Origin of the sequence: Larkinella terrae (assembly GCF_009668025.1) — a bacterium.
GTDB classification, from domain to species: Bacteria; Bacteroidota; Bacteroidia; order Cytophagales; family Spirosomataceae; genus Larkinella; species Larkinella terrae.
Map to the genome: position 1 here is coordinate 455,865 of NZ_WJXZ01000006.1, position 56,755 is coordinate 512,619.

General features: G+C 50.2%; 56 protein-coding genes (1 of these 56 running past the window's edge). 30 read left to right on the forward strand and 26 right to left on the reverse strand.

Annotated elements, in window-relative coordinates; all coding sequences use genetic code 11:
* Positions 1–4, forward strand: partial view of an L-serine ammonia-lyase gene (locus tag GJJ30_RS12550; protein WP_154175495.1) — the final stretch only. It extends 1,373 nt beyond the left edge of the window; 4 of the gene's 1,377 nt are visible here — the last part of the coding sequence; its start codon lies off the left edge, out of view; its stop codon occupies positions 2–4.
* Between the two features lie 354 nt (positions 5–358).
* Here GJJ30_RS12550 and GJJ30_RS12555 read toward each other — a convergent pair whose 3' ends face one another.
* Positions 359–1,132 carry a hypothetical protein gene (locus GJJ30_RS12555; protein WP_154175496.1) on the reverse strand — a complete coding sequence of 258 codons (774 nt, stop codon included), beginning with the start codon at positions 1,130–1,132 and terminating at the stop codon, positions 359–361.
* 540 nt (positions 1,133–1,672) lie between these two features.
* Between GJJ30_RS12555 and GJJ30_RS12560 the strand changes: the two genes are divergently transcribed.
* Together GJJ30_RS12560 and GJJ30_RS12565 are read left to right on the forward strand one after the other, a co-directional pair.
* A complete protein-coding gene (locus tag GJJ30_RS12560) occupies positions 1,673–1,873 on the forward strand; it encodes a hypothetical protein (RefSeq protein ID WP_154175497.1) in 201 nt (66 codons plus the stop codon).
* 23 nt (positions 1,874–1,896) lie between these two features.
* The gene (locus tag GJJ30_RS12565; protein WP_154175498.1) at positions 1,897–2,979 is read left to right on the forward strand and encodes an AI-2E family transporter; all 1,083 of its coding nucleotides are present in this window, start codon (positions 1,897–1,899) and stop codon (positions 2,977–2,979) included.
* 96 nt (positions 2,980–3,075) lie between these two features.
* On the opposite strand, the gene GJJ30_RS12570 is transcribed toward GJJ30_RS12565, so the two are convergent.
* The 13 genes from GJJ30_RS12570 to GJJ30_RS12630 all read right to left on the reverse strand — a co-directional run bounded on the left by GJJ30_RS12570 (position 3,076) and on the right by GJJ30_RS12630 (position 17,708).
* Positions 3,076–3,597, reverse strand: coding sequence for a dihydrofolate reductase family protein (locus tag GJJ30_RS12570; protein WP_154175499.1), 522 nt, complete (start codon positions 3,595–3,597; stop codon positions 3,076–3,078).
* A 75-nt stretch (positions 3,598–3,672) separates the two neighbouring features.
* Complete coding sequence (locus GJJ30_RS12575; protein WP_154175500.1) at positions 3,673–4,503, reverse strand: helix-turn-helix domain-containing protein; 831 nt, start codon at positions 4,501–4,503, stop codon at positions 3,673–3,675.
* Between the two features lie 194 nt (positions 4,504–4,697).
* Complete coding sequence (locus tag GJJ30_RS12580; protein ID WP_154175501.1) at positions 4,698–6,653, reverse strand: glycoside hydrolase family 127 protein; 1,956 nt, start codon at positions 6,651–6,653, stop codon at positions 4,698–4,700.
* A gap of 115 nt (positions 6,654–6,768) precedes the next feature.
* Complete coding sequence (locus GJJ30_RS12585; protein ID WP_154175502.1) at positions 6,769–10,110, reverse strand: UvrD-helicase domain-containing protein; 3,342 nt, start codon at positions 10,108–10,110, stop codon at positions 6,769–6,771.
* 109 nt (positions 10,111–10,219) lie between these two features.
* The gene (locus tag GJJ30_RS12590; protein ID WP_154175503.1) at positions 10,220–10,753 is read right to left on the reverse strand and encodes a hypothetical protein; all 534 of its coding nucleotides are present in this window, start codon (positions 10,751–10,753) and stop codon (positions 10,220–10,222) included.
* Positions 10,754–10,768: 15 nt separating this feature from the next.
* Positions 10,769–11,866: a histidinol-phosphate transaminase gene (gene hisC / locus GJJ30_RS12595; protein WP_154175504.1), complete on the reverse strand. Its 1,098-nt coding sequence runs from the start codon at positions 11,864–11,866 to the stop codon at positions 10,769–10,771.
* A 12-nt stretch (positions 11,867–11,878) separates the two neighbouring features.
* Positions 11,879–12,253: a type II toxin-antitoxin system VapC family toxin gene (locus GJJ30_RS12600; protein ID WP_154175505.1), complete on the reverse strand. Its 375-nt coding sequence runs from the start codon at positions 12,251–12,253 to the stop codon at positions 11,879–11,881.
* A complete protein-coding gene (locus GJJ30_RS12605; protein WP_154175506.1) occupies positions 12,250–12,534 on the reverse strand; it encodes a hypothetical protein in 285 nt (94 codons plus the stop codon). Before GJJ30_RS12605 ends, GJJ30_RS12600 begins: the two co-directional genes overlap by 4 nt.
* Positions 12,531–13,799, reverse strand: a complete 1,269-nt coding sequence (gene hisD / locus GJJ30_RS12610) for a histidinol dehydrogenase (RefSeq protein ID WP_154175507.1) — start codon at positions 13,797–13,799, stop codon at positions 12,531–12,533. The genes GJJ30_RS12605 and hisD overlap by 4 nt, the downstream gene beginning before the upstream one ends.
* Before the next feature lie 71 nt (positions 13,800–13,870).
* A complete protein-coding gene (hisG, locus tag GJJ30_RS12615) occupies positions 13,871–14,731 on the reverse strand; it encodes an ATP phosphoribosyltransferase (protein WP_310588234.1) in 861 nt (286 codons plus the stop codon).
* Positions 14,732–14,872: 141 nt separating this feature from the next.
* Positions 14,873–15,901, reverse strand: a complete 1,029-nt coding sequence (locus GJJ30_RS12620) for a glycosylasparaginase (RefSeq protein ID WP_154175508.1) — start codon at positions 15,899–15,901, stop codon at positions 14,873–14,875.
* An 82-nt stretch (positions 15,902–15,983) separates the two neighbouring features.
* Positions 15,984–16,739 carry a hypothetical protein gene (locus GJJ30_RS12625; protein WP_154175509.1) on the reverse strand — a complete coding sequence of 252 codons (756 nt, stop codon included), beginning with the start codon at positions 16,737–16,739 and terminating at the stop codon, positions 15,984–15,986.
* 108 nt (positions 16,740–16,847) lie between these two features.
* Entirely contained in the window at positions 16,848–17,708 is an 861-nt protein-coding gene (locus tag GJJ30_RS12630; protein ID WP_154175510.1) for a helix-turn-helix domain-containing protein, read from the reverse strand.
* Positions 17,709–17,856: 148 nt separating this feature from the next.
* Between GJJ30_RS12630 and GJJ30_RS12635 the strand changes: the two genes are divergently transcribed.
* From GJJ30_RS12635 to GJJ30_RS12655, 5 genes are all read left to right on the forward strand, one after another.
* Positions 17,857–18,558 carry a 3-keto-disaccharide hydrolase gene (locus GJJ30_RS12635; RefSeq protein WP_229313096.1) on the forward strand — a complete coding sequence of 234 codons (702 nt, stop codon included), beginning with the start codon at positions 17,857–17,859 and terminating at the stop codon, positions 18,556–18,558.
* Positions 18,555–19,925 carry a Gfo/Idh/MocA family oxidoreductase gene (locus GJJ30_RS12640; RefSeq protein ID WP_154175512.1) on the forward strand — a complete coding sequence of 457 codons (1,371 nt, stop codon included), beginning with the start codon at positions 18,555–18,557 and terminating at the stop codon, positions 19,923–19,925. The genes GJJ30_RS12635 and GJJ30_RS12640 overlap by 4 nt, the downstream gene beginning before the upstream one ends.
* A 14-nt stretch (positions 19,926–19,939) precedes the next feature.
* Positions 19,940–20,845: a sugar phosphate isomerase/epimerase family protein gene (locus tag GJJ30_RS12645; protein WP_170299179.1), complete on the forward strand. Its 906-nt coding sequence runs from the start codon at positions 19,940–19,942 to the stop codon at positions 20,843–20,845.
* A 45-nt stretch (positions 20,846–20,890) separates the two neighbouring features.
* Positions 20,891–21,682 carry a phytanoyl-CoA dioxygenase family protein gene (locus GJJ30_RS12650; RefSeq protein ID WP_154175514.1) on the forward strand — a complete coding sequence of 264 codons (792 nt, stop codon included), beginning with the start codon at positions 20,891–20,893 and terminating at the stop codon, positions 21,680–21,682.
* A gap of 111 nt (positions 21,683–21,793) precedes the next feature.
* The gene (locus GJJ30_RS12655; RefSeq protein WP_154175515.1) at positions 21,794–22,624 is read left to right on the forward strand and encodes a sugar phosphate isomerase/epimerase family protein; all 831 of its coding nucleotides are present in this window, start codon (positions 21,794–21,796) and stop codon (positions 22,622–22,624) included.
* Here the strand turns inward: GJJ30_RS12655 and GJJ30_RS12660 are convergent.
* A complete protein-coding gene (locus GJJ30_RS12660; RefSeq protein WP_154175516.1) occupies positions 22,607–23,824 on the reverse strand; it encodes an acyltransferase family protein in 1,218 nt (405 codons plus the stop codon). The two genes, GJJ30_RS12655 and GJJ30_RS12660, sit on opposite strands and share 18 nt — an antisense overlap.
* 474 nt (positions 23,825–24,298) lie before the next feature.
* Between GJJ30_RS12660 and GJJ30_RS12665 the strand changes: the two genes are divergently transcribed.
* The 11 genes from GJJ30_RS12665 to GJJ30_RS12715 all read left to right on the forward strand — a co-directional run bounded on the left by GJJ30_RS12665 (position 24,299) and on the right by GJJ30_RS12715 (position 34,902).
* A complete protein-coding gene (locus tag GJJ30_RS12665) occupies positions 24,299–27,349 on the forward strand; it encodes an amidohydrolase family protein (protein WP_154175517.1) in 3,051 nt (1,016 codons plus the stop codon).
* Positions 27,350–27,454: 105 nt separating this feature from the next.
* A complete protein-coding gene (locus GJJ30_RS12670) occupies positions 27,455–28,759 on the forward strand; it encodes an amidohydrolase family protein (RefSeq protein ID WP_154175518.1) in 1,305 nt (434 codons plus the stop codon).
* A gap of 574 nt (positions 28,760–29,333) precedes the next feature.
* Positions 29,334–29,654 (forward strand): ArsR/SmtB family transcription factor, encoded by a 321-nt coding sequence (locus GJJ30_RS12675; protein WP_154175519.1) that lies wholly within the window; start codon positions 29,334–29,336, stop codon positions 29,652–29,654.
* Positions 29,651–30,145: an SRPBCC family protein gene (locus GJJ30_RS12680; RefSeq protein ID WP_154175520.1), complete on the forward strand. Its 495-nt coding sequence runs from the start codon at positions 29,651–29,653 to the stop codon at positions 30,143–30,145. Before GJJ30_RS12675 ends, GJJ30_RS12680 begins: the two co-directional genes overlap by 4 nt.
* Positions 30,146–30,371: 226 nt before the next feature.
* On the forward strand, positions 30,372–30,707 hold the full coding sequence (locus tag GJJ30_RS12685) for a potassium transporter KefB (RefSeq protein ID WP_154175521.1): 336 nt from the start codon (positions 30,372–30,374) through the stop codon (positions 30,705–30,707).
* Positions 30,708–30,828: 121 nt separating this feature from the next.
* Positions 30,829–31,119 carry a hypothetical protein gene (locus GJJ30_RS12690; RefSeq protein ID WP_154175522.1) on the forward strand — a complete coding sequence of 97 codons (291 nt, stop codon included), beginning with the start codon at positions 30,829–30,831 and terminating at the stop codon, positions 31,117–31,119.
* A 260-nt stretch (positions 31,120–31,379) separates the two neighbouring features.
* Positions 31,380–31,769, forward strand: coding sequence for a VOC family protein (locus GJJ30_RS12695; protein WP_154175523.1), 390 nt, complete (start codon positions 31,380–31,382; stop codon positions 31,767–31,769).
* Positions 31,770–31,774: 5 nt separating this feature from the next.
* A complete protein-coding gene (locus tag GJJ30_RS12700) occupies positions 31,775–32,857 on the forward strand; it encodes a glycoside hydrolase family 43 protein (RefSeq protein WP_154175524.1) in 1,083 nt (360 codons plus the stop codon).
* 207 nt (positions 32,858–33,064) lie between these two features.
* Entirely contained in the window at positions 33,065–33,634 is a 570-nt protein-coding gene (locus GJJ30_RS12705) for a DUF1572 domain-containing protein (protein ID WP_154175525.1), read from the forward strand.
* 118 nt (positions 33,635–33,752) lie between these two features.
* Positions 33,753–34,112 (forward strand): DUF4180 domain-containing protein, encoded by a 360-nt coding sequence (locus tag GJJ30_RS12710; protein WP_154175526.1) that lies wholly within the window; start codon positions 33,753–33,755, stop codon positions 34,110–34,112.
* A gap of 79 nt (positions 34,113–34,191) precedes the next feature.
* Positions 34,192–34,902 (forward strand): hypothetical protein, encoded by a 711-nt coding sequence (locus GJJ30_RS12715; RefSeq protein ID WP_154175527.1) that lies wholly within the window; start codon positions 34,192–34,194, stop codon positions 34,900–34,902.
* Between the two features lie 24 nt (positions 34,903–34,926).
* Here the strand turns inward: GJJ30_RS12715 and GJJ30_RS12720 are convergent, their stop codons facing one another.
* Both GJJ30_RS12720 and GJJ30_RS12725 read right to left on the reverse strand, forming a co-directional pair.
* Positions 34,927–35,691 (reverse strand): SDR family NAD(P)-dependent oxidoreductase, encoded by a 765-nt coding sequence (locus GJJ30_RS12720; RefSeq protein WP_154175528.1) that lies wholly within the window; start codon positions 35,689–35,691, stop codon positions 34,927–34,929.
* A gap of 100 nt (positions 35,692–35,791) precedes the next feature.
* Positions 35,792–36,703 carry a helix-turn-helix domain-containing protein gene (locus GJJ30_RS12725; RefSeq protein WP_154175529.1) on the reverse strand — a complete coding sequence of 304 codons (912 nt, stop codon included), beginning with the start codon at positions 36,701–36,703 and terminating at the stop codon, positions 35,792–35,794.
* A 209-nt stretch (positions 36,704–36,912) separates the two neighbouring features.
* Between GJJ30_RS12725 and GJJ30_RS12730 the strand changes: the two genes are divergently transcribed.
* From GJJ30_RS12730 to GJJ30_RS12740, 3 genes are all read left to right on the forward strand, one after another.
* On the forward strand, positions 36,913–38,643 hold the full coding sequence (locus tag GJJ30_RS12730) for a serine hydrolase (protein ID WP_154175530.1): 1,731 nt from the start codon (positions 36,913–36,915) through the stop codon (positions 38,641–38,643).
* A gap of 138 nt (positions 38,644–38,781) precedes the next feature.
* Positions 38,782–39,735 carry a magnesium/cobalt transporter CorA gene (corA, locus tag GJJ30_RS12735; RefSeq protein ID WP_154175531.1) on the forward strand — a complete coding sequence of 318 codons (954 nt, stop codon included), beginning with the start codon at positions 38,782–38,784 and terminating at the stop codon, positions 39,733–39,735.
* A gap of 86 nt (positions 39,736–39,821) precedes the next feature.
* Positions 39,822–40,667 carry a mechanosensitive ion channel family protein gene (locus tag GJJ30_RS12740; RefSeq protein WP_154175532.1) on the forward strand — a complete coding sequence of 282 codons (846 nt, stop codon included), beginning with the start codon at positions 39,822–39,824 and terminating at the stop codon, positions 40,665–40,667.
* Positions 40,668–40,768: 101 nt separating this feature from the next.
* Here GJJ30_RS12740 and GJJ30_RS12745 read toward each other — a convergent pair whose 3' ends face one another.
* A complete protein-coding gene (locus tag GJJ30_RS12745) occupies positions 40,769–41,632 on the reverse strand; it encodes an endonuclease/exonuclease/phosphatase family protein (protein WP_154175533.1) in 864 nt (287 codons plus the stop codon).
* A 158-nt stretch (positions 41,633–41,790) separates the two neighbouring features.
* Complete coding sequence (locus GJJ30_RS12750; RefSeq protein WP_154175534.1) at positions 41,791–42,132, reverse strand: DUF6249 domain-containing protein; 342 nt, start codon at positions 42,130–42,132, stop codon at positions 41,791–41,793.
* Positions 42,133–42,349: 217 nt separating this feature from the next.
* On the opposite strand from GJJ30_RS12750, the gene GJJ30_RS12755 reads away from it, so the two are divergent.
* From GJJ30_RS12755 to GJJ30_RS12785, 7 genes are all read left to right on the forward strand, one after another.
* On the forward strand, positions 42,350–42,913 hold the full coding sequence (locus tag GJJ30_RS12755) for an RNA polymerase sigma factor (RefSeq protein ID WP_154175535.1): 564 nt from the start codon (positions 42,350–42,352) through the stop codon (positions 42,911–42,913).
* The gene (locus GJJ30_RS12760; protein WP_154175536.1) at positions 42,904–43,341 is read left to right on the forward strand and encodes a hypothetical protein; all 438 of its coding nucleotides are present in this window, start codon (positions 42,904–42,906) and stop codon (positions 43,339–43,341) included. Before GJJ30_RS12755 ends, GJJ30_RS12760 begins: the two co-directional genes overlap by 10 nt.
* A 13-nt stretch (positions 43,342–43,354) precedes the next feature.
* Positions 43,355–43,939: a hypothetical protein gene (locus GJJ30_RS12765; protein WP_154175537.1), complete on the forward strand. Its 585-nt coding sequence runs from the start codon at positions 43,355–43,357 to the stop codon at positions 43,937–43,939.
* A 71-nt stretch (positions 43,940–44,010) separates the two neighbouring features.
* On the forward strand, positions 44,011–44,538 hold the full coding sequence (locus tag GJJ30_RS12770; protein ID WP_154175538.1) for a (2Fe-2S)-binding protein: 528 nt from the start codon (positions 44,011–44,013) through the stop codon (positions 44,536–44,538).
* A gap of 4 nt (positions 44,539–44,542) precedes the next feature.
* A complete protein-coding gene (locus GJJ30_RS12775; protein WP_154175539.1) occupies positions 44,543–45,553 on the forward strand; it encodes an FAD binding domain-containing protein in 1,011 nt (336 codons plus the stop codon).
* Complete coding sequence (locus tag GJJ30_RS12780) at positions 45,550–47,781, forward strand: xanthine dehydrogenase family protein molybdopterin-binding subunit (protein WP_154175540.1); 2,232 nt, start codon at positions 45,550–45,552, stop codon at positions 47,779–47,781. Before GJJ30_RS12775 ends, GJJ30_RS12780 begins: the two co-directional genes overlap by 4 nt.
* A 107-nt stretch (positions 47,782–47,888) precedes the next feature.
* Complete coding sequence (locus GJJ30_RS12785; RefSeq protein ID WP_154175541.1) at positions 47,889–48,680, forward strand: hypothetical protein; 792 nt, start codon at positions 47,889–47,891, stop codon at positions 48,678–48,680.
* A gap of 20 nt (positions 48,681–48,700) precedes the next feature.
* Here GJJ30_RS12785 and ggt read toward each other — a convergent pair whose 3' ends face one another.
* A complete protein-coding gene (ggt, locus tag GJJ30_RS12790) occupies positions 48,701–50,380 on the reverse strand; it encodes a gamma-glutamyltransferase (RefSeq protein ID WP_229313105.1) in 1,680 nt (559 codons plus the stop codon).
* A gap of 306 nt (positions 50,381–50,686) precedes the next feature.
* Here ggt and GJJ30_RS32345 point away from each other — a divergent pair, with 306 nt between their 5' ends.
* Positions 50,687–52,096 (forward strand): DUF6600 domain-containing protein, encoded by a 1,410-nt coding sequence (locus tag GJJ30_RS32345; protein WP_229313097.1) that lies wholly within the window; start codon positions 50,687–50,689, stop codon positions 52,094–52,096.
* A 59-nt stretch (positions 52,097–52,155) separates the two neighbouring features.
* Here GJJ30_RS32345 and GJJ30_RS12800 read toward each other — a convergent pair whose 3' ends face one another.
* The 6 genes from GJJ30_RS12800 to GJJ30_RS12825 form a co-directional block, all read right to left on the reverse strand.
* The gene (locus GJJ30_RS12800; protein ID WP_310588235.1) at positions 52,156–52,458 is read right to left on the reverse strand and encodes a DUF3817 domain-containing protein; all 303 of its coding nucleotides are present in this window, start codon (positions 52,456–52,458) and stop codon (positions 52,156–52,158) included.
* Positions 52,458–53,009, reverse strand: a complete 552-nt coding sequence (locus GJJ30_RS12805; RefSeq protein ID WP_229313098.1) for a hypothetical protein — start codon at positions 53,007–53,009, stop codon at positions 52,458–52,460. Before GJJ30_RS12805 ends, GJJ30_RS12800 begins: the two co-directional genes overlap by 1 nt.
* The gene (locus GJJ30_RS12810; RefSeq protein ID WP_154175544.1) at positions 52,996–53,898 is read right to left on the reverse strand and encodes a helix-turn-helix domain-containing protein; all 903 of its coding nucleotides are present in this window, start codon (positions 53,896–53,898) and stop codon (positions 52,996–52,998) included. The genes GJJ30_RS12805 and GJJ30_RS12810 overlap by 14 nt, the downstream gene beginning before the upstream one ends.
* Before the next feature lie 95 nt (positions 53,899–53,993).
* Positions 53,994–54,464 (reverse strand): YdeI/OmpD-associated family protein, encoded by a 471-nt coding sequence (locus GJJ30_RS12815; protein ID WP_154175545.1) that lies wholly within the window; start codon positions 54,462–54,464, stop codon positions 53,994–53,996.
* A gap of 1 nt (position 54,465) precedes the next feature.
* Positions 54,466–55,986, reverse strand: a complete 1,521-nt coding sequence (locus GJJ30_RS12820; protein ID WP_154175546.1) for a malate:quinone oxidoreductase — start codon at positions 55,984–55,986, stop codon at positions 54,466–54,468.
* A 139-nt stretch (positions 55,987–56,125) separates the two neighbouring features.
* Complete coding sequence (locus GJJ30_RS12825) at positions 56,126–56,680, reverse strand: GNAT family N-acetyltransferase (RefSeq protein ID WP_154175547.1); 555 nt, start codon at positions 56,678–56,680, stop codon at positions 56,126–56,128.
* Positions 56,681–56,755: the final 75 nt, after the last annotated feature.

Here is a 56,755-nt window from a genome sequence, read left to right on the forward strand (position 1 = left end):
CTAAAAGCAAGATGCTTAACAGTCCGAAGGACTTGCCTACTGATAAGACCGGATGCAATCCGGAGCCTGACCCAAACCCACATACAATCCCAACGGGGTTGATTTGATACCTAACCTCTTCTGCCAGCCCCGGATTTCATCCGGGGTTATCCGTGGTTAAGCCTTTCAGGCTTGCGGCAGATTGACGGGACCATGGGCTGTCACGGTTTTGAACCCTGCGGGAAATTTTGCCCGGCAAGTGGGCATGTGCGTATTCCACGACTGGAAGAGACTAAAGTGCGGATTTGCAGGGAAATTAGGAACAGGGGTAAACCGGGAACGATTTACCCCTGTTGAAAATCACGAGACTCCCTTGGAATCACTGGCAGGTAAAAGTATACAAGTAATCATCCAGCTGGTAAGGAGAACGGGAGGAATCGGTTACAAAGATTGAAATACGGCGTTTGACCTGTCCTTTTTCGTCGAAAAGATAGCTAAACGCCAGCGTCCGGCTTGAGATGGAAGGGAACTCCGTAATTGTCATTTTGGTGGGCAAATTGCGACTCTTTTTACCGGTAAACGTCGATTCGTCAGGTAGATTTGGCTTGCTTAAATCGTATTCGTAAACCGTAACGGATTTGGGAGTAGCACTTGAATTATTGAATAATTCTTCCTTCACCAAATTCCCGCCCACGTACGTGTATTTTCGTAACTCCCCGCTGGTTTCGGTTTGGATTAAATAACCCTCTGAATTATAAACATAACCCGGACGAACCTGATATCCCTGCTCATTGCGGGGAAAAGTGGTTTCTGTTTTATCCCAATTAATTACCTTGAACACTTCGGGTAGGTATTGATAAGTTTCTGCAATTGCGGATCTGGAAGCAAATCCAGTTACTTTTATAACCCGGCCCTCTTCATCAAATGAGTAGTCTCTATTACTGACATACTCAAATTTGGTTTGATTTCCATCCATTTCGAGGATTTCGTCATAAGAACCGTACGGTAAATCGGTGCTTTTGGTTGTAACCGAAAATGTGCTGATCCGGCATTTTTCAGTCTCTGGTCGAAGGTGATCCTGCACCGAACAGGCGCTAAGAGCGAGCGAGAAAGCGGTTACTAATAAGGCTGATGGTGTGAAAGGTAATTTCATGGATTATTAAGTTTACTAATCTGAAATGAACAGAAAGGACTATTGGTATAATCGGGAGTCCAAGTTTGGATAAAGGGTTGTCAGGATAAGAAAAAAAAGTCGAAGCGGGCTGTTTAAAGAAGTCAGGAAGTAACTGTAAGATCGGACCGGCGGGAGATCTCCCGAAAGATGCGGCAAGGGTTGAAAGACTTAAAAAACAAAACCCGGCTAAAAACCGGGCCTGTCCTACTACCATCTCTATTAATTGAGGTTTCTTAAGCCTCCATTCTGTTTAGTCTCCTTTTTTCCGCCAGACGTTGCATGTATTTCAAAAAAAGCGTTGAAATAAGCAAAAGCGTAGAAAATATGAGCCAAAAGCCCGAAGTTCTGGTTAGCGATTTTAACGTCGAATTAATCTCAGTTTTCCATTGCCGGCTTCCGGCATTCTGCACCGAAAAAGCCGGGTTCGACAACCGAAAACCCCGACTTGGCAACCTTGTTATTCTTTCCTTTGGTGACCGGGCAACCTTTGTAGACTGCTAATGCAACGCAGGCTATGCCATGAAAACCAAGCACTTTACCCCCAATCAAGTTGAACAACAACGGCGTGAAAAGCGAAGCGAACTACGCAAGCCCGACCGGTTTTTAGACGAAACGGCTCTGCGGATTTCCACGGAGCCGTTTGCGTTCACAAGCGTTCTCGAAAAAGGCACCGGTTTCCAATTTGCCAAAACAAAAGTTGTAACATCGGGTGTTAAATAGATAGATTCATTTTTAAACGTGCTATGGCCACTATCTACACTCCCAAACAGCAACGCGTTCTATTAATTGTCAGTCTGATTGTCATTGCCGGTTTTATTCTGGTTGGGTTGCGTCAATATACCATAGCCCTGCTGGGGTCCGGAATTATTTACGTCATTTTTCGTCCGTGGTTCACCAATCTGGTGCACAAGCGGAAATGGAACCGGCTGTTCGTCAGCATTTTACTAATCTTGTTTTCGGTTTTGGTGATCATCATGCCTTTTCTGGCTCTCAGTTTATTGTTGATCAACCGGATTCAGTATTATAGTCAGCACACGGAACAGATTCTTCAATTAATCGAAAAGCTTGAAAAAGCGACCGGTATTCAGCTGACCAACCAGGCCAACATCAAAAATCTGGTGCAGCAAAGTGCCGGTTTTGCCAGCCGCCAGTTTCCGTCCATCCTGAGTGGAACGCTGGATGTGGTAATTTCGCTGGGGTTGCTGTACGTCGGTCTGTATTTCATTTTTATGGACGAGGAAAAGTTTTTGAAAGGATTACGGAAATACCTGCCGTTCGAAAACGATACGCTGAATGAACTGGGCGAAGACCTGAAAAACATGGTGAATGCCAACGTGTTAGGCCAGGCCCTGGTGTCGCTGGTTCAGTCGGTGCTGACCGGTTTGACCCTCTGGATTTTTGGCGTTCCGGATGCGGCATTCTGGGGTACGGTGGCTTTCTTTTTTGCGTTTATCCCCATTCTGGGAACCCCGCTGGTGTGGGGACCTGCTGGTATTCTGTTGATTTCGCAGGGAAATACCGGCAACGGAATCGGCATCCTGGTGGTTGGCGTGGTGGTAATTATCAACATCGACAACCTGCTTCGGGTCATGCTGGCCCGGCGGATGGGCGATGTGCACCCGTTTGTTACCCTGACGGGAATCGTGCTGGGCGTACCGGTTTTTGGTATTTTGGGATTGGTCATCGGCCCGCTGCTGCTGGCCTATTTTATGGTGCTGTTTAAGGTTTTTGAGCGCCAGAATCGCAGGTTGCAACTGGAAGGCGTCAAACAGGAAGATGTCGTTGAAGAAAAAGCCGAACGGTCGGTGAAAGGCAGGTTAAAATAATCAATGTAAACTGATGAATGTCCAATGTAAAAGTAAAAAGCCATATTCAGGACATTCACTTTTACATTGAACATTCATCAGTTAATATTTATCATTCTATAATTTCCCTTTTTTTACATAATGCAGTTCCACCAAACCGCATTCGTATCCTTTGGTTTCGACAAACTGCCAGACATCCGGTTTTTGCGTTGGCTGAAACATCGGGATTCCTTGGCCCAAAATAATCGGATGAACAAAAATCTGGAGTTCGTCAATCAGGTCGGCTTCAAGTAGAATGGCGTTGATCTGGCCCCCGCCAACCAGAAAGATATCTTTCCCTTCCTGCTGTTTTAATTGTCTGACAAATTCCGCAACATCTTCCGAAATAAACTGCACGTACGGTGCTTCCGCAGCATCAGAATTTCGGGTGAAGACGTAATTGGTTTGATTTTTATACGGAAAATCGTCAAAACCGGCAATCAATTTATACGTTTCGTTACCCATCAGCGTCGCATCGATGGTTTCCATAAACGCATTGTACCCAAATTCTCCTTCCGTAAATAACCAGTCAATTTCACCGTTCGGCCCGGCAATATATGCATCTATACTGGTGGCGATGTACAATTTTACCTTTCTCATTAGCAGTTTGTTTTCGACAAAAGTAGCGGCTGATGTGAACGGAAAATTGTATAAAAATTACCCGGTTTACATTTTTCATTCATTTGAATTCAAATAACACGGCGTTGCCGGATCAACCTTGCCGGCCAGCACCTGTTTCCGGTATTCGCCTGGGGTCAGGTGCGCCAATGATTTGAAAAGGTGATTCAGATGAGCCTGATCGAAAAACCGGTGATTGTGCGCCAGTTCAGTGAGGGATTGCTGCGGATTTCGGGCCAGATCGGATACCACATCGTTGAGCAACCGCAGATGCAAAAACCGCCCCGGCGATACGCCAATGTGTTTCTTAAAAGCCACCGTGAGCGACTTGACGCTGATTCGCAGTTCTTGGGCTAAATTCCGGATCATGCCGTCGTGCCAGACGCTGTGTTGTAAACAGTTGGCTGCGTAAATCAGGTAAGCCGGAATATCCTTGTCTGACAAATGGGTTGTCAGAAACGCTTCGATCAACTTGATCTTCGCATGACCGTCCTTGGATTCGCGCAAACGATCGTTGAGCGTTTTCATCGATTGGCGAAAAACCGTCGTTCCCGAAACGAGCTGGTTGGTCAATTCCGAGGCCGGAATGCCCGTCAGCGATTGCAGGGCCCAGGGTTTCAAAAACACCCCAAAGGTTTCGTGCCGACCCGAAGTGGCGGCCCGCTGCGGGCGGGTAAACAACCCGCTGATCCAGTTTTCTTCGTCCTGAATAATGGGAACGTTGGTCGGGTCGCTGACCGAAAAATGATCCGAAAAATTGAACATCAGCTCGTATTGCAAAACCGGCAGGCAAACGTCCTGCTGCTCAAGCTGATCCGCTGAAAAGTGCCAGAGCTTATCCACAAACAGACGGAGCGACTCGGGTGGGTTTCGGACAATGACATTCATGGATCTTTCTGCGATTCCTAGCGATTAACGCGCGGGATTCGGCTTAAGTTTCGATCAGTACCCTTCGAAAAAAGAGCAATAAAAAAATAATTTAAAAAAGTGATCCGGAAACCGTTACTTTTTGTGACCTTTTGCGTCTAAACAGACCGAAAAATGGCTCAGTGGAAAATAATTCAATAATTTTTCAAATCCGGTTATTTTTCTATTCTTCCAAACCAAACTGCCATTTCGGTCGCTCCCCGGTTGTTCCAGGCGTAATACGGGATGAGCGTCATCGGTTTCGCTCCGGACTGTTTCAAAACCACGACGCCACCCAGCAAATCTTTCCGGAATTCCGGGGTATATCGTTGGTTTAGCGACGGACTCAGGCTTAGCGCCCGACCGCCATTATCGACTCCTTCGGCGCAATATACTACCGGCCCGCGCTCAATTGCAACCTTCCCCTGATCGGCTTTTACCTTATTGTTGGCAATCACCTCTCGCACCGGCATATCGAAGGTGAGCAACACCACATCGCCCGGTTTCCAGGTACGGTGCAGTTTCAGGTAACCGTTTTCAACCAAAACCGCCGTAGCCTGCCCATTGATGGTCAGCTTGATCGATTGCGGTTGTTGCGTAACGTACCGGTACAAATCTCCGGGCATTGGCTGGTTCGAGACCCAGCCCGGAATGCGGATCAGGATCGGAAAGGCGATCGGTTTTTTCGGTGAAACAGTCATTTTAATGGCACCGTCCCACGGGTAATTGGATTGTTGCTGAATGTTAACCGGCGTTTCGTTCAGGATTACATCTGCTTGGCTATCGGCAAACAAATTGACAAACAGTTCGTTATGGCGAATGGCGTAAAAGTAACCAGGCAGGGAAGGCAAAAACCGGGCGACGTTGCTGGGGCAGCAGTTGATGCCAAACCACGGAGAACGCTGGGCGGGTTCGCGGTTACCGAAATCCGTTTTGCCGTTCGACGACATCGGGTTGACGTAAAAAAACTTGTTGCCTTCAATCGACACGCCCCCCAGAAAACCGTTGTATAACACCCGTTCAAACACATCCATGTATTTGGATTCGCCCGTCAGTAAAAACATCCGGTGATTCCAGAGCAGGTTCGCCGTGGCTGCGCAGGTTTCGGCATAGGCCGCATCGTTGGGTAACACGTACGGGTCGTCAAATGCTTCTCCATTCTCCCGCGCTCCGACTCCGCCGGTAATGTATTGTTTCCGGGTCGTGGCGTCGTTCCAGATTTTCATGACGGCATCCAGAATGGGTTTATCGTGCTGAATAGCAGCCAGATCCGTCATTCCTGCGTATAAATATTGTGCCCGAACGGCGTGCCCAACGGCTTCGGATTGCTGCACCACCGGTTTTTGATCCTGAAAATAAGCGGGCCCCAGATTGTGGGCATCCAGAAACAAAGGCCGTTTATCGGAACGCCCGCGCATGTCCACAAAAAACCGGGCCAGATCCAGATAGCGCTTGTCGCCCGTAACGCGGTATAATTTGACAAGCGCGATTTCCGTCTCTTCGTGGCCCGGAACAACGATCATTTGCCCCGGTTTTGGCCCGATCGTTTTGACAAGGTGATTCGCATTTTTAATCGCAACGTCCAGGAATTTCCGTTTACCGGTGGCCTGATAATGAGCAATGGCGGCTTCGTACATATGCCCAACGTTGTACAGTTCGTGGCTGCCATTTTCGAACGAATACCGCGACGGCCCGGCAACCCAGTCTTTCAAACCCGTGCTGTCCTTGAAAATCGTTCGAATGGTGTACAGATACCCATCGGGCTCCTGGGCGGCCGCAACGAGCGTGATCAGGCTGTCGAGGTAGCGATCTAATTTGGCATCGTAGCGATTCTGGAGCGTATAAGCGGCTCCTTCCATAACTTTATAAACATCGGATTCGTCGAATCGAATGCCATTGAAGGTTCCTTTTTTCAGGCCACCGGCTACCGCAAAATTGTCGAGCTTACCAGTTTCTTCAATCTTATGAAAGGCGTGGGGAATGGTAACCGCCCGGGCCGTTTCCAGCCGGTTATACCAAAAACCGGGTTGTAATTTTACATTTGAAAGCGGTACCGCCGTAATCGGATAATCCTGCGCAACGGCAATTTGAAGGGAAAGCAGAAAAGAAAAGAACCAACTGAAATACTTCATAACTCGATTATGGATTTGTAGTTACGGTTTTCGGTTTACACCTTACAGTAGCTGACGCATCCGTGATTTCTGCTTGCGTCAGCCACCGTAAACTGTATACCGAAAACCGTATCTGTTAAACTTTAACTATATGGCAATCGCTTACACACACCAGCCAGCCTTCAACCGTGACGTGACCCATTTGCTGGAATAATTTGATAAACGATCGCATTTTGGCCAGTTGCGGATCGTCCGGTTTTTCGGTCAGGTAGTTGGCCAAAACGACTTTGTCGGGAAACTGAACCACCCGATTCGGGCCATTCCGCTGCGGTTTTCCGGTTTTGCTGGCATTAGCTAGAATTCGGCGGTTGTTGTCGCCCCGTTTGGCCGGTTCGAAAAGCAGGCCAATTTCGGGGTTAGTTAAGATCTTTTGCAATGCTAACTGCATGGTTTCCTGCTCCGTCGCCCGTAAAATGCCTTCAGCTATCATCCGTCGGATTGCCTTATCCGAATCTTCCGGCCTCTGAATCAGCGAAAGGGCAGTGCAGACTTTCTGCCACCAGGCCCGGCTTTTTTCGAAGGCACTGGTATCGATCGTTCGCTCGATGCGCCGGAGCCGGAGCGGTTGTGTTCCTTCCCGGTTTCCGACGAATACCCGGAAGTGTTCACTTGTAGTTAACTGATGTTTGGACGATTGAGTTACAAAATCGTGGAGAGCGTAACTCATTTTGCCTTCTTCCCAGCACGGATTCCCCCGAAGATCAGTGAGATAGGTGTATAGCCAAAAATCAATTCCATTGGCATTCTTAAACCCGCCATCTTTGGCCGTAGGCGAAAAATCCTGCTTGGCTGCAATGATATACAACCGGTCGGTGGGTCGGGTGAAGGCCACGTACACCAGATTCATGCACTCGACGAAGGTCCGATACAGCTCGTCCTGGTATTGGTCGGCGAAGGGAGTTTCGTCCAGGTCTTTTTTAATCGTAATGGATGCGGTTTGTAACCGTCTGATTTCCTGACGTTCCATACCCGGAATGGCTAATTCGTCTATTTCGCCCAACGGTCCGAGTTCGGCCCACATGGTGTCGTTATTACGTGGTTTGTAGGACCAGTCCGCAAAAGGAATAATCACGACGGGATATTCCAGGCCCTTCGATTTGTGAATCGTCTGGATGGTAACGGCATTCTGGTCGGTTAACGTGCTGACCGACACTTTTTCCTGGGCGGTTTCCCAGTAATTCAGAAAATCCGAAAGGTGACTGCTGTACCGACTACTATAAGTTAACACTTCGTCCATAAACCGGAACAAATAAGCGCTATCCCGGTCGTTGTCAAACAGGTCAAAATAGTCCGCCAATTTTTCCGATAACTCGTAAATACTGAGCTGCTGCAAAACCGTCGGATCGAGGGGCATCTTGTCGATTTTTGAAATCAGGCTGAAAATATCGCTCTCGTCTTCGGCTTTTGCCATTTTGTCCATGAATTCCATCCAGGCCGCGCTGGGCAGATTCGGGTTGATGAGCCGGTGGTACAGAAACAGCATGTCGTAGCGCACCATCCGGTTTTCGGGCTGATGGAGCAATTGGAGCAATGAAACCAGAAACCGCACCCGTTCTGACGACTGTAGTGTGAGCGAGTCCTCCGAAGTGAGCGGTATGTCATTGGTTTCCAGATAATCCGCAATCCGGCGGGCATTTTTCTTGAATCGGCACAAAACCGCAATGTCGCCATATTGATACCCGTCGGCCACCGCTTTTTGAATCAGGGCCAGTGTTTTTTCAACCATCTGGGTATTGAAATCCGGCCCGTCGTCATCCGAATTTTTGGTGGCAAACCGATCCGGTTTCTCGATGAAATCGATCTGGACGTGGCCCGACACCCCGGCTTTGGCCGATGCCTGCCGAAATTGTTCGTCGAACACTTCCGTCACTTTCTCAAATTCCGTATCGGCGTAGAAATCGGCCATGAACCGAAAAAAGCTGTTGTTGAACTCCACGATGGATTCGGCACTGCGCCAGTTGGTCGCCAGCCGGTCAGGGTTCAGGTGAGGTTGCAGGCCCGACAGCCGTTCGAGGGTCATTTCGCTGGTTTCGTGCGCCGACAAAAGCGGGTCGAGTTTGCCGCTGTGCAAGGCCACGATTTGGTCCATATCGCCCCCGCGAAACCGGTAAATCGCCTGCTTGGCATCGCCAACCGCCAGATTGAACCGCTGATAGGCCAGGTTATTATCGATTAGCGGCAAGAGGTTGACAAACTGGAGCTTGGAGGTGTCCTGGAACTCGTCGATCAGAATATGGTGGAATTTCTCACCCAGTCGCTCGTAAATAAACGGCACCGGTTCGTCGGTAACAACCTTGACAATCAGTCGGTTGAACTCGGAAATATGAATCCGGTTTTGTTCCCGTAACAGATCATCGCATTCCTGTTTGATCTGCTTTAGGAGGGCCACTTTCTGCAAATGCTGCTCGATGGCTCCGAAAGTCCGGTACCGCAAAAGAGTATCGGCCCGGATTTGCTCAATCTGAAGAATATATTCCCGCAATTGCTCTTTAAGAGCCTCAATCTGAAGTTGTTCGGGCGTCAGGTTTTTCTTGCCGGAATGCCAGATGTCGTCGTCGATGGCTTTCCGGACGTACGTATTTGGTTCCTCCGGAAAACCGCTGAGGAGCATCCTTTTTTTGAAATACGTTCCGACGCCTTTGTCGCCGTAATAAAACGCTTTGTCCGACAAACCGGCCTCCTGAATAAGCTGGTAAGCTTCCCGGGCCACTTGCTCAATTTGCTTTTCAACTTCCCGGTTTTTGTCGCGCAGATTTCGCCGGATGGTGCGGAAATTCTCAGGATTCAGTTCTTTCAGTTTCTGAACATATTCGTAATTCCGGTCGCCCAGCTGGCCTTTGGAAAACTCAGCAAGGGTTCCGGCCAGCCCGTACCAGCTTTTTCCGTCGGACGCGTTGTCCAGGTAAAATTCTTCGAGTGCTTCCGACAAATAAGGGTGATCTTCCTGCCCGACTTTCTCCAGCAACCGGTCAATGGCGGTTTGCAACACGGCGTCGGTATCCATTTCCACCTCAAAACTATACGGCAATTCCAGGTCATCCGTAAAAGCCGTCACGACGCGCTGGACGAAGCTGTCGATGGTCAGCACGGAGAACGCCGAATAATCGTGGAGAATGGTGTGAAAAGTCTGGCGCGCGCGGCTTTGCAGTTCGTAAGGCTCGATTTTCAGTTCCCTGGCCAGTTCCGTAAGCTGGGAATTGAGGTCGCCGGAAGTGATTTTCTGGAGTTGTTCCAGAATCCGATCCTTCATATCACGCGCGGCAGCGTTAGTGAAAGTAACCGCCAGAATATTCTTAAACTGGTGAGATTCAAACGCTTTTCCTCCGGCAGACCGATCCCCTAGCGCCAATTTGAGGTACTCTTTGGTCAGGGTGTACGTCTTTCCCGATCCGGCGGATGAACTGAAGATTTTGAACATATCTTAAAGATACGAACATTGGAGTTGTATCGCTGAGTGAAGCGGAGGTGAAAAGAGTTAAGCGGAGTTAATTTAATTTTCTTCGCTTCACTCAGCGATACAAAAAAACTTAGAAATTCAACCTGACGCCCAAACCGGATTGCAAGCCGAGGAAGAACGGAGCGGGGATGACTTCGACGTAAGCGCCGGTTTCCAGAAAAAGGGAGAACGGCTTATTGGGCAAAAAATATTCAACGCCCGCTACGCCCGAACCGCCCACGGAGATGGTTTTGTCGTACGCATTCACGTAACTAAATTGATCGGAATAGTAACGCCGACTGTTCAACTGTCCGCCAAATCCGAAATAATAGTGCAGGGTTTCCGATTTACCGAACGATCCGTGCCAGAGGTAGTGTCCCTGAACGCTGAACCCAACATTTTTGTAGACGCCTTTACGGTAACTACGCCGGGTTCCGTAAATACCGCCGTAAGTGCCGAAATTAAGATCGAAGGCGTGGTTTTCACCAAAATACTTCCGGATATTGACCCCGGCCGGTTCGCCGATGCGAAACCCAACGGCCCAATTGTTCGTTTGCGCAGCGGCATCTCGGGAAATTGCCAAGCCAACCAACAGTACAAAAAACAGGAGAAATTTTCTTTTCATAGGATGGATACGTACTTATACGGTTGTGGTTAGTCGGTTTGCGAATGCTTTCAGCATGGTCAGCAATTGTTCATTTTCAGACTCGGTGCCGACGGTGATCCGGAGGCAGCCTTCGCAAAGTTTGACCCGATGCCGGTCGCGAACAATGATTTGCTGATCAATCAGAAAGTCGAAAACCGCTTTTGGATCATCAAATTTTACCAGAATGAAATTGGCATCTGACGGATAAACGTGCCGAACCAGCGGTAAATTGAGCAGATTCGCAATTAATTCTTCACGCTGCGCCAAAATCCGGGCAACCATGGTGTCTTTCGACGGAACGTTGCCGAGGGCTTTCAGCAGCAACTGCTGCGTCGGTCCGCTGACGTTGTAAGGCGGTTTTATCTTATTCAACACCTCGATGAGCTGTTCCGAAGCGAAGCACATACCTGACCTCAGAGCTGCCAGCCCCCAGGCTTTCGAAAAGGTTTGCAGAACAACCAGGTTGGGATACTGATCTAAAAGGCTGGTAAACGACTGAGTATCTGCAAAATCGATGTACGCTTCATCGACCACTACTAAACCGTTAAAACGATTCAACAAGGTTTTAATATCGTCCGGGTCGATCAGATTGCCAGTTGGATTATTGGGCGAGCAAACGAACAGAAGTTTGGTGTGTGGTTCAATCGCCGACAAAACCGCCGGAACATCTACCTGAAAATCAGGCGTTAACGGTATTTTGATGAGCTGAATGTCATTAATGGCCGCGCTGACTTCGTACATACCGTAGGTCGGTGGCAGAATCAAAATCGAATCCCGGCCGGGCGTGCACGTTGCCCGAACGAGCAGGTCGATGGGTTCATCGGAACCGTTTCCAATAAAAATCTGTGTCGGCCGAACGCCTTTAATGGGAGCCAGTTTGGCTTTAATCGCCAGTTGGTGCGGATCGGGATAGCGGTTATACTGTTCCTCCGAAGTCACATTTTCAACGATCGAACCGTCGAGCGTCGATCCGAATGCATTTTCGTTGGCGTCCAGAAAAATGCCTTCTTTCCCGGTGTATTCGTCGCGGGCAGAGGAGTAGGGGGTCAGCGAAAGAATGTGCGGTCGGAGGATGGTATTGAGTTCAAACATAAAAGCAAAAACTTAGGTAATCGACTGTAATGAAATGACTTGCAAACCGGAAATGTCGGCGAAGTCAGCACTGTTATTTGTTAATACCGGTATATCGTACAACAAGGCCGTTGCGGCAATAATCGAATCGTCTAGTGAACGTTTGCGCTGCTGGCGTAACCGGATGGCTTCGTTGATAATAGCTTCCGTAATTGGTAAAATAGATGCAACACGCAGTAAGCATTCCAATTCCGCTTTGTCCGTTGGCTTAAGACTATGATACCCCAAAACTTCCAGCTTGGAAATTAATGAGACATAAATTGAATTCTGCCTTTCCTCGAGATAACTTCGCAACTTCTCAAAGCCGGGGTTGGCAAAGTAGATGACAATATTACTATCCAGAATCATTCCTCCCGTCCGTCCAAAAACCGATCCCAGCTTCGTATTTCACGTTGCCATTCAGACGGATCACTAATGGAAGTGATACCACCTTTCGCTGCTATTTCTTCTGCTATCTGGATAAAGGGAGATTTTGGTTTAGGGGATTGTGTTTGAATGACTACCCGTGCGTTGAACCTGGGCAGAAGTGCGAGCAACAGGTCTTTGTCTTCCTGCGTGGCTATTTCAATTGTTAACAACTCCATAACAGCATCTTTTAAGCAAGGTAACAAATCTGTTGCGATCTTCATTCCAAACTCGCCAGCCGCAGACTGACCGCGTGCTTGTGAGCGGTCAACGATTCAGCTTCGGCCATGGCTTCAATCGTGGGGCCAAGCAGTTGAATACCCTCCCGGCTGATGTGTTGAACGGTAATTTTTTTAACAAAACTGTCCAGCGAAACACCGCTATAAGCCCGGGCAAAACCGTTGGTTGGCAAGGTGTGGTTCGTACCGGACGCGTAATCACCCGCGGACTCCGGGGTGTAATTGCCCAGAAAAATCGACCCGGCGTTGGTGATTCGTTCGGCCACGGTTTCGGCGTTTTCAATGCTCAGAATCAAGTGCTCGGCCGCGTAATCATTCAATAAGTCGATGGCATCTTCCTCATTATCAACCAGAATGGCTTTGCTGTTTTCGATGGCTTTGGCCGCCAGATCGCGCCGGGGCAGGCGCTCCAGTTGCGTCGTTAACGCCAGGTTAACGGTAGTCACCACTTTCTTGCTGGTCGATACCAGCAACACCTGGCTGTCGGCACCGTGCTCGGCCTGCGACAGCAAATCTGCCGCTACAAAAGCCGGTATGGCCGTTTCGTCGGCGTAGATGGCCACTTCCGACGGTCCGGCGGGCATGTCGATGGCAATTCCTTCTTTCGCCACCAGCATTTTGGCCGCCGTTACGTACTGGTTTCCCGGCCCAAAAATCTTGTAAACTCTGGGAATCGACTTCGTTCCGTACGCCATGGCCGCAATGGCCTGTGCCCCGCCAACCCGGAACAGTTTGGTAACACCCACGAGTTGGGCTGCGTATAAAATGGCCGGATGATCACTGGGGGTGCAAAGAATAATTTCCTGACAACCGGCCAGTTGTGCCGGAATACCCAGCATCAAAACCGTGCTGAACAAGGGTGCTGTTCCTCCCGGAATGTATAGCCCGACCTTTTCGATGCCGACGCTTCGACGCCAGCACACCACGCCCGGCATGGTTTCGATTTTTTCGATCGGCTGCCGCTGCGCTTCGTGAAATTTCCGGATGTTTTGATACGCCTGCTGAATGGCGGTTTTTAATTCGTTGGAAAGCTGAGCTTCCGCAGCTGTCAGATCGGAATCCGAAACCGGCAAACCCGAATACGGTAGTTTGTCAAATTTCTCCGATAGCTCCGTCAGCGCCTTATCGCCTTCATTCCGAACATGTTGCAAAATAGGAGCGACGGCTTTTTCAATCGATTCAGTAGATTGCACGGGCCGGGCCAGCAACCCAGGCCACTCGCTGCGGGGCGGAAAAGCAAGGATTTTCATGGGGGAGGATTGACGATTGACCGCTGACGATCGACCATGGTCAATGGTCAGCGGTCAATCGTCAAATTTCATCAATAAATCATTTTTTCAATCGGAATCACCAGAATGCCTTCTGCTCCGGCGGAACGGATGGCTTCGATGTTTTCCCAAAAATCGTTTTCGTTGATCACCGAATGAACGGAACTCCAGCCTTCGGTGGCCAGGGGCGTAACGGTGGGGCTTTTCATGCCCGGCAGCAGCGATGTAATCTGATCCAGCGCGTTGTTCGGTGCGTTCAGAACAATGTATTTATTGTTTTTAGCGGCCTGAACGGCTTTGATCCGGAACAGCAGCTTGTCGAGCAGGCTCTGTTTTTCGGAGTCCAGCGTTGCGCGGGAAATCAATATGGCTTCAGAGCGGAAAATAACTTCCACTTCTTTTAACCCGTTACTTAACAGCGTACTTCCGGAGCTCACAATGTCGCAGATGGCTTCGGCCAGTCCGATTCCCGGCGCAATTTCAACGGAACCGCTGATTTCGTGGATTTCAGAGGATACATTGTGATATGCGAGGTAGTCGCCCAGAATGCGCGGGTAAGAAGTTGCAATGCTTTTTCCGTCCAGATCCTGAATGCCGTTCCAGTCGGTGCCGCGCGGAATAGCCAGCGACAACCGGCATTTTGAAAAACCGAGCCGATGGACGGTTTCAACCTGATGCGTGGATTCAACGGCCACGTTTTCGCCGACAATTCCCAGATCGGCAACGCCGTCTTCGACGTAGCCCGGAATATCATCGTCGCGCAGGAACAGAAACTCGGCGGGGAAATTCGACGAAACGGATTTTAACTTCCCGGTTCCGTAATCGAAGCGGATACCGCACTCTTTGAACAACTGGTACGAATCCTCGCTCAGTCGCCCGGATTTTTGCAAAGCAATACGCAGGATAGAAGACACTTTGAATCAGGTCTGAATTTGAAGCGCAAAGGTATGAAAAAAAGTACCCAAGTCGCTGCCGTTGCTCACAGACAAGTGCAGATGCTACCAAAAAAACCGCTTCTGTTCGGGAAACGGTTTTCGGGCCGATAGCGGTTTTTGTTACAAATAATGGTCAGCGTTGAAGATTTTTTGCTGAATGGTCGCTGATGAGACCGTGTAATTAAAGCCTTTCTGAACCGAAAAGGCACCGATTTCGCCCTTGCGATTCAGGGCGATAAAACCGACCTGAAAATCTTTGGCCCGCGCCGGATCGCGTTTGACAATCCGTTCGATGGCCCGGCGGCAGGCTTCGGTGGGTGACAGGCCCTGCCGCATGAATTCGACAACCAGGTGGGAGCCGCACATCCGAATAACTTCTTCACCCTGACCCGAGCAGGTGACGGCGCCGACTTCGTTATCGACGTACAAACCCGCGCCAATAATGGGCGAATCGCCGACGCGCCCGCGCATTTTGAAGCCCATTCCGCTGGTGGTACACATGCCGGAAAGATTCCCGGCCGCGTCGAGGGCAATCGTTCCCATCGTGTCGTGATTCGGCGAGCCATCCTCCAGTTTATTTGGAGCAAAAGCTCTTTTTTCGCGCGGAGACGACGGTTTTTGATTTTCAATGTTGATGACGGGCTTGTATTCCGCCTTTTCCAGCCATTTCTGGTAGGACTTTTTCGCGTCGGCGGAAAGCTTTCCCGACTCGAGCGTAAAACCGTTCGCCAGCGCAAACTGCTGCGCTCCTTCGCCGACCAGCATCACGTGGGGTGTTTTTTCCATCACTTTCCGGGCGACCGAAACCGGATGCTTGATCCGTTCCAGAAAGGCAACCGAGCCACAGTTAAAATGGTCGTCCATGATACAGGAGTCGAGCGTGACCCGCCCATCCCGGTCCGGATTGCCACCCAGGCCTACGCAGCAGTTGATGTCGTTTTCGATGGCGATACCGGCTTTTTCAACCGCATCGATGGCCTTGCCGCCCCGCTGCAGAACGGGCCAGGCCGCGCCGTTTGCGATTTTTCCGCTATCCCAGGTGGACACAACGATGGGTTTTCCGGCTATCCGGCTCTCAGAAAGACCAGCTAAACTAAAAAACGGTAATGAAAATGTACTTAACCGGAGAAACGAACGCCGACTTTTCATGCAATAAAATAAGAATCAGTGAAATGGAAGATTGAAGTGTAATTTACCAGCATTCGTTGAGAAAAAAATATAAAATTCTCCTTTACAATGAATTATAATACGTAAAGACATCCGTTAGGGCCGCCCGGTTTTTCAGATCCGGTTTTTTCTCCTTCAGATAGGCGCTGATTTGGTCTTCTTTGTCCTGCATCACCGCCAGCAAACCTTTCCGGCCGGGCGAAAATTTGACGAGATTCTTGCCGTCACTGGTGTACCAGATGGCTTCCTTGATCAGCTCCGTGTCCTTCGAGCCAACGCTTAAGGCCGGATTGTAAGTGGGTTTTTTGACGTAAATCTGGTGCCGGATCAGGAGTTTCAGCTTGCCATCGTTCAACTGTTCAAAGAACCCGCGCACATCCGCCGGAGCCCCCACTTCCGTCGCATTCACAAAGTTAGTTTTCTGACCGTTGCGTTCCATGCTAAACTGTTTCGCCCGTTCCCCGCTGATGGCTTTCACCGTTTTGGCGTCGACCAGAAATTCGAGATTGTTGGCCGTGATGTTATACCGAACCGGCGTATCCGGAATTTCCAAAACCGGTTTGTTGCCCGGCTTCGCAATATTCTGGTAAAAAATCACCGTTGTTTTGGCAAAAGCCGTATCCAGATACGGATAGCCGAGGATGCTTCCTCCGGGGCCCGCCATCGTGTAAATGGGCGTTACGTCGAAATTCGACATCGTAAAATAAAGCCCCTGACTGATCAGATCGCGGCTGATATTCGGCATTGTCTGCGCATTAGCAGCCAGGCTTGCTGCCAGAATGGACGCCAGTACGCCGAATTGGGCGGATAGTTTCTTCATGAACATTTGCTAACATAGGTTTTCCATGCAATGATAAAGGAATAGCGCAAAACTTGCAATCCGGAGCCCAGGGTAGCATTTGCAAAATCATTTTGGCAGGAACGCGATTTAAAACCGCTGCCGAAACCGGGCGGGTGTGACGCCTTGCTTTTTTCGAAAAGCCTGAACAAAGTAGGAAACGTTCTCAAAACCAGCCTGTTCGCTGATGAGCGTGATGCTTCTGTCGGTGCGGGTAAGCAGATCGCAGGCGTAACGGATGCGGAGGTCGGTGACGAACTGCGTCAGCGTCTGGCCCGTCTGTGATTTGAAATACCGGCAGAATGCCGCCGGATTCATGTTGGCCAGCTCGGCAATTTCGGGCAGCGAAACCGGTGCCTCAACCCGCTGCATCAGGTGACCTACCACCCGGCTCAGCCGTTCGCTCTGGCGGGTCAGCTGCGGGTTCGGAACGTAACCGGGCGAAATGGGCGCAACGGCTTCAGAGCGGGCAATCTGGTCGAGGATGTGCAGAAGCGAGGTTAATTGCACCAGACCGTCTTTTTCTATCAGTGCGTGAAGCTGCCCGGCGATATCGGCCCGGAGCGGATCAAGGAGCTGCAGACCGACACCGGCACGGTTGAGGAGTCGCTGAATGGGCTTCGTTTCGGGCAATTCCCAGAATGGCTCCCCGGCAAAATTGGGCGTAAACCGGGCCACAATGGCCTCGGCCTGACGGCTGTTTTCCGCTTCGGCAAAAACCGCATCGTTCTTCCAGTAATGGGGCAGATTCGATCCCAGCAAAACAATTTCACCGCCCGAAAACCGCTCGATGCTGTGTCCGATAAACCGCATTCCGGCGCTGGAAACCACGTAATTCAGTTCAATTTCGGGGTGAAAATGCCAGGGATTCGTGAAATATGGCAGCCATTCGTGCCGCAGATCGAACGAGCGGTGGGGGAGTTGAGGAACCAGAAGTCGGTCGGGGCGCATAGATTATAAATTATTTGCATTATTTTCTGTAACAAGGTGAAAAGTGCAAATTTTATTATAAAACTGGCAAAAGATTTGTCAGAATAATGAAAGAAAATAGCGGAATATTTGCAGTATGAACAGCGCATCTCTTATCGTAACGGTTTGTATGGGGTTAGTTAGCCCGGTTATTTCGGCACAAACGGCCAATGTGCTAAGTCCCGCCGAACGACAGGCAGGCTGGGAATTGCTTTTCGATGGAAAAACCACCACCGGCTGGCGAGGTGCCTACGCCGACCAATTCCCCACCAAGGGCTGGGTAGTTAAAAACGGTGAACTTCGTGGCGAACTCCACGAAGGTGCCGAATCGGGCGACGCCGGGGACATTGTAACCTTAAAAAAATACCGCAACTTCGAGTTTGCGTTCGATTGGAAATTAGGCAAAGGCGGCAACAGCGGAGTGAAGTATTTCATCGAAGAACGGCAGCCCAAACCCGCCAAAGGCTCGCAGGCGGGGTATGAATACCAGTTGATTGACGATGCCGATTATATTTATAACGATAAACACCTCCCAGCCGATCTGAAGACCGCTTCAATCTACGACGTGGTAGCCGCCAACAAACCCGATGTTACATTGGGAAAGTGGCACCAATCGCGCATTGTCGTGAACAACAACCGAATCGAACATTGGCTCGACGGCGTAAAAGTTTTGGCCGTTGACCGAACCACACCTGCTTTCAGCCAGGGAGTGTTAGATAGCAAATTCAAGGATTATCCCGGTTTTGCCCAGATTCCGGAAGGCCATATTCTGCTTCAGGATCATGGCCACAGTGTTGCCTTCCGAAACCTTAAAATTAAAACTCTCCCATGAATCGCCGTCATTTCCTGAAAAACAGCGCCGTAGCGGCCACGGCCTTGCCCGCGATTGGGGTGCCGACCATTGTTCCGGCTTCGGTATTCGGCAAAAACGCCCCTTCAAACCGCATTACCATCGGCCTGATTGGCACCGGCCGGCAGGGATACGGCCAGAATTTGCAAGGTTCTGATTTGCAAGGCATTGGTGGTAGAATTCCGGGTTTGCTCGACGTGTCCGATGCCCAGGTTGTTGCGGTTTGTGACGTGGATAGCTGGCGAATGAACAAAGCCAAAACGACCGTTGAAAGCCACTACGCCAAAAAGGCAGCAAACGGGGCTTATAAAGGCTGCTCGACGCACCGCGATTTTCGGGAAATCATCGCCCGCAAAGACATCGATGCCGTGATGATCTCGACACCCGACTACTGGCATGTTCCGATGGGCATTCTGGCAGCTAAAGCGAATAAACATATCAGTTGCGAAAAACCGCTCAGCATGAGCGTGCATCAGGGCCGGGCGCTGGTGGATGCACTGAAAAAATACGGCGTAGTAAACCGCACCGACAGCGAGTTTCGTTCCGTACGCCCTCAGAATCAGGCGGTTGAATTGGTTCGGAACGGACGAATCGGGAAGTTGCAGAAAATCGAAATCACGTTTCCATCGGACCCAACGCCCGTTCCGCCCCAACCCGACATGCTTGTTCCGAAAGAACTCGATTATGATTTGTGGCTGGGTCCGGCGCCGATGGTTCCGTACACCGACATGCGGGTTCATACGCCATTTGATTTGAAGAAGCGGCCGAACTGGATGCGAATCGACACCTACGCGCAGGGCATGATTGCCAATTGGGGCGCCCATTATTTCGACGTAGCGCAGTGGGCCAACAACAGCGAATATTCGGGTCCGGTGGAAGTGGAAGGGAAGGGCGAGTTTCCGAAAAGCCTGTGGAATTCAATGATCAATTTCTCAGTAACTTATCGCTACGCCAACGGCGTTGAAATCACCTGCCAGCAAACGCCGACCAGCAAACCGGGCATTAAATACACCGGCTCGGAAGGCTGGATTCTGGTCGATAACTACCCCGGCGTGATTACCAGCAGCAACCCCGGCATGCTGACCTCAAAACCGTCGGGAAGCGAACTGGATTTGTCGAAAACCCTCTGGGATAAAGTCGATTTTGTGGATGCGATCAAAACCGGTCGCAAGACGCTGGAACCCATTGAAGTGGGCCACCGGACAATCTCACTCTCGCAGATTGGACTGATTGCCTGTCAGTTAAGTGAAAAGCTAAACTGGAATCCGGAAAAGGAATTATTCGTGGGAAACAATGCGGCCAATGCCTTGCTGGCGGCTCCGCTGGCGCGTAAAGAATGGGCGATGTGATCAAGGTAACGACGATGAAAAAACGGATCTTTTTCCTGTGGGCGGTTTTGTTGACGGGCCAGTTGATGGCGCAAAAACCGGTGAAAGTTCAAAATGATTTTTTCGTGTTGCACAACGCCATCCGGGGCGACTCAACCTATAAAACCTTCGATCAGCAGGTGGGTTTTATCAAAAGTCTGGGCTTCGATGGGGTCGAAATCAATCAACTGGATTCGTTCGACGGCATGAAGGCTGCACTCGATAAGCACCAGTTTACCGGCTCCTATTTTTACATTAAAATCGACGTCGATTCCCCGACGCTCGACCCGCGCATCGAACCCGACATCCGGGCGCTGAAAGGCACCAAAGCTGTGCTGGCACCTTATATTATTAGTGATAAAAAGCGGTTTGCCTCGTCGTCCGGGATGGCCGACACCACGGTCGTGCGCCAGATTCGGCAGATGGCCGACTGGGCCAAAGAAGCCGGTTTGCAGGTGGCGTTGTATCCGCACGTGGGTTTTTACGTTGAACGGGTCGACCACGCGCTTCGGTTGGTGAAGCAAATCGACCAACCGAATGTTGGGCTAACGTTTAATCTCTGCCACTGGCTGGCCACCACGCCGAAAGCGGATCGCACGAATTGGAAAGGACTGCTGACGACACTGAAACCGCATCTGAAAATGATCACCATCAGCGGGGCCAACGATGTCGATGCGGCCGGGATGGACAACGGACCGACTGGCATCTGGAACCAATACATTCTACCCCTCGGAACCGGCAGTTTCGATACCTACGAGCTGGTGCGGTTTGCGGTTCAGGATTTGGGATTCAAGGGGCCGATTGGCGTTCAGTGCTATGCCATGAAAGGGGATAAACCGACCAATCTTCGCAATACGATGGCCGTCTGGAAGCAATTTAAAACACGTCTGGCGAAACGCTGAAATACTTTTCCGCACTCATTTTTCTTCTCTAGTTAACCTGAAATCATGGCCTTTACTCCCGAACATCTCGAAATTTACCAGCGTGACGGCTACGTTGTCGTTCGCAATCTTTTCTCCAAAGCTGAAGTAGAACGGCTCTACGGGCTGGCCGTTGGCGATGCGGTTCTAACCACAAAAACCTACGACCGGGTCGATGCGTCGGGAATGAAAACCCGGCTGGCGCTCTGGTATGCGCTGGACGACAGCCTGTACAGCAAATTTGCCCGGTCGTCGCGCATTGTGGATGGGGTAGAGCAGATTCTGGGTAGTCGGGCCGCCCACTACCACTCCAAGCTGATGCAGAAAGAACCGCGAACGGGCGGAGCCTGGGAGTGGCATCAGGATTACGGATACTGGTACAAAAACAACGGTTTTCTGTTTCCCGATATGCTTTCGGTGCTGACGGCGCTGACGCCCGCGACCAAGGAAAACGGCTGCTTGCAGATGATAAAAGGATCGCACAAGATGGGCCGGGTCGAGCACGGTTTTTCGGGCGAGCAGGTCGGGGCCGATCTGGAAAAGGTAAACGAAGCCCTGAAGATCATGCCACTGGAGTACCTGGAAATGGAACCCGGCGACACGGCTTTTTTCCACTGCAATACCCTCCACGCTTCAGCCGCCAATTTGTCGGATCAACCCCGCTGGTCGATCATTACCGCGTATAATCTGGCCAGCAATAAACCGTACAAGGACATTCACGAAAGCAGTTACACGCCCATCGACTATTACGACGGCGATCTGCTGGCTGAAGAAGAAGCCGGTATTTCAGAAACCGCAGATTTTTTGGTGAAGAGATGACTAATGACGATTGACCATAGACCGCCGACCATGGTCAATGGTCAATCGTCAGCCGTCAATGGTCAAAAAATCTTTACTCTCTAGTCTCACCTCCTTTGTCTATAAAAAATAATGATCAAATTTTTTGCCCCTGCCTGGGGAAATACGTTGCCGTTTGACCGGTTTTGCCAGAACGTGAAAGCGGCCGGTTACGATGGCGTTGAAATTGCCGTACCGTTGGATGTGGCCGAAAAAATCGCTATTCTGGAAAGTCTGGCGAAACACGGGCTGGAACTGATCGGGCAATATTTTCAATCGTTTGAAACGGATCTGGATGAGCACGCCCGGAATTACGAGAAATACCTCCGGCATTTGAGTTCAGCCAAACCGCTGTTTATTAATTGCCAGACAGGGAAAGACTTTTTTACGTTCGAACAAAACCGCCGGTTGTTCGAGCTGGCCGACCGGATTTCCAGCGAAACCGGGGTTAAAATCATTCACGAAACCCACCGGGGAAAGGCCCTGTTTGCAGCCCACATTACCCGCGATTATTTGCAAAAACTTCCCAATCTGCGACTGGCGCTCGATATTTCCCACTGGTGTGCGGTCCACGAGTCCATGCTCGAAAACCAGGACGAAGCCGTTAAACTGGCGATCCGGCACACCGACCACATCCACAGCCGGGTCGGGCATCCCGAAGGCCCGCAGGTCAGTGATCCGCGCGCACCGGAATGGGCGGCTTTTCTGGAGGCACACCTTGCCTGGTGGGATCAGGTGATGGCAACGCACTTGGAGAACCAAACCGTGTTGACCGTCACGACCGAATTTGGTCCAGCACCGTACTTGCCGACGCTGCCGTATACCCAGATGCCGGTCGTCAGTCAGTGGGACGTCAACGTGTTCATGCTGAATCTGTTGAAAAACCGGTATTCCGGTAAAGACGTTTCAGGCAGTAGTTGCTGAAGGATCGACAGAATACACCGTTTTCCGGCCGCCAAACTGCCGGTTGATGTAATTTCGGGCCGGAACTTCCACCCAACGATACGTTAACGCAGAAACCGCCAGCGTTACGGCAATGAACGCCAGACAGACCAGCCAGCCAACAAACTGATCCGGTTTCGACGGTTGCCCATACGTACCGTTCCGGGAGAACTGATAATAGGCGAATGCGTTTCCAAACAAAAACATCAGCGGCTGATGAACGAGATAAATAGAGAATGACCAGTCGCCCAGCCGTTGCAGCAGTTTTGTTCCCAGAAACCGGTCCGTAGATGGGCTGCCATACGCGGCTGATAGCAAAATTAACGGCAGAAAGCTGATCGAAAACACGTCAGCCAGGGCAAAATGCATGCAGGTAAACAACCCGGCACTTAATAAAACCAGGGTGAAACCATTCGCTAACCACGACTTGCCCCAATTTTCCCGGTAGCCCAGATACATCATCATGCCGAGTACAAAACCGCACAAACAGCGCAGAAAACCGTATTGAACGGCCGCGTTGACGGTATTATTCAAGGGATCGGGCTTGAAAAAGGGCAGGGCGACCGGTGCCGGTAGATTGGGAATGATTAGAAAAGTCAGGACCAGATAACCGCCGAAACAAGCCAGCACCACGGCGATCCGGCCCACCGGTTTCAGATTCATGAACGGTTTGACCAGAAAAGGGAACAGCATGTACATCCACCATTCGACCGAAATCGACCAGGCGGCATGGGTCCACGAGAACCAGTCATGCAGGTTCATGGCCTGAAGCAAAAACAGATTGGTAATGAATGAGTAGAGGTTATTATTAGCCTCCATAATCAGGTTTTCAGGAATGCCGATCCAGCCTGAAACACCAAAAATGGTAACTGTTGCCAGCAGTGATACGAAATGCAGCGGATAAACGCGCGCAAACCGGGCAATGGTAAATCGCTTAAATTCAGAACGTTCTACGGAGTCTTGAAACCATTTGCCGTAGACGTGGCTCATGACAAAACCGCTCAGGATGAAGAAGAAGTCCACCATCAGATACATTCGGTTGATGAGCCAGGAATCTTCAAATTTCAATAAAAGATTTCCGCCCAACCCCAGCATCAGGTCGACGTGAAAAATAACCGTGAGCAGGGCGGCAATACCGCGCAGTGGAGTAAGGTTGGCTAAGTAAGGTGTAACGGTTTTCATGCCGGATTTTAATTGTGATTGGTGGTGTAAATTCGAGTCGGAAAGCACTAACAAATGAATCGTATTCTGTCAAATCGATGGAGAAATTCAGGCCAAAATGAAATATGAACAAATTAACCTATTGGATAACAGGTTGTTATAGCTTAATATTGAAACGAATATACTTTTTCGCTTCCGACGTCCCGCTAATTTTTGAGTGAATGGTAGAACGTTGGGAGTAAGACGTAGAAACGTACCAATTACTGGTTTGAGCAATCTGCTCTTAGGTAGCAATGGGGATAGGCTGGAAGGACAGTTCTCGATGAATTGGACTGCCTTTTGATTCCAGTCAAAGGTATTTTGGGAAAGAACTGTAACTATTTTCCGAAAAAATGTAATTCTGCAAAATACAATTTGGTGATCAGACCGATGAAGTTACTCCTTTCGTAGATTTGTAAAATTGTCTACGTTTCTCATCACCTAACTAATTCCTACATGCGGAAACTTCTCCTGACCGCCGTGCTGGCCTGGGGTATTGCACAGGTTGGCTGGTCGCAAGTTACCTTTCCCCGAAATGGCGTTTACGATGAACGATCGGGTTTATACGCTTTCACGAATGCCACGATTATTGTTGATCCGAAAACTACCCTCGACGGCGCTACGTTGCTCATTCGCAACGGGCGGATTGAAGCTGTTGGCAAAACCGTCAGCATTCCGGCCGGAACCGTCATCGCCGATCTGAAAGGCAAACGGATTTATCCGGGGCTGGTCGACATCGAGTCCGATTATGGAATGCCCGCCCTCCAGCGGAATGCGTCTGGCGGTGGGCGCGGGGCACCGCAATACGATTCTAACAAAAAAGGGGCGTTTAACTGGAACCAGGCCATCCAGCCCGAAACCGAAGCCAGTGCGGTTTTTAAAGCCAGCGTTCCACAGGCTCTCGAACTTCGGAAACTCGGTTTTGGCGCGGTAGTGACGCACCCGCACGACGGCATTGCCCGGGGTAGCTCCGCACTAGTCACGCTGGCCGACGACCGCGAAAACCTCGTCGTGATCCGGGAGCGGGTGGCTGGTCATTATTCGTTCAGCAAAGGTACTTCGACCCAAACCTACCCAAACTCGCCAATGGGCGCAGTGGCGCTGCTGCGACAAACGTATTACGACGCCGACTGGTACAAAAAAGCCGGAAAAACCGCCGAAGCCAACATTTCGCTCGAAGCCTTCAACCGGTTGCAGAGCCTGCCATCGGTTTTTGAAGTACCCGATAAACTGGGTGTTCTGCGGGCTGACAAAATCGGTGAAGAGTTTGGCGTTCAGTATATTATCAAAAGTGCGGGCGATGAGTACCAGCGGCTGGACGAGGTGAAAGCCACGGGCGCTTCGCTGATCGTTCCGCTCAACTTCCCGCAGGCTTTCGATGTGGAGGATGCCTGGGATGCCGACAATGTGACCCTGGCGGAAATGAAGCACTGGGAAATGGCACCGGCCAATCCGGCGATGCTGGCGAAAGCCGGGGTTCCGTTTGCGCTGACCACGGCCAATCTTCGGAACAAAACCGATTTCTGGGCCAACCTTCGCAAAGCCATCGAATATGGGTTGACCGAACAACAGGCCCTGACTGCCTTGACGACTACGCCCGCTCAACTCCTGAAAATCGACAACGAAGTCGGAAGTCTGAAACCGGGTTTGCTGGCGAACTTCATCATTACCTCCGACAACCTGTTCAGCGCGGATAACGTCATTCTGGAAAACTGGATTCGGGGGAAACAATACATTTACGGCGACAAAAATGCTACCGATCTGCGCGGGAATTACAACCTGACCATCGGCGACCGCAGCAATTTGAAACTGAACATTATCGGAAAACCGGGTAAACCGGAATATCAGGTTCTGGCCGATACCGTAAAAATTACCCCGAAAATTTCCGTATCCAACGACCTTTTGTCGATTCAGCTTCAACTGGATAAAAAACAACCCGGCACGACTCGGCTAACCGGTTACCGTATCGACGGACCGCGGGAAGGAACGATCCTGAAAGGCGAAGGGGAATTGCCGGACGGAAAAATGGTGAAATGGACTGCGGTTTTGTCGCAACCGTTTGCGGCCAATGCAAAACCGGACACGGCGAAGAAAACCGCCCCGGAGTACGGCAAACTGTTGTATCCATTCGTTGGAATGGGGAATCTCGAAAAACCAAAAGCGCAAACGTTGCTGATTCGAAACGCGACGGTTTGGACCAACGAGAAAGATGGTGTCATTCAGAATGCCGATGTATTGGTGCAAAACGGCAAAATTACGCAGGTCGGTAAAAGCCTGACGGCCCCGACGGGTGCCCAAACCATCGACGGAACCGGCAAACACCTGACCAACGGCATCATCGACGAACACTCGCACATTGCGCTCTACTCGATCAACGAGGGCGGACAATCCAGCTCGGCAGAGGTGCGGATGAGCGACGTCGTGAACTCGGAAGACATCAATATTTACCGGCAACTGGCCGGGGGCGTTACGACCTCGCAGCTGCTCCACGGTTCGGCTAACTCCATCGGCGGGCAATCGGCGATTGTGAAACTGAAATGGGGGGAAGCTCCGCAGGAAATGATGCTGAAAGGGGCCGACGGTTTTATCAAGTTTGCGCTCGGCGAAAACGTCAAACAGTCGAACTGGGGTGACGCGGTACGCATCCGGTTTCCGCAAACCCGAATGGGAGTGGAGCAGGTCTACTTCGACCACTTCACCCGCGCCCGCGAGTACGACAACGCCTGGAAAGCGTATAATGCATTGAGCGCCAAGGAGAAAGCCAAGACAGTGCCGCCCCGCCGGGATGTGGAACTGGACGCACTGGCCGAAATTCTGAACAAGAAGCGGTTTATCACCTGTCACAGCTACGTGCAGTCGGAGATCAACATGCTGATGAAAGTGGCCGATTCGCTGGGCTTCAAGGTCAATACCTTCACGCACATTCTGGAAGGCTACAAAGTGGCCGATAAAATGGCGAAGCACGGCGTCGGCGGCTCGACCTTCGCTGACTGGTGGGCCTACAAAATGGAGGTAAAAGACGCCATTCCGTACAATGCCGCGCTGATGGCGCGGGCCGGGGTGACGGTTTCGATCAATTCCGACGATGCCGAAATGGCCCGTCGTCTGAATCAGGAAGCCGCCAAAGCCGTGGAATACGGCGGTATTTCGGAGGAAGACGCCTGGAAAATGGTGACGCTGAATCCCGCCAAACTGCTGCACCTCGACAGCAAACTCGGAAGCATTCGTGCGGGAAAGGACGCCGACCTGGTGCTCTGGAACAACAACCCGCTGGCGATTTACGCCCGGCCTGAAAAAACGATCATTGACGGCACGATTTACTTCGACGCCCAGGACGAAGACCGCAAGCACGACGAGTTGCAGAAGGAACGCGCCCGGCTGATCCAGAAGATGTTAACCGCGAAAGCCGGTGGCGCTCAAACCCAACGCCCGACCTTCCGTCGGCAACGGATGTTCCATTGCGAAGACGTGGAAGGCGTGATGGCGGAAGGGGAGGAGAGGAAATGACTATTGACGATTGACGATTGACCATCGACAGACGACAATGGTCGATCGTCATCGGTCAAATAATGGTCAATCGTCGGCGGTCAATGGTCAAAAAAACAAACAAGCATGAAAAATCTAACACTATCTATATTCCTCCTCGCTTCGCTCAGCGGTTTTGCGCAGAATCCGGCTCCGGCGGGTCCGCAGGCTAGGGCGGTGGCGCTGACGGGCGCGACGATTCACGTCGGGAACGGGCAGGTGATTCCAAACGGAACCATCGTGTTCGATAAGGGCATCATTACCGCCGTGGGCAATGGCGACACGCCAATTAACGGTGCGGAACGCATCGATGTTGCGGGCAAGCACGTTTATCCGGGTCTGATTTCCCCGGCGGCCACGGTCGGTTTGCAGGAATTTGAATCGGTTCGGGCGACGCTCGATTACCAGGAAACCGGTTCGTTCAACCCCAACGTCCGGGCGCTGATTGCGTACAATACGGATTCGGAAATTATTCCGACGATCCGCAACAACGGTTTGCTGATGACGCAGGCCATGCCCGATGGCGGGTTTATTTCGGGCAGTTCCTCAATCATGAACACCGACGGCTGGAACTGGGAAGATGCGGTTTTGAAAGCCGATGACGGTCTGTGGCTGAGCTGGCCAACGTATTTCGCCCGAAGTTTCGATTATGAAACCTTTACGGTGAGCCTGAAAAAGAACGAGCAGCGGCAGGATGCCATCAACGCCATGATTGCCACTTTCTCAGATGCGCGGGCTTATGCCGACCTGAAAAATCCGGCGCCGAAAAACCTCAAATTTGAAGCGATGAAGGGCTTGTTCGACGGCTCGAAATGCCTGTACATCCGCGCCAACTACGGCAAGGACATCATCGAAGCCATCAAGTTTGCCAAACAGGTGGGCGTGCGAAAACCGGTGATTGTCGGGGCTGAAGACGCGGGCCGGGTGATTGATTTCCTGAAAGAAAACAGCGTGCCGGTAATTCTGGGGCCGATGCACCGGCTGCCGAATTTGCAGGACGAGGACGTGTACCTGCCCTACAAACTGCCGGGCATGCTTCAGAAAGCCGGGGTGCTGGTGAGCCTGAGCTACAATGGCGAATGGTGGCGCACCCGCAATCTGCCCTTTCAGGCCGGAACCGCGGCCGGTTTCAGCGGGATAGACAAGGAGGAAGCCCTGAAAATGATTACGTCAAATACGGCCAAAATCATGGGCATCGACAACGTGGTGGGCACACTCGAAAAAGGCAAATACGCGACGCTGGTGGTCTCGAAAGGCGATTTGCTGGACATGCGAACCAACGTGATCGAACGCGCGTATATCCAGGGCCGTCACATCAACCTCGACGACAAACACAAACGGCTGTTTCACATGTATCGCGAGAAATACGGCCAGCCGGATCTTGGAAAGTGATACTGATTTTGCTAGTGATTGGGAGCCTGAGCGATCGGGCTCCTTTTTTTGCAGGCTTCGTAGGTTGGATTGCCGTTTAGGCAACAATGTGATTTGCGAGGTGCGTGTTTTGTATGGGTTATCGATAGTTGTTAGGCGTAAAGTGTTGATAGTGAGTTTTCTGTTAAGATCTCTTCCCAATCCCGTGTAGGGCACGGCTGATACGTGCTTGAATTATGATTATAAAAGTTGAAAAATTTCGACATCTTTTCGCCCCCAACCCCTAAAAGGGGACTAAAAAAACCGGATTTGAGAGCCCGGCACCGGCCGCCCGGCCTTTAGGGGGTTGGGGGGCGAAAAGAGGCCGGTACCCACAGAGTTTTACTAGCACTTAACAGCCTTACTATTTAGGGGGTTGGGGGCGAAAAAAGCCCGAAAATTGTCACTGTTGTATGATAATCACTCGAGCATTTAAAATCCCTGCCCTTCATGGCGTTGGCCGAAAAATTTAGCCAGCCTCCGAAAGAAAATAAATTGCGAAACCGAATAGTTGCGCATATATTTGCAACCGAACAGTTTCCTATTTATCACGTATATGCGTAGAGATATTTTTCAAGCCGTGGCCGACCCGACCAGACGAGCCATTATCGCCTTACTTGCCTTCCAGGCCATGACACCCAATGCGATTGCCGACAACTTCAACACGACCCGACAGGCGGTGTCCAAACATTTGCGCATTCTGACTGAATGCGAATTGGTGAAGCAAGAGCAAAAAGGGAGAGAAATTTATTATTCCCTTGAAATTGACCGCATGAAAGAAATAGACAAGTGGTTAGATCAATTCAGAAAGATTTTGGAAACCCGGTTTAATCAACTAGACGACTTATTGGCAACCATTAAAAAAAATAAACAATGAACACCTTACCCTTTGACTTCACGGTTGATAAATCCATCAACACCGTATTCATAACCAAAGAATTTGCCGCGGAACCTGAACTGGTTTGGGACGCATTTACAAAGCCGGAAATGCTGGACCAGTGGTGGGCTCCCAAACCCTGGGCTTCCAAAACAAAATCAATGGATTTTACAGTTGGAGGCCGACGATTGTATGCTATGGTGAGCCCGGAGGGACAGGAAAGTTGGGCATTACATGACTATACTTCAATTAGCCCAAAAACCAATTTCAAGTTTTTGAATGCGTTTGCCGATAAAGACGGAAATCCTCAGTTGCCGGGTTCAGATTGGGATTTGACTTTTAACGAAGGAAATGGAACAACGAAAGTCAGTATTTCCATTTACAATGAATCGCTGGAACGGATGGAAAAAATGATCGAAATGGGCTTCCAGGAAGGCTTTACGATGACCTTAAATGAATTGGAAACGTTGTTGTCTAAAAAGTTTGTATGACAAAGTGATACAATAGCATTAAAATCCACCGCCGAAGCCGGTCGCCCGCCTTTAGCGTGCAAAATTCAATTTAAAATCACTATTTTTTTTAGAATCGGCTTGACAGTCTCAAAATTTGCCCTTTACTTTGAAATACAAAGTTCTTTTTATTTATGCTCGCAATAACTTAATCGGAACGGGCGGGCAGCCATCGGCAATTGATTTTAAAACCTTAAATTTTACGAGCATGCAAAATGCAAACGAACTACAGTCCCCGCTGCGGCCATCATCGCTGACTCGCCGGGCCATAATCGGTGCCGGAATTGGCTTGTTATTAATCGGAATTTTTCTGCTGGGCGTTAAAAATCCGAATCCCAACTGGCCGAAACTCTGGATGCTTCGGCCGTTGGTTATTGTGCCACTGGCCGGCGCAACCGGGGGCGCGGTTTATTACTTCCTGGATTATCTGCGTTATCAGAACGGCTGGAATGCGAACCTGGTCAAAACCGCCAGCCTGCTAATTTTCCTTATTGGGCTTTGGATGGGCATTGTGCTGGGATTGGACGGCACCTTGTGGAATTGAGCGGAATAAACCCGATCAGGTCTCGAAGACCTGATCGGGTTAAGCCATGCAGATGACAAAACATGGCTGAGAAAAATGTTCTTGGCTATATCACACCATTTTCATTTAGCCGATATCCTTCATGGATCGATCTTTCCAACATCTCCTTGGAATCCTGATCATTTTGGTGATTCCAGTCCTGCTGGCCATATTTGACTTTATGGACATCCAGTTGCCCGGTGGGATTGTCAGATTTACTCTTCAACTTGTCGGAATTTTACTTTCCGGACCACTGCTGTTGTTATACAGCTTGTTGGTACATGAGTTTACGACGGTAAAAAACAGGAAAAGCCTCTCCGGAATTGCTTTTCTGATCGGTTTTTCCTGGCTGGGGTATCTGTTTTACCACCATATGACCACGCCGGTCGATTAACATCAACTATCAAACCTGTCAGGCCTGGGCGACCCCATCGCAAAGACCTGACAGGTTTATTAAATCAGGCCATTCCGCTGCGTTTTCGGGTTGAGTTTTCTCAACAATAATCTGGTAAGAAAGACGATTGCAATCGACAACCGGCTCGCAACGCATACGGGTTGATCTGCGGGAAATGAAGGAAATTGTGCCTTTCTTTGTCCCTTATCAAACCGAGTAAATCGTCCTTTTAAAATGGCTTTTAAGTGAAAAAATAGTTTATGGCAAACGAACACACCACAACCCTAACTCCCTTTCTGACCGTGAGCGATGCAAAAAAGGCGGTCGATTTTTATGTATCGGCCTTTGGTGCAACGGAAATGACGCGGTTTGATTTGCCCCAGGATAAAATCTCCTCCAAAATCAGTATCGACGGGGCCTTATTTTATGTCGCGGATGAAGAACCGGAATTTGGAAATGTAAGCCCGGCGGCATCGACTGCGACCGCCATCCGGATCATTCTCGAAACAGAAAAGGCGGACGATTTATTTGCAAAGGCCATCGCATGGGGAGCCACCGAGATTTGCCCCATGACGACGGAAGACGACTGGCGAATTGGGAAATTGAAGGACCCGTTTGGTCATGTTTGGGAACTAGGATACACGGTGTAAAATCGATGAAATCAACACTAATTTTTGCACTGGCGATCTCGCTGCTGGGAGCGGTGCCACAACTTCAGAAAGAATCGGCGTTCGTCGTTTCGGGCGCAGAAAAACCGCTCGGGATTGAAAAGGATAAAAAGGTCTGGATGCTGACGTACTTCCGGCAACGGTATCCGACCCGGATTGAGATCGATGCGCAGGGAAAAACCGTGGAGGTTCCGCTGGAAAACCCCATGCTGATCAATAAGTTACACATTGCCTTGTCCACCGATGGTCGGCACTGGACGCCGTTGAACGACAACAACCCGGTCTGGGAGCACCACATGCGTGATCCGTACGTTCGTCGGGGGCCGGACGGTCTTTGGCGAATTCTGTCAACCGGCGGAGGTGGCCGGAGCGATCGGGAAAAGGTGGGCCCGAGTTGTCTTTACGTCACCTCGAAAGACCTGATCCATTGGCAGGAGGAAGGGCAACTGGCTTTGATGAAAGACGTTCGGGACGAGTCGGGTGCGCTATCGCGAAATATCTGGGCGCCCGAATGGTTTTACGATGCCAAAACCGGTGACTATGTTTTGTTCTGGTCGTCGTCCTTCAAAGACGCGGGCTGGAAAGAGAGCCGACTTTGGTACAGCCGAACGCGCGACTGGAAGACGTTTACCCCGGCGAAAGTCCTGTTTAATCCGCCCTATTCGGTGATCGACGGCACCCTGCTGGAGCATAGCGGCACGTATTATCTCTTTCACAAGGAAGAAGAATTTGGGGTGAAAACCGGCGAACGGCGCGCCATCCGCGTGGCTACCTCCAAGAATCTGGAAGGGCCTTACACGGTTGTTGAGGGCGATAGGAACCAGGGACAACTCGTTCCGGTCATCACCGAAGGCCCCACTGTCATGGAAGATCCCCGTCAATCCGGCTGGTTGTTGCTCTACGATTATTGCATGACGAACCGGTTTGGGGTTTCGTCCTCGCCTGATTTGATTCACTGGAAAGTCGAAGAGGACGTCAGTTTTCCGTCGGAAGCCCGGCACGGTTGCGTGTCGCTGCTAACGGCGGCCGAAGCAAAAACGTTGCAGGATACGTATCCGAGCAAAAAATAAAGGTTATTTCGCGGAGTTAAGAGACGGTCTAAAATTTATAATTTTCCTGCCCCCAACCCCCTAAAGGGGGCTTTAATCGGCATTTCAAAGCCCCCTTTAGGGGGTTGGGGGCAGACCGATGAAAGGGAAAATCTGAATTTTAGTCAGTCTCTTAACTCAACGAAACAACTTAAATTTCCAAAAATTAAATTGTAGACAACGCGCATCATGAACGACTATTTATCCAGTGCCATCAAGCAATTTGAGTACTATAAAACGCTTGGCGAAAAGACGTTCGACCAACTTTCCGACGAGCAATTGTTCTGGCAATTCAACCCGGAAAGCAACAGCGTGGCGACGATCGTCAAACACCTTTGGGGCAATATGCTGTCCCGCTGGACCGACTTTCTGACGTCCGACGGCGAGAAAGAATGGCGGCAGCGGGATGCTGAATTTGACAACGACCTCAAAAACCGGGCGGACGTTTTAGCCAAATGGAACGAAGGCTGGCAATGCCTGTTCAGCGCCCTGAACTCGCTCACCGAAGCGGATCTGGCAAAGGAAATCTACATCCGGAACATGGGACATACGGTTTTGGAAGCCATCAACCGGCAGCTGGCGCACTATCCCTACCACATCGGACAAATCGTTTACATCGGCAAAATGGCCTGTGACGCCCGCTGGAAGTCCCTATCGATTCCAAAGGGCAATTCGAGCGCCTACAATGCTGATAAGTTTTCGCAGCCAAAACGGAAGGAGCACTTTGCAGATGAGTTTATAAAGAAGGCAAAAGATTGAAAAAAGAGTTATTTCGCAGAGTTAAGCAGAGTTTAAAAGAGTCTAGCGGAGAAAACAAAAACTCTGCTTAACTCCTTTTTCCTCCGCTAAACTCTGCGAAACAAAAACCGGGTAAACAATGGAAATTGAAGAACACGAAGTGAAGGGCCACAAAATTGCGGAGGTGGTTTCCGATCAGGTTGTGGTGGCCAAGGTGGAAGATGGTCTGGATTTACTCGGAAATTTATATTACCAGGGCTTCGATATGATTTTGATTCATGAAAAAAACATCACCCCGGCATTTTTCGATTTGAAAACCGGCATTGCGGGCGAGATTCTGCAAAAGTTTTCCAATTACCGGGTTCGGCTGGCCATCATCGGCAATTTTGAACCCTATCAAAGCAAAAGCATTCGGGATTTCATGTTCGAAAGCAATCAGGGTGGCCACATCAGTTTTGTTTCGTCGAAAGCCGAAGCGCTGGACAAATTGTCCCGCTAGGTTGATTTTCGGGCCGATAGTTTCCATGATCTTCCTGCTGCACGACTAACGAGTGCGACCAACTGACAAACGTTCAGCCATGAACAACTACCTCGGCGGTTTTTTCCTGATCAAGCTAAAACCATTCGATTGGTCCCCCATTCCCCTGGTGTATACCGGCAGCACCTGCATCAACGACAGTATGTTAGCTACCTGGTCGTATCGCTGGGTGAACGAACGGGTGGAGGAGACCAGGGCGGCCGAAGAATTATTGGGCTTGAATCCCGCCAAGGTGACCGCCATCCGGCACTGGACCGATCAAAAATTAACCGAGGGAAAGGTAGGCTACCACCAGGTCTTTCTGGATCTGAAAACCGCTCAGGAATACAGGCAGCGGTTTTTTGCCCATCTCGATGCAGTTAAACTGCTGGCGATTTATTTCGACGAACCGGCGGCCGATGCGATCATTGAGGAGTTGAGGCCGAAAAGGGCCAATATGGGCGAATGTGGTCTGTATCAGATGCTTTCCCGAAAAGTGCCGGAAGCAGAAGACAATGATGAGACGACCATTGGTTACGATCTGGTCGGAATCGAACAGGGAGGAAGTTTTCATTCGTTTCACTGCCACGGCATTGGCCCGGAGCTGGTCCGGAAATTCGGGCTGACCTTGAATGAGTTTGGCTTATTTGACTACTGCGACGATTGGAAACCGGTATTGGATGCGTTTCAAAACGGCGAAATCGGGGCCGAACCCGTACCCTGGTTTGTCGCGAAAGTGAAACAGATTTCCGTTGAAAAAAAGGCAGGATGACGCTTCGTCATCCTGCCTGAATGCTTACAAATTCATGCCGCCCGACACCTCCATTCGCTGACCGTTGATCCAGCGGGCGTCTTCCGTACACAAAAAGGCCACTACTCCGCCGATATCGTCGGGTAATCCGGCGCGGCCCAAAGCCGTTACACCGGCCACGAACGCATTGACCTGTGCATTGTCGCGCACCGAACCTCCGCTGAAATCGGTTTCAATGGCCCCGGGAGCCACGGTATTCACCGCAATGCCGCGCGCGCCGAGTTCTTTGGCCAGATAGCGGGTCAGGGTTTCAATAGCGCCTTTCATGGACGCGTAGGCCGAGGTGCCCGGAATCGTGAAGCGTGCCAAACCGGTCGAAATATTGATGATCCGCCCGCCGTCGTTGAGCCACGGCAATGATTTTTGGGTGAGGAAAAAGACACCTTTAAAATGGATGTTCATCAGTTGGTCGAACTCGTCTTCGCTCGTTTCGGCAAAGGGTTTGTGAAGGCCAATTCCGGCGTTATTCACCAGAAAATCAAAATGATCCTTGCGAAATGTTTCGTGTAAAACCGCTGTTAGTTCGGTAATAAAACCGCCGAAACTTTTTACATCGCCGGTATTTAATTGCAGCGCTGCAGCTTTCTGACCGGTTTTTTCAATTTCGGCTACGACTGCCAGAGCGTCTTCTTTTTGGCTGTTATACGTCAGAATAACATCGATTCCTTTTTCGGCCAGACGCAGGGCCATGTTTTTTCCGAGTCCGCGACTGCCGCCCGTCACCAGGGCAATTTTACTTGAAGATTCCATCGTTGTTGGTTGTTTAATTCGATGGAACAAAGGTAAAGGACCGAACTCGTGTCCGGTTTGCAAACATCAATCCATTGTTTGCAAAAATCAAATTAGTAGCTTAAGCCCGAAAACTGATCGGCGCAAACGAAGTCTGTTTTTTGAAGAAATTGGAAAAATGGGCGACCTGCTCAAAACCGAGACAATAAGCAATTTCGGAAATGTTCCAGTCGGTTTGTTTCAACAGAATTTTGGCTTCCTGAATGATCCGGCTGCTGATGATATCCGTCGTGGTTTTGCCCGTATTTTCCTTTAGCACTTTGTTGAGGTGGTTGACGTGAACGGATAGCCGATCGGCATAATCTTTAGCCGTCCGGAGATTCAATTTCTGATTCGGCGATTCGATCGGGAACTGGCGTTCCAGCAATTCCACAAACAGGGATGAAACCCGGGCCGAAGCCGTATGCGTTGGATATAGAGACGTTGCGGGCTGCAATTTCTGCCCGTAGTGAATCAGTTCGAGCACGTAATTCCGCAGCAGATCATACTTGAAAGCGTAATCGGACGACAGCTCTTTATACATTTTCCGGAAGATAAAGTCGATATCTTCGGCGGCTTCGTCGGTCAGCTGAAAAATGGGAAAACCGCCCGGTTGAAAGATCGGCAGGTCATCCAGTACAACCCCGCTTTTCGACTGGACCAGAAATTCGTCGGTGAAAATGCAGAAGTAACCCGACTGATTATCATCCTGGGGTAGCCAGTGGTAGGGAATTTTGGGCGTGGCAAACAGCAGCGCGTTTTTCTCAATATCGACCACCTTATCGGCGTATTCGGCCTTGTTGCGACCACCAATCAGGCTGATTTTGTAGTAGGCCCGCCGGTTGTACGGCATTTCAGTGGCCGGTTTTTTCCGGTATTTCGCCACTACATCGGAGGTCTTAAAAACGTTAAAATGACCGATTTCCCGGCTGATGCCCTGCGGAAAAAGTGCCGAAGTTTCGGCGTAAAATTTTTCCAGCGTAGTGATTTCCATTTCCGGTTTGATTTGCAAAATTCAAATGTACGCAATTTAAATTGAAACCGGTTTATGCTTGGCGACGGTTGACCGAAAGGCGGTTTTTATTTATAAAAAGCCTTACCTGATGCTCACTTCTGCTGTACTATTCGATTAGAAAGGCGTAGTTTTGGCAATTGCTTGCGTTGACTTCCTTCCTCTTTTTCGACAAAAACCAGAACCATCTCATGAACACTCGTTTTACCCACCGAGTCCTTGCCTTCTGCGTCGCCGTGCTGCTGTCGCCCTACGCGTTTGGACAAAGCAAGGCCGACAAAATTGATGCGCTAATGCGCCAGTATTTCGAAAACCGGCAATTCAACGGAACGGTTCTGGTGGCTGAGAACGGGAAAGTGATTTTCAAAAAAGGCTACGGACTGGCGAATATGGAATGGAATATCGCCAATGCGCCCGATACGAAATTCCGGCTGGGGTCGATTACGAAGCAGTTTACGGCCTTCCTGATCATGCAGCTGGTGGATCAGGGCAAGCTGAAGGTCAACGAGAAAGTGACGACTTATTTGCCCGATTACCCCAAAGCAACCGGCGACAAAATCACCATTCACCACCTGTTAACTCATACTTCCGGTATCCCGAACTATACGAATTTTCCTAAATTCATGGAACAGGAAAGCCGAAATCCGTATGTTCCCGCCGAATTTGTCAAAAAGTTTGCAGATTATTCCCTCGAATTTGAACCCGGTTCCCGGTTTTCGTACAGCAACTCGGGCTACTTTTTGCTCGGTGTGATTATTGAAAAAATAACCGGAAAATCGTACGCGACGGTTTTGAAGGAAGCCATTCTGACTCCGGCCCAACTCAAAGACACCGGTTATGACATGCCTGGCCCGATCATTCCGAAGCGGGCTGCAGGCTACGAGCGAAACGGGGGCGGTTTTGTCAACGCGCCTTATCTGGACATGACGATTCCGTACGCGGCCGGTTCGCTGTATTCAACAGTGGAGGATTTATACCGCTGGGATCAGGTTTTGTATTCGGATAAGCTGTTGTCGGCGGCTTCAAAAACCGCCCTGTTTACGCCGTTTCGGGATCATTATGCGTATGGCTGGGGCGTTGGCAACGCTAAAATTGGCCAGCGGAAAGACAGCGTGCTGATCATCTCACACGGGGGCGGCATCAACGGATTCAATACCCAGTTCACCCGGCTTCCCAAAGACAAACATACGGTCATTTTGCTAAACAATACCGGCGGAACGACGCTGGGAGCCATGCAGAATAACATTCTGAAAATTCTGTACGATCAACCGTATGAGAATCCCAGGAAACCGATTGCAGCCGCGCTCCGGCAAACGCTGACCAGTTCATCGCTGGAAAAAGCCATCCAGCAGTTTGCGGTTTTGAAAAACGATAAAGCCTATGAACTGAACGAAGACGAAATGAACTCGCTGGGCTACGAACTGATGCGCGATGGTAAACTGAAAGAAGCCTTGGCGGTTTTCAATCTGAACGTCGAATCGTATCCGAAATCGTCGAATGTCTACGACAGTCGGGGAGAGGCTTACATGGCGCAGGGGGATAAAGAATCGTCGATCAAAGATTATAAACAATCGCTCGAGCTTGACCCCCGAAATATGAATGCCGTGGAGATGCTGAAGAAATTGGGCGAAAACGCGGAAATACCTAAAGATGCGACGGTTTCGACAGAGGTGCTGGAAAAATACGTTGGAAAATACGAGTTGGCACCATCATTCATCATCGAAATTACGCGTGCGGATTCTCAGCTGTATGGTCAGGCTACCGGACAGGGGAAATTTGAGCTATTTCCACAGTCAGAAACTGAATTTTACCTGAAAGTGGTGCCCGCCAAAGTGTCTTTTGTAAAGGACGAAAAAGGTCAGATATCGCAATTGATTTTGCATCAGAACGGGCGGGATATGCCGGGCAAACGTATTCCTTAATTAAATAGTTTGGGGTTTATAATTTATGGTTTTTGGTGAAGAGGTTATAGATTATCGATTAAACCATAAACGCTAATCAAATAGCCATAAGCTACTTGTAATAAGCGCGTTGTGAAGTAGAATTTGAAGAATTAAAGTATGATTCGCATTTTTCAACAGGACGAAGCCGCCGTTCGGAAAGTCCGCGATATTGATTCGTTTTCCGACACGGAACGAACCCTTTGGGTTGATTTACAGAATCCGACGCGCGAAGAAACCAAGAGCGTGGAAGACAAGTTTGATGTCAATTTTCAGACGCAGCAGGAGCAGGCCGAGATCGAAAGTAGTTCGCGGTATATCGAAGAAGACGATTTTCTGATTGCGAACTCCAACTTCATGGTTCCCGATAAGGAGCAGATGTACGTGACCGTTCCGGTCAGTTTCATGCTCAAGGACGAAACCTTGTTTACGTACCGGAATGAGGCCGATTTGAAATCATTTGCCGACACGGTAAAGCGGATCAAATCACGCCGGTCGATGTTCAACGATGGCGCGCAGATTCTGATCACGATATTCGAATCCCGGATCGATTACGACGCCGACTTGATCGAGTCGGTTTCGCTGGAAATTAAAACCATCAACCGACAACTGGACATCGACGCCAAGCTGGATCGGGAAATGCTCTTAAAAATAAATGATTATCAGGAGCTGACGATGTCGATTCGGGAAAATGTGGTCGATAAACAGCGCGTAATCACTTCCATGATCCGCAGCGACGGCTGGTTTACCGACGAGGAACAACAGCGACTTCGGACGCTCATCAAAGACATTAACTCGCTGATCGACCATACGAATTTCATCTTCGAACGGCTGGAGTTTTTGCAAAATACTTACCTCGGTTTGATTGATCTGGAGCAAAACCGCATCGTAAAAATCTTCACGGTGGTTTCGCTGGTTTTTTTGCCACCAACCCTGCTGGCGAGCATCTGGGGGATGAACTTTACCAATATGCCGGAGTTGAGCTGGCAGATGGGCTATCCGATTGCGCTGGCGGCCATTGTTTTTTCTTCGCTGGTTACTTTGTTGATTTTCAGGCGCAAAAATTGGCTTTGAGACGGTTGCCAACTAATTATTTTCGGTTTGTACGTTACTTTTTGAGGGTTCCTGCTTCATAACTGTAGAAACTAAAAAACAGCCCAATGGAGCCCTCCCAATTCTCTTTTCAAAACGTGCTTGATCAGGTGGTGGCATTTGCCACTTTGTACGGTTTTAAAATCTTACTGGCGATTGTTATTCTGATTGTCGGCCTGTGGCTGGTCAATCAGGTGGTCCGAATGCTGTCGACGGTGATGAACAAACGCCAGGTCGACCGGGATGTTCAGCCTTTTTTGTTATCACTCGTCAGTGCCATTCTGAAAGTGCTGGTACTGTTGAGTGTGGCCAGTACGCTTGGGGTGGAAACGACCTCGTTCGTGGCCATTATCGGAGCCGCCGGTCTGGCCGTCGGGCTGGCTTTACAGGGAAGCTTAGCCAATTTTGCCGGTGGAGTGCTGATTCTGACGTTTAAACCGTTCCGTGTGGGCGACCTGATTTCGGCTCAGGGCTTTACCGGAAATGTCGAAGCGATTCATATTTTCAACACCATTCTGGTCACCCTCGATAACCGCACGATTATTTTGCCCAACGGGGCCTTGTCTACCTCGCCCATTATCAATATTTCCGGCAAAGGTGTCATCCGGGTCGATATGGTTTTTGCTGCGGGGAATACCAACGAAGTCGATGAGGTGAAAGCGTCGATCAAACGCGTGGTCGACGCCTGTCCGTATGGCTTAAAAGACCGGGAGCATGATATTCTCGTGACCAAACTGACCGAACTGGCCTTCCATTTTGACGTTCGGGTCTGGACCAGGAGCGCTACCTACTGGGAGACGTATTATTTTATTCACGAAGGCATCGCCCGCCAGTTCGGTAAAGACGGTATCAAAGGCCCCGAGCCGACGGTTACGGTGATGGGCGACTTCAGCTCGGTTGGACGAGTGAGTTAAAATAGGTTTGTTTCGCAGAGTCAAGCGGAGTTTCACCGAGTTAAGCAGAGTTTCAATACTTCCTCAACTCGGTGAAACTCCGCTTAGCTTCGCGAAATAACTTATCGAGAAAGCACGGAAATCCGACTCAAAACCGGCCAGTGATCGGAAATGAACACATTGTCTTTCAGAATTGGCAGATAATCATGGCGTTTCACTTCTACATTCGGGCCGACAAAAATGAAGTCGATTACCAGACCACTCTGACGGGTTTGAAAATTATTGAATGTGCTGTTGCCGCCGGTATGGGGACTTTCTGAAAGCTTTTCGGTGTTGCTTAGCTGGAAAGTCGGGTCGCTCGTTAGGGTCTTGATGGCAGGAGATACGTCGGGCGTGTTGAAATCGCCGGTCAGAATAACCGGTAACTCACCGGCCAGATCTTTCACCTTGCTAATCAGTAATTTCGCACTGTTCTGGCGGGCGGTTTCGCCCATATGATCGAAGTGGGTATTGATGACCAGAACCTGACTTTCATTTCGTTTGTCCCGAAAAATGCCGTACGTGGCCACACGCGGGAGAGCCGCATCCCAGGACTTGCTGCCCGGTACCTCCGGCGTTTCCGAAAGCCAGAATGTTCCCTGTTTGACGACCTCGAATTTCTGTTTGTTGTAGAAAACCGGTGAGAATTCACCCTGGTTTTTGCCATCGTCACGACCCACGCCGATCCAGCCGTAGTTTGGCAATTGATCCTGTAAATCAGCAATCTGGCCCGCTAAAGCTTCCTGCAAACCGGCAATATCAACCTGATAGTTTGTAAACACACTGGCGGCTAGTTCCTTCCGGTTCGGCCAGGCATTCAGCCCGTCCTGCGGATTATTGTAGCGGATATTAAACGAAAGGATATTCAACGGGAATTGTGGAACCGGCTGGGCCGAAATTTCGGAGATAAGCGTAAAGAGCAGGGCAAAAAGCAGACAACATTTCATGTGGGCGGATTTGGTTTCGTCGCGTCGAAGTACGCTTCCGCCCGCCGGAAAACCTATCCAATCGGATTATTTTTCAAAAACCGCTTGTTAACGGGCAGAACGTCCGCACATTTCGGCCAGCGAGCGTTACAGATCTGTTCGTACGGTAACAATTCGATTCAGGATTTCTGTCTGGAAATCATTCCGTAATAAATCAAAAAACCGATGGACGTGGAAACCGCCACAATGCCGTAGGGCAGGGTCGAATCGAAGGAGCGCGGAACAAAGGCAGCGATAATCAATCCCAGCCCGAAAAAGAGCAGAATCAATCCCCATTTCAGGTTGTCGGTGGGCAAGCTTGCCTCGTCGTCCAACTGGCGCAGACTTTCTTCGTTCCACTGCCCCAGTTCCATCAGCCGCCGACGCAGCAGGTATTTGGTAAACGGCTTTATGATCAGATAGATACCAAACGCAATTGCGAGTGTGACGTAAGCCCCCTGCACCCCATATTGTTCTTGCATATTTTTTACATTTTTGCCCATTAGACAATTGTGCAACCTAAAAGGTTGCAATTTGACGATTGACGATTGACGATTGACGATTGACGATTGACGATTGACGATTGACGATTGACGATTGACGATTGACGATGGTCGATGGTCGATTGACTGCGGTCAATGGTCGATGGTCAATCGTCAAGCTGCAACATTTACTAAATCCCCATTGTCTAATGCGGAAATGAACGACGAAGAGGTTTTGGTCCGCCGGATCGTGCAAGGCGATGTTCGCGCCTATCAGACGTTGGTGGAACGCTACCAGCGGCTGGTGCTGCACATGGTCGGTCGAATCGTTCGTCAGCCGGAAGACGTAGAAGATGTCTGTCAGGAAGTGTTCATCAAGGTCTATAAACATTTGCCGGATTTCCAGTTTGGCTCAAAACTATCGACCTGGATTGCGTCGATTGCGTACCGAACGGCGATCAATCACGGTAAAAAAATGAACCGGGAGTTGGCGAGCGGTTTTCCGGAACATTGGGAAGGGCAGTATGATTCGGGTCTGGCAAATCCCGAAGAAATGCTGATTCACCAGGATTGGAAAGCCTTTCTGCACGCGCAGATTGACAAGTTGCCGGTTCATTACCGCACAATTCTGACGCTTTACCATTTGGAAGAATTGTCGTATGAAGAAATTGGTGAAGTTACTTCACTGCCTGAAGGAACCGTCAAAAATTACCTGTTCCGGGCGCGAAAATTGTTGAAAGAAGCCTTACAACGGCACAAAAACAGCGAACAATGGCGATGAACGAAAGCAATGATGATGAACTACAGGAGTGGCTGGATGCTCTAAACCGGTCGGGTCGAAAACCGGCCGAAGCGGAACCACAGGACGAAGCGGTTCGGCTGTATCAACAGCTTTTTGAAGAACTTTCGGTTGAACCATCGCTGGGGCTGAGCTACGGTTTTTCGGCCTCGGTTGTCCGACAAATTCAGCTCAAAGAGGCTCGACGTCAGGAACGGCAGGCGTTGGTCTGGATGGGATTATGTCTCTTACTGTTGCCGCTGGCGGTGTTGGGTATGCAGGCGGTTTACCGGGTCGATGACCTGATCGCTACCTTCCGGGCACTGGATGTTATCAAATTCCCGGCCTTGTTTGTCATCGTTCTGCTGAGCCTGATTCAGTGGGCCGACCGTCGGTTTGTCAGGCGAAAAATGATTTCCAAACCTTCTTAAATTGCTCAATTCGATGCGACTTTTATCATGCGATCTTGTTCTCTGGGCGTTCCGATTTTGGTTCAAACACCTGGGAATCATCTCCTTCTGGATGCTTTTTGCCGCACTGGGCCGCGCCGGTCAGATGCAGTTTTGGGGGCCAATCCCAGCGTCTTGGTCAATCGTTCTGGAATTCGTCGTCGAATTGGCGCGGATTCTGACAATACTGGTCATCCTTGGGCACGGAAATGCGATTGCCGGAGGCCGGAAATTGGCTGGTATTTTTCGGTTTAGACGGAAGCAGTGGGCGAAACTCGGGCGAAACATTCGGCTGACATTCCGCCAGCAATGGCCGGTTTTATTTTGGAATCTGCTGGTATTCAGTTTGATTGCGTACGGTTTTAACCGCTTCAACGGTTTGGTGGCCGATCAGTCGACGTTGCTTCCGTTCCTGAAAATGAACGGTATTATGCACGAATCCGCTACGACCATGCCCATTGTGTTTTTCCTGAAAAACCTGACGGTCATTCCGTTTACGCTGATTTTTGAATACGGTTTATTCCGCTGGCTAACGGGTAATCGATCAGTTGTAAACCGGCTCGTCCAGACCAGAGCCTAATTATTCGCAACAATTCCCAACATTTAACCGTCAGTTCGCTTTGCATGGTATCCATACTCGGAATACTCACTATGCAAACGACTTTATCACCCGAATCCGGCGTGCGTCCAAAAAACACCCTGCCGGAAAAAAATACCGTTACGCTGACGATAAATGGTTCCGTTCACCAACTGGAACTGGCACCCTGGACCACGCTGCTCGATGCATTGCGGGAATACCTGCACCTGACCGGCACCAAAAAAGGTTGCGATCACGGTCAGTGTGGTGCCTGTACCGTTCTGGTCGATGGCAAACGCATAAATTCCTGCCTGACGCTGGCCGTCATGAAACAGGACACGGAAATTCTGACCATCGAAGGATTGGCGGGTGAAAACGGTCTGCATCCGCTGCAAACCGCCTTTATTGAACACGATGCCTACCAGTGTGGCTATTGCACCCCCGGTCAAATCTGCTCGGCTGTTGGCATGATCAACGAAGGACATGCCAAAACAACGGACGACATTAGAGAACTGATGAGCGGCAATATTTGCCGTTGCGGGGCTTATCCGCACATTGTCGATGCGATTGAGGAAGTGATGCAACTGGACTCTAACGCCTGACGGAATGACTAATTTTTCCTATTTCCGGCCGGGTGATCTGAATTCGGCGATTGGTGATTTGATCACGCACGAGGGAGCTAAATTTATTGCAGGAGGCACCAATCTGCTCGATTTAATGAAAGAAAATGTCGAGCGGCCCGCCCGGCTTGTCGATATCAACCAACTGTCGTTCAATTCAATTGAAGAAACAGAAGGGGGCGGTTTACGATTGGGAGCCCTGATGACCAACGCCGACACGGCTTACCACGAAAACGTACAAAACCGGTATCCCTTGTTGTCACACGCCATTCTGGCGGGGGCGTCGGCGCAATTGCGCAACATGGCGACGAACGGCGGCAATCTGTTTCAGCGGACCCGATGTTACTATTTTTACGATCTGGCAACGCCCTGTAACAAGCGCGAACCGGGCTCGGGGTGCGGGGCCATTCGGGGATTTAACCGCATTCATGCCATTTTAGGCACCAGCGACCAGAAACCCGAAACGGCCTGTATTGCCACGCATCCGTCGGATATGTGCGTCGCGCTGGCTGCGCTCGATGCGGTGGTTCGGGTAACGGGGCTGGCTGGAGAGCGAACGATTCCGTTTGCGGATTTCCACCGGCTTCCCGGCGATGAACCCTGGCGCGACAATACCATCAACCCCGGTGAACTGGTTACGGCAATTGACTTGCCAGCCAAAGGGTTTCCTCAGTACTATGCCTACATCAAACTGCGGGATCGGGCTTCCTACGCATTTGCGCTGGTTTCGGTGGCAGTGGCGCTGGAGATTGAAAACAACCGAATTACCGACGCCCGGATTGCCCTCGGCGGAGTCGCGCACAAACCGTGGCGTAAACCCGATGCCGAAGCGATGCTAATTGGACAAGCGGTTTCGGTGGCTGATTTTCAGTCGGTTGCTGAAGCCCTGACCGAGGGTGCCAAAGGCTACGGTCACAACACATTCAAAATCGAACTGGCTAAACGCGCGATTGTCCGGGCGTTGCAGCAGGCCGCTAAACTCGAACCGACCCCATGATAACCTACGTTGGAAAACCCGTTAACCGCGTCGATGGCGTGGCCAAAGTAACGGGCAAAGCGAAGTACGCGGCCGAATACAAAGTGCCCGATTTGGTCCACGGCTGGGTGATTTCCAGTGAAATTGCAAAAGGAACTATCACGCGCATTCAAACGGACGAAGCACTGCAACTGCCGGGTGTGATTCAGGTATTTACACACGAAAACCGCCCCGATCTGGCCTGGTTCGATCTCAGTTACAAAGATCAGGATGCTCCGCCGGGTTCGCCTTTCCGGCCGCTACGTGATGCCGAAATAAAATTCAGCGGTCAGCCCATTGCGCTGGTCGTTGCCGAAACGCTTGAATTGGCACGCTATGCCGCTTCGCTGATCCGGGTTGAGTATGAAGTGGAAAATCACGAAACCGAATTCGAAGCTCATTTAAGCCGGGCCCGGGACCCGAAACTTGGGTTAGCCAGTTTGTTAAAACCGCCACCACCCAAACCGCGTGGTAATTTTGACGAAGCGTTTGCGGCCGCGCCGGTGCAGGTATCGGGCGAGTACGTTCATTCCGCCGAACACCACAATCCAATGGAAATGTTCGCGTCCACGGTGGTGTACGAAAAGAATGATAAACTGACCATTTACGACAAAACGCAGGGTGCGCAAAACAGCCAGTTGTACGTTTCGCAGGTATTTGGCCTGTCGTTTAAAGACGTACGGGTAATTTCCTCTTACATAGGTGGCGCTTTTGGCTCAGGGTTACGTCCTCAGTATCAATTGTTTCTGGCGGTTTTAGCCGCTCGTGAACTCAGGCGGTCGGTGCGGGTTTCGCTCACGCGCCAGCAGATGTTCACATTCGGCCATCGTCCGGTCACGATTCAGGATATCAAACTCGGAGCTTCGGAAGATGGAACCATTACGGCGATTCGACACGATGCTTTTGCCGAAACCTCGCGATTTGAAGATTACACTGAAATAGTGGTGAACTGGTCGGGGATGTTGTATCCCATCCCCAATTCCAAACTGACCTACAAACTGGTTCCGCTGGATGTTTTCACGCCACTGGATATGCGGGCTCCCGGCGGTGTCACCGGTGTTCCGGCCCTCGAATGCGCGATTGATGAACTGGCTTTTAAGTTGGGCATCGATCCGGTCGAGTTGCGGCTGAAAAATTACACGGATCGGGATATGGACGCCGATTTGCCGTATTCGAGCAAGGAACTGCGGGAGTGTTTCCGGCAGGGTGCCGAGCGGTTTGGGTGGGCAAACCGGAATCCGCAACCCCGCTCAACGCGCCGGGGACACACACTGATTGGCTGGGGAATGGCGACCGGAATCTGGGACGCTACGCAGGGACCTGCGCGTGCCGAAGCGGTTCTGACCGTCAACGGAAAACTGCGGGTGAGCAGCGCCACGGCCGATATTGGCACCGGAACGTATACGATCATGACCCAGATTGCGGCCGACACCCTCGGCATGCCCATTGCAGATGTGCTGTTTAAACTGGGGGATAGCGACATGCCGCTGGCCCCCATCGAGGGCGGTTCGTGGACGGCGGCAACGGTGGGATCGGCGGTAAAAGTGGCTTGTGAAGAACTCGGCAAAAAGCTGTTCAAGATGGCCCGTAAAATGAAAAATTCACCGTTTGCCCGGGCAAATCTGGACGATGTTTTATTCGCTGACGCGCATATAAGGCTGAAGAGTGATCCGTCGGTAGCGGTTTCATTGCGGGAAATTGTGGACCAGAATGGTGGACACGCCGTGAGCGAGACGTCGACTTCCACCCCGAATTTTTTGAAACTGCGCAAGTATGCCCGGAGTGCCCATTCGGCGGCTTTTGTCGAAGTGGAGGTTGACGAAGACTTCGGAACCGTTCGGGTCACGCGGGCGGTCACTGCCGTTGCGGGCGGGCGAATTCTGAATCCGAAAACCGCCCGGAGCCAGATTCTGGGCGGAATGGTCTGGGGAATCAGCAAGGCGCTGGAAGAGGAAAGCGTACTGGATCATCAATTTGGCCGTTTTATGAATCATTCGCTGGCGGAATACCACGTCCCGGTCAATGCTGATATTCAGAATCTGGACGTCATTTTTGTCGATGAAACCGACACAATTGTTAATCCCCTAGGAGTAAAAGGGCTGGGGGAAATTGGGATTGTTGCCATGCCAGCCGCTATTGCCAATGCGGTTTTCCACGCTACCGGAAAACGGATTCGGAATCTGCCGATTACGCTGGATAAACTCCTCTGACTGAAAAAGGTACCGACTATTTGCCGAAATCAACCCACTGTTGATTTCGGCTGGACTCTCCGGTATTGACTGGCGTACATTTACAGGGTAATCATACTTGTCCTGTTATGAACGCGATTTTTCGGCTATTCTGGTTGGTAACCATCAGCTCAATCATTTGGGGATGCGAACCCGAAGATCAAATGCTGGTCGTTAGCCAGTATAAAGGTCATACGCTCCAACTGATCGACCACACGACCGCCCGGAGCATCGGCGAACGAAACCATCAGGCTGTGCTGGTTTTCGACGGTAAAACCGTTTCTGATCAAAATGTTGGATTTCCGCTGCAGCCCGAGCAGTTTCCGAACTGGATAATCCGCCATTACGCCCCTGAACTTTCAAGTCCCAACCAGACTCCCTGGACGGTTTATATGTCCCCTAAATCGTTCAATCGGACGGAATTTGAACAGATGGTGGCCTGTTACGAGGCTAAATGGATGGACTTTGATACTACGCTGGCTAATTTTAAAACTCCAGGTTACGGCAAAACCGGTCGCATCGAGCGGCTCGTTTTCGGCGAAGCTCCCAGGCAACTCGTATTTCGACCGGCCCGGCTACGCTACCAATCTACATATGGTCGTGAAGCAAAGCCCGAAGAGACGTTCATTATCAATCCCGACGGTACCTGGTTTTTTCGAATTTCCAGTCACAATAACGGCACCCAGATCGTTGCCAATGCGGCCTACGGTTCGCTTCTGGTCAGCAACGGGAAATTGAGCATTGAAAAACCGCTGGTTATCTCGAACGAGATGCACAGCATCAGGCCGGAAATGAGCGGTTTATCCGATCTGGATTATATTCAGTCGTTCGCCGATTCGACCGGAAAACCGCTGCTGAGTGTCGTAAATTATCCTTTTTAATCCGAAAGCAGATCGATAATTCAGTAACCTGCCGCCTGCCCATCTTTCCGCATTTCGGAAGCTCCGTGATACACCCGATTCGTGGAATCGAACAAAATGGCCTGATAACCCCCGAAGAAATCACTCGGAATCAGGTGATGTCCCCGGCGTTCAAGTTCGTCCCGAACCTCTTTTGAAATGCCGCTTTCCAGGGCCAGATGCCCGCCGTCCAGCATGATTGTGCCGATGGGTTCGCTGCTTCCGGAATGGCTAAACCGGGCGGCATCACCGGCTTCCTGGACATTCATGCCGAAGTCAATCAGGTTACACAGGATCTGAACCTGTCCCTGCGGCTGAAACGCACCGCCCATCACCCCGAAACTCAGGAACGGTTCGCCATTTTTCATTACAAAAGCCGGAATGATGGTATTGAAAGGCCGTTTCCCCGGCTTGTATTCGTTAGCGTGGCCAGCCTGTAAATTAAAACTCGTGCCACGGTTGTGAAAGACAAAGCCCAGACCATCGGGCACCAGGCCGCTGCCAAATTCGAGCATGTTGCTTTGAATCAGGGAGATAATATTTCCTTCGTCATCGGCTACGGTCAGGTACGTGGTGTCGCCTTCCCGCAAGGGCGGGACATTCGAGTCGATCCGTTTGGCGGCCTGTTTCGGATCGATCAATTTCCGACGTTGCGTGGCATACTTTTCCGAAAGTAACCAGGTGAGCGGTATTTTGGAAAATTCGGGATCGGCAAAATACCGCGCCCGGTCTTCAAAAGCGAGTTTTTTTACTTCCGTCAACAAATGCAGATAATTCGCACTGTTGTGGCCTAACTGTTTCAAATCATAGGTTTTCAGCAGGTTTAGCATTTGAAGGACAGTGATTCCCTGGCCATTGGGCGGCAACTCATACACCTCGTACCCCCGGTAGTTGACAGAAATCGGGTTTACCCAGGTGCTGGTATGGCGCGCCAGATCTTCTTTGCGTAGGTACAACCCGGTTTTTCGGGCGTATTGATCGATGGCATTGGCAATTGTTCCCTTGTAAAAAGCGTCCCGACCGCCAAGGGCAATTTTCTCGTAGGTTTTCGCCAAATCCGGATTTTTAAACAACTGCCCTGCTTTGGGAACTTGGTGATTAATGAGAAACGTCCGTCGAAAATTTTCAAATTCCTGAATGGTCGACCGATTCGCTTCCAGCCGTCGGACGGCTTCCTGCCACGAATAAGCAATCACCTGCGGAACCGGAGCGCCTTCCCGGGCGTAGCGAATTCCGGGAGCCAGCAGGCTTTTCATGGGTAATTTGCCAAAACGTTTGTGCAGTTCAAACCAGCCATCCACCGCCCCCGGCACCGAAACCGAAAGCGGACCGTACAGTGGAATCGCCTTGCCGTCGTTTAAAATGGTCTTCAATTTTTCGGTTTTCAATCCACCGGGAGACCGCCCGCTGGCGTTTAAACCGTACAGTTTCTGGTCTTTTGCCGACCATACAATCGCGAATAAATCCCCGCCAATCCCGCAATTATTGGGTTCCAGCACGCCAAGAGCCGCATTGGCTGCAATAGCCGCATCAATCGCCGAACCGCCCTGTTTTAGAATGTCAAGTCCTACCTGGGATGCCAGCGGGTGCGCCGTTGCCACCATTCCGTGTTGGGCCACCACCGGGCTTCGGGTGGCGAAATTAGAACCATAAATCCGATCTCCTTTGCCGGTTTGGGCCATTGCGGGCAGGGAAAGCAAAAGGAGAAGCTGCCAAAATCCGGTAAAAAGTCGGGACGGAGAATTAATTGAGTACAATTTCATCATCTGGCAAATAACCGCTGAAAAAACGTTGTGAATAGCGAAAAGAAACCGGTGATAACGGGATTGTGTGGACAAATTTCGGGAGGATGGACATCCGATACCGCAAGTTAACAGAATGCGTGAAATCTTATTTTTCGAAAATGAATTAATAAAAAAGTTACATTAAACCTTTTGTTGCTTCCAGAGTCAAAGCACTGAAATTCTACTTTTAACGCTCGATGGGCCATGAAAACACGACAAATCATACCGGCTTTTGGGTTGATCATATTCTTTATACTCGCACTGATTGTCCCTCAAAAAACGATGGCCCAACCCGGTGTCGATGTTCCAATTGAATCTTTTTACGACGATCTGGCGCCTTACGGGCAGTGGGTTCCCAATTCTACCTATGGCCAGGTCTGGATGCCGGATGTGCCGGGCGACTTTCAACCTTATGCAACCAATGGCCATTGGGCGGTTACCGAATACGGGAACACCTGGGTCTCGGATTATGACTGGGGTTGGGCGCCGTTTCATTACGGACGCTGGCTGTTCGACGATTACTACGGCCGCTGGATCTGGATTCCCGACAGCGAATGGGGGCCTGCCTGGGTTAGCTGGCGCTCCGGTGGCGGTTATTACGGCTGGGCTCCGCTGGGTCCGGGCATGAGCATCAACGTAAACATCAATCTGCCGTTCAATTACTGGACATTCGTACCACAGATCTATTTTACCAGCCCCCGGGTCTACAACTACTGTATTCCCCGCACGCGGGTGGTAAATGTATACCACAATACCACGATCATTAACAACGTGTATCGTTACAACAACCGCTCGTACGGGTATGGCCCGCGCCGGGAAGAAATTGAACGCTACACCCGTCAAAGTGTGCCGGTTTACCGGGCGAACGATCTGGCCCGTCGCGGAACCTACGGGGCGCGTGGTGGATATGATAATAACCGCTCGGGTAACCTGGGTAATTACAACGGCAACGGCGGTTACAACCGAAATAATCGGGGTGACATGGCCGGAAATTATCCGAACTCAAACCGGTCAAACCGAACCGATGGTAATTCAAATCGCCCGAACTATAACAATTCAAATCGGCCGGATTTCAATAACCGCTCGAATAATGACAATTCAAATCGTCCGGATTTTAATAGCCGTCCGAACTATGACAATTCGAATCGGCCGGATTTCAACAACCGCTCGAACGGCGATAACTCAAGCCGCCCGGACTTTAATAATCGTTCCAATACGGACAATTCGGGCCGTCCGGATTTCAATAACCGATCCAATTCGGGTAATTCGTCAAATGGGTTTGATCGCCCGGATTTTAGTAACCGAAATCGGAGCAGTCCCAATCGGTTTGAAACGCCTTCGGAGAACCGCAGTAACCCGGGTTATAATTCCGGCATGAGTACTCCTTCAGGCGATCGTCAGACTGAAAACCGGGGATTCCAGCAGCCCGACCGTTCGAGCCGGATGGAGCGTTCCTGGAACGGTGGCGGAAATGAAGGCGGTTTTCAGCGGTCGGAGCGGAGTCGGGAGCAGGCTCAGCCCCGTTCAATAGATCAGGTTCCCCGCCATTCTCAGGAACGTCAGAATTCTACCGGCCGGGAAGGCGGATTCGGACATCGCCGGGGTCCGCAATAACAACTGAAAATTCAATTCGAAAAACCGGGTGGTGGCCAATTGGTCATTACCCGGTTTTTTTATCCGACTCTGGAAAGGATTTTATAGTCAATATAAAACGTCCCGAACGGAATGAAGCACGCGAGAATAACTTTCCAGGTCGTGTCCATAAATTTCCATTTATGTTCAATTCCAAAACTTAGTGTATTGATCACAAACAGCAGGAATAATAACCCATGAACCGGCCCCATCATTTTGACAAGCGAAGGGTCGTTGTTCGCGTATTTTAAAGGGACGGCAATGCCAATTAATACGAGGAGTGAAATGCCTTCCAGAAAGGCGATGAGCCGTAAGCGTCCGATTTTAGTGTTTAAGAATTTCATCAGTGAAAAGCGCGAAAATAAGGCCGGTTTGCCAGCGGAGAAAACGGCCAGGGGATGGCTATAAAAATGAGAATCAACGCCAGGCTAAACCAGATGGTCATCGTTTTAAATTTGCTTCTATCCAGCTCTTTTCTTTTTGAAGCGGCTGAGCCAATGGTAACGCAAATGACTGCCAGCGTCATTAAAATAATGTGAATCAGGCCGAAAAACAGAAGGTCAAATTGTTGGCTGGCTTCTTTGTAATGGGATCGGAAATAGGCAATAGTTGGGCTGTTAAAATACAGGGTGTAACCAATTACCAATTGAATATGGGCAATGGTCGCGGTCGTATGGCGAACGAAATTGGCTGATTTGGTGAATGACGTTTTTCGGCCCCAGCCTATTATGCCCAGGTAAGTTCCGTAACAAAGACTAACCAGAACCAGCCAGCGGAAAGCAGAATGGACAATCAATAAAATGGGGTACATAACTTGTTGCATTGGTTGATGCAAAGATCCATGTACCCAAAGAAGATCGTTAGGATGGAGCAGGCGGTTTTCAGGACTTTTCAATCATTCGGCGAAATTCGGTTGGCGTCCGGCCTTCGTATTTTTTGAACAACCGGGTAAAATACGAGGAGTCACCAAAGCCGACTTCAAAAGCTATTTCACTGACCGACAGGGAGGTTTGGCAAAGCAAGACTTTCGCTTCGAGCAGAATCGTTTCATCGATCCATTTCGTTGGTGACTTCCCGGTCATGGCCTTCACGGTTTTATTAAGGTGATTGGGGGTAATATTCAGCAGCGAAGCGTAATCCGAAACCAGGTGTTTGGTTCGAATCATGGAGAAGAGGAGTTCGCGAAAGCGGTTTGTGATCGCAACGGATGAAGTCGGGTTGCCAACCGATACCGGTCGATAGACCCGGTTTATTTCGCACAGCAGGGCCAGCAGGTACGCCTGAAGAAGTTCGGGATTCCGGAGTCCGGACCGGGAATAATCAAATAAAAGCCGATGCATAACCTGTTCGATAAACCGGGCAGAATCCGGGTCCGGTTTGATCATTGGATTGCCCCAGACTCTTAAAAAATCAAAGTCTTTTACCACGCTATTCCCGAATTTTTCGAGCAAAAAATCCGTATGAAAACCGCATAAATACCCTTTATTGACTTCATTTTCTTCAAATGAAAAAACCTGCCCGGCCGGTACAATCAGCATCTCGTGCTGATGAATCGTAAACAATTCGCTCCCGATTTTGATGCTCGCTTCCCCTTCGGTAATGAATAAGCAGGAGTGAATGGTGGAGCGGGAAGCCGGAACGGCCCGATGAACATGGCGGTACATGTCTTCAACGCGAACAGCGAAAAACTTCCCGATGTCGCCTTTTAGAATCGCATTTAATTCGTCGGAAGGCATGAATGTTGCCGTGAAGGCCCGGGTATCGTACAACTTTATATCACTCATGTTGCGTTGATTCAATCGGAATGAAGGCAAATATAAAAGCCGTACTTCGATTTCAAGTACGGCTTTCTTTCAATAAAAAGATGACTGAAAATTGTTTATTTCTTTTTTAGACGATCAATCATTTTAATGGCCCGGTCAACCCGAATCTGATTATTCTTTGCGCCATCGACGTAATAAATAATGCCCCGCTGTTCGCTGGGTTTTAATGCCTGAAAACACCGGTTTCCTTCTTCATCAATCGTCAGTAGCTCCTGCAATTCCTCGGGCATTTTTCTACCGTACTCACTGTCATCTTTCCAGATAACGACCTGCACTTTGTCGCCCGGGCGTAGTTTTAATTGTTGCCGAATAGGAGTGCCAATGCTGATATAAAACGAACCGTTTCCTTTGGGCCGCAACGCACAATGAAACTCAAGTTTACCGTTTAACAAACAAACCAGCCTAAGCGGAGTTGGGCTGGTAAATGGCTGCGCCACTTCGTCGGGTACATCGATGTAATGCATTCCGTTTTGAGACGTAAACCGGTCGATTACCGACTCAAAACGAATTGCATTTCCGGGAACCATATCAGGATTGGGCCAGTTCGGTAACTTTCAACTCCAGCACTTCGCTCGTCCAGGCACGAGTCTGGTAAGCCAGTTCCGAATCCGTTGCCAGCGATTGCCCGTACGACGGAATCATTTCCTTCAATTTGCTCTGCCAGGCTGCCGAATTGATTTTTGTCGGAAAACACCGTTTCAGCAGATCAAGCATGATGGAAACGGAGGTCGAGGCACCCGGTGACGCGCCTAGTAAGGCCGCAATGGACCCGTCGGCAGCGCAAACGACTTCGGTGCCAAACTCAAGAATACCGCCTTCTTCGGGGTCTTTCTTGATGACCTGCACCCGCTGTCCGGCAATTTCCAGATCCCAATCGTCCATTTTGGCTTCTGGAAAATACGCCCGCAACGCTTCCAGCCGATCTTCCGGCGATTGCCGAACCTGATCGATCAGGTATTTCGTCAGCGGAATATTGTGAATTCCGGCGGCCATCATCGGCAACAAGTTATTGGCTTTGATCGAAAGCGGTAAATCCATGAACGAGCCGTTTTTCAGGAATTTAGTCGAAAAACCGGCGTAAGGACCGAACAAAAGTGCCTTTTTACCGTCGATCATGCGGGTGTCGAGGTGCGGAACCGACATCGGCGGGGAACCTACAGACGCTTTGCCGTAGACCTTGGCTTCGTGTTTTTCAACAATCTCCTGGTTGTTGCAGACGAGCCACTGCCCGCTGACCGGAAAACCGCCAAAACCTTTGCCTTCGGGAATGTCGGCTTTTTCTAGCAACGGCAATGAGCCGCCACCCGCACCAATGAAGATAAAACGAGTCCGCAGCTCGCGTTTTTTCCGCGTCGACCAGTTTTTTACGGTAATTTTCCAGGTGCCATCCGCTTCCTGTTCCAGGTCCCGGACGTCGTGCGCCAGCCGGATCGTTACGCCATCCATTTTTCGGAGATGGTCGAATAATGCGCGGGTCAACGCGCCGAAATTGACGTCGGTGCCAATTTCCATGCGGGTTGCCGCCACTTTCTCCGACGAATCGCGGCCTTCCATGACGAGCGGTATCCACTCTTTCAACTGCGCCGGATCTTCCGAATAAAGCATGCCTTTGAACAGGTGGTGATTATCCAGCGCGTCGTGGCGTTTTTTCAGGTATTCGACGTTACTTTCTCCCCACACAAAACTCATGTGCGGAATTTCGTTAATGAACGTTCGGGGGGATGGAGAAATGTTTTGCTGAACGAGATAGGCCCAAAACTCTTTGGAAACCTCGAAGGACTCGGCAATTTTAACTGCCTTGGAAATATCGATTGAGCCGTCTTCCCGCTCAGGAGTGTAGTTTAGCTCACAAAACGCCGAGTGACCGGTTCCTGCGTTATTCCAGGCATCCGAACTTTCGGCGGCCAGCACGTCCAGCCGTTCGAAAACCTCGATCGTTAACGAAGGATCTAATTCTTTGAGCAACATGCCAAGCGTGGCGCTCATAATTCCGGCACCGATCAGAACAACATCCGGATCTTTCTGTATAAATCGACTACTTTTTGGCATAATAGAGAACAAATATCTACTTATAAAACTATTTTTTAATCCATCAGATTCAAACTTTTATGGTAACTTCTGTGGAATGTTTGTTGTTTTTAAAGGTGATTTTAGTGGCTCATTTGCCAAATCCAATTTCTGTTGGAATTTATTCTATCGGCGTCCAGCGAGAGTAAAATACGGAGTCGTAAAACCGCCCGTTGAAATATTTATTCTCTTTGAAATGGCCTTCTTTTTCAAATCCGCAACGTTCGAGCAATTTGGCCGACGCCCGGTTTTCCGGATCAACAACGGCTTCGATCGAGTGGAGCTTCAGGGTGCGAAAACCGTAGTTCACTACGGCGGTCAGCGCTTCGCGCATGAAGCCGGTTCCCTGATAATCAGCCCGTAACAGGTAGCCCACTTCGGCGCGATAGTTCGCCTTATTCATGCGAACAAAGCCAATCGTTCCGATGACTTCAGCCGAATTTCGAAGCGCAATCGCCCAGGTAATCATCTCATTTGCCCGGATGCCTTCGTTGAAACTCTGAATCAACAGGCTTGCATCCTGAACCGACCGGGCCAGTGGCCGGGGAATAAACCGCATAATCTCCGGATTGGAGCGCAATACAAATAAATCGGATGAATCAGCGGTTTTAAACTGCCTCAAAATCAGCCGGTCGGTCGATAAAGTCGGAAAAGGCTCAAAGTTTACATCCAGCATAAATTGCTTCAATAGTGGTTTCTCAACCTCGTTATTCGCTATTCAATATTCGGTATTCGTTATTTAAAAAATATT

Bases quoted from the DNA above. Each gene is read 5' to 3' on its own strand.
- GJJ30_RS12750 (WP_154175534.1), bottom strand. From the start codon at position 42,132: ATGCAAGAACAATATGGGGTGCAGGGGGCTTACGTCACACTCGCAATT.
- GJJ30_RS12710 (WP_154175526.1), top strand. From the start codon at position 33,753: ATGGAAATTGAAGAACACGAAGTGAAGGGCCACAAAATTGCGGAGGTG.
- GJJ30_RS12560 (WP_154175497.1), top strand. From the start codon at position 1,673: ATGAAAACCAAGCACTTTACCCCCAATCAAGTTGAACAACAACGGCGT.
- GJJ30_RS12745 (WP_154175533.1), bottom strand. From the start codon at position 41,632: ATGAAATGTTGTCTGCTTTTTGCCCTGCTCTTTACGCTTATCTCCGAA.
- GJJ30_RS12755 (WP_154175535.1), top strand. From the start codon at position 42,350: ATGAACGACGAAGAGGTTTTGGTCCGCCGGATCGTGCAAGGCGATGTT.
- GJJ30_RS12740 (WP_154175532.1), top strand. From the start codon at position 39,822: ATGGAGCCCTCCCAATTCTCTTTTCAAAACGTGCTTGATCAGGTGGTG.
- GJJ30_RS12630 (WP_154175510.1), bottom strand. From the start codon at position 17,708: ATGCGCCCCGACCGACTTCTGGTTCCTCAACTCCCCCACCGCTCGTTC.
- GJJ30_RS12605 (WP_154175506.1), bottom strand. From the start codon at position 12,534: ATGAAGATCGCAACAGATTTGTTACCTTGCTTAAAAGATGCTGTTATG.
- corA (WP_154175531.1), top strand. From the start codon at position 38,782: ATGATTCGCATTTTTCAACAGGACGAAGCCGCCGTTCGGAAAGTCCGC.
- GJJ30_RS12650 (WP_154175514.1), top strand. From the start codon at position 20,891: ATGGCCTTTACTCCCGAACATCTCGAAATTTACCAGCGTGACGGCTAC.
- GJJ30_RS12675 (WP_154175519.1), top strand. From the start codon at position 29,334: ATGCGTAGAGATATTTTTCAAGCCGTGGCCGACCCGACCAGACGAGCC.
- GJJ30_RS12705 (WP_154175525.1), top strand. From the start codon at position 33,065: ATGAACGACTATTTATCCAGTGCCATCAAGCAATTTGAGTACTATAAA.
- GJJ30_RS12620 (WP_154175508.1), bottom strand. From the start codon at position 15,901: ATGAAAAGTCGGCGTTCGTTTCTCCGGTTAAGTACATTTTCATTACCG.
- GJJ30_RS12640 (WP_154175512.1), top strand. From the start codon at position 18,555: ATGAATCGCCGTCATTTCCTGAAAAACAGCGCCGTAGCGGCCACGGCC.
- GJJ30_RS12690 (WP_154175522.1), top strand. From the start codon at position 30,829: ATGGATCGATCTTTCCAACATCTCCTTGGAATCCTGATCATTTTGGTG.
- GJJ30_RS12765 (WP_154175537.1), top strand. From the start codon at position 43,355: ATGCGACTTTTATCATGCGATCTTGTTCTCTGGGCGTTCCGATTTTGG.
- hisD (WP_154175507.1), bottom strand. From the start codon at position 13,799: ATGAAAATCCTTGCTTTTCCGCCCCGCAGCGAGTGGCCTGGGTTGCTG.
- GJJ30_RS12580 (WP_154175501.1), bottom strand. From the start codon at position 6,653: ATGAAGTATTTCAGTTGGTTCTTTTCTTTTCTGCTTTCCCTTCAAATT.
- GJJ30_RS12655 (WP_154175515.1), top strand. From the start codon at position 21,794: ATGATCAAATTTTTTGCCCCTGCCTGGGGAAATACGTTGCCGTTTGAC.
- hisC (WP_154175504.1), bottom strand. From the start codon at position 11,866: ATGTTTGAACTCAATACCATCCTCCGACCGCACATTCTTTCGCTGACC.
- GJJ30_RS12575 (WP_154175500.1), bottom strand. From the start codon at position 4,503: ATGAATGTCATTGTCCGAAACCCACCCGAGTCGCTCCGTCTGTTTGTG.
- GJJ30_RS12635 (WP_229313096.1), top strand. From the start codon at position 17,857: ATGGGGTTAGTTAGCCCGGTTATTTCGGCACAAACGGCCAATGTGCTA.
- GJJ30_RS12680 (WP_154175520.1), top strand. From the start codon at position 29,651: ATGAACACCTTACCCTTTGACTTCACGGTTGATAAATCCATCAACACC.
- GJJ30_RS12585 (WP_154175502.1), bottom strand. From the start codon at position 10,110: ATGTTCAAAATCTTCAGTTCATCCGCCGGATCGGGAAAGACGTACACC.
- GJJ30_RS32345 (WP_229313097.1), top strand. From the start codon at position 50,687: ATGAAAACACGACAAATCATACCGGCTTTTGGGTTGATCATATTCTTT.
- GJJ30_RS12555 (WP_154175496.1), bottom strand. From the start codon at position 1,132: ATGAAATTACCTTTCACACCATCAGCCTTATTAGTAACCGCTTTCTCG.
- GJJ30_RS12785 (WP_154175541.1), top strand. From the start codon at position 47,889: ATGAACGCGATTTTTCGGCTATTCTGGTTGGTAACCATCAGCTCAATC.
- GJJ30_RS12775 (WP_154175539.1), top strand. From the start codon at position 44,543: ATGACTAATTTTTCCTATTTCCGGCCGGGTGATCTGAATTCGGCGATT.
- GJJ30_RS12645 (WP_170299179.1), top strand. From the start codon at position 19,940: ATGAAAAAACGGATCTTTTTCCTGTGGGCGGTTTTGTTGACGGGCCAG.
- GJJ30_RS12685 (WP_154175521.1), top strand. From the start codon at position 30,372: ATGCAAAATGCAAACGAACTACAGTCCCCGCTGCGGCCATCATCGCTG.
- GJJ30_RS12725 (WP_154175529.1), bottom strand. From the start codon at position 36,703: ATGGAAATCACTACGCTGGAAAAATTTTACGCCGAAACTTCGGCACTT.
- GJJ30_RS12600 (WP_154175505.1), bottom strand. From the start codon at position 12,253: ATGATTCTGGATAGTAATATTGTCATCTACTTTGCCAACCCCGGCTTT.
- GJJ30_RS12825 (WP_154175547.1), bottom strand. From the start codon at position 56,680: ATGCTGGATGTAAACTTTGAGCCTTTTCCGACTTTATCGACCGACCGG.
- GJJ30_RS12565 (WP_154175498.1), top strand. From the start codon at position 1,897: ATGGCCACTATCTACACTCCCAAACAGCAACGCGTTCTATTAATTGTC.
- GJJ30_RS12695 (WP_154175523.1), top strand. From the start codon at position 31,380: ATGGCAAACGAACACACCACAACCCTAACTCCCTTTCTGACCGTGAGC.
- ggt (WP_229313105.1), bottom strand. From the start codon at position 50,380: ATGGCCCAAACCGGCAAAGGAGATCGGATTTATGGTTCTAATTTCGCC.
- GJJ30_RS12700 (WP_154175524.1), top strand. From the start codon at position 31,775: ATGAAATCAACACTAATTTTTGCACTGGCGATCTCGCTGCTGGGAGCG.
- GJJ30_RS12590 (WP_154175503.1), bottom strand. From the start codon at position 10,753: ATGAAAAGAAAATTTCTCCTGTTTTTTGTACTGTTGGTTGGCTTGGCA.
- GJJ30_RS12810 (WP_154175544.1), bottom strand. From the start codon at position 53,898: ATGAGTGATATAAAGTTGTACGATACCCGGGCCTTCACGGCAACATTC.
- GJJ30_RS12715 (WP_154175527.1), top strand. From the start codon at position 34,192: ATGAACAACTACCTCGGCGGTTTTTTCCTGATCAAGCTAAAACCATTC.
- GJJ30_RS12760 (WP_154175536.1), top strand. From the start codon at position 42,904: ATGGCGATGAACGAAAGCAATGATGATGAACTACAGGAGTGGCTGGAT.
- GJJ30_RS12815 (WP_154175545.1), bottom strand. From the start codon at position 54,464: ATGGTTCCCGGAAATGCAATTCGTTTTGAGTCGGTAATCGACCGGTTT.
- GJJ30_RS12800 (WP_310588235.1), bottom strand. From the start codon at position 52,458: ATGAAATTCTTAAACACTAAAATCGGACGCTTACGGCTCATCGCCTTT.
- GJJ30_RS12770 (WP_154175538.1), top strand. From the start codon at position 44,011: ATGCAAACGACTTTATCACCCGAATCCGGCGTGCGTCCAAAAAACACC.
- GJJ30_RS12780 (WP_154175540.1), top strand. From the start codon at position 45,550: ATGATAACCTACGTTGGAAAACCCGTTAACCGCGTCGATGGCGTGGCC.
- GJJ30_RS12625 (WP_154175509.1), bottom strand. From the start codon at position 16,739: ATGAAGAAACTATCCGCCCAATTCGGCGTACTGGCGTCCATTCTGGCA.
- GJJ30_RS12660 (WP_154175516.1), bottom strand. From the start codon at position 23,824: ATGAAAACCGTTACACCTTACTTAGCCAACCTTACTCCACTGCGCGGT.
- GJJ30_RS12720 (WP_154175528.1), bottom strand. From the start codon at position 35,691: ATGGAATCTTCAAGTAAAATTGCCCTGGTGACGGGCGGCAGTCGCGGA.
- GJJ30_RS12670 (WP_154175518.1), top strand. From the start codon at position 27,455: ATGAAAAATCTAACACTATCTATATTCCTCCTCGCTTCGCTCAGCGGT.
- GJJ30_RS12665 (WP_154175517.1), top strand. From the start codon at position 24,299: ATGCGGAAACTTCTCCTGACCGCCGTGCTGGCCTGGGGTATTGCACAG.
- GJJ30_RS12820 (WP_154175546.1), bottom strand. From the start codon at position 55,986: ATGCCAAAAAGTAGTCGATTTATACAGAAAGATCCGGATGTTGTTCTG.
- GJJ30_RS12570 (WP_154175499.1), bottom strand. From the start codon at position 3,597: ATGAGAAAGGTAAAATTGTACATCGCCACCAGTATAGATGCATATATT.
- GJJ30_RS12730 (WP_154175530.1), top strand. From the start codon at position 36,913: ATGAACACTCGTTTTACCCACCGAGTCCTTGCCTTCTGCGTCGCCGTG.